Annotated in this window: 50 protein-coding genes and 1 tRNA gene (1 of these 51 cut by a window edge); 26 read left to right on the forward strand and 25 right to left on the reverse strand. The window is 59.6% G+C overall.

The features are described from left to right. Nucleotides 1-124: 124 nt before the first annotated feature. Nucleotides 125-1,003: a glycosyltransferase family 32 protein gene (locus tag ACRZ9X_RS00290; protein ID WP_480515063.1), complete on the forward strand. Its 879-nt coding sequence runs from the start codon at nucleotides 125-127 to the stop codon at nucleotides 1,001-1,003. 127 nt (nucleotides 1,004-1,130) lie between these two features. Beyond that, nucleotides 1,131-1,205 (forward strand) — tRNA-Asn (locus ACRZ9X_RS00295). Nucleotides 1,206-1,221: 16 nt separating this feature from the next. On the opposite strand, the gene ACRZ9X_RS00300 is transcribed toward ACRZ9X_RS00295, so the two are convergent. From ACRZ9X_RS00300 to zwf, 4 genes are all read right to left on the reverse strand, one after another. Further along, nucleotides 1,222-2,841, reverse strand: a complete 1,620-nt coding sequence (locus ACRZ9X_RS00300) for a long-chain-fatty-acid--CoA ligase (protein ID WP_480515064.1) — start codon at nucleotides 2,839-2,841, stop codon at nucleotides 1,222-1,224. A gap of 182 nt (nucleotides 2,842-3,023) precedes the next feature. Next, a complete protein-coding gene (gene pgi / locus ACRZ9X_RS00305; RefSeq protein WP_480515066.1) occupies nucleotides 3,024-4,634 on the reverse strand; it encodes a glucose-6-phosphate isomerase in 1,611 nt (536 codons plus the stop codon). A gap of 5 nt (nucleotides 4,635-4,639) precedes the next feature. Beyond that, on the reverse strand, nucleotides 4,640-5,311 hold the full coding sequence (pgl, locus tag ACRZ9X_RS00310; RefSeq protein ID WP_480515068.1) for a 6-phosphogluconolactonase: 672 nt from the start codon (nucleotides 5,309-5,311) through the stop codon (nucleotides 4,640-4,642). After that, the gene (zwf, locus tag ACRZ9X_RS00315; protein WP_480515070.1) at nucleotides 5,308-6,756 is read right to left on the reverse strand and encodes a glucose-6-phosphate dehydrogenase; all 1,449 of its coding nucleotides are present in this window, start codon (nucleotides 6,754-6,756) and stop codon (nucleotides 5,308-5,310) included. The genes pgl and zwf overlap by 4 nt, the downstream gene beginning before the upstream one ends. A gap of 162 nt (nucleotides 6,757-6,918) precedes the next feature. Between zwf and ACRZ9X_RS00320 the strand changes: the two genes are divergently transcribed. Then, a complete protein-coding gene (locus ACRZ9X_RS00320; protein ID WP_480515072.1) occupies nucleotides 6,919-7,872 on the forward strand; it encodes a radical SAM protein in 954 nt (317 codons plus the stop codon). Here ACRZ9X_RS00320 and ACRZ9X_RS00325 read toward each other — a convergent pair whose 3' ends face one another. Then, nucleotides 7,873-8,571, reverse strand: coding sequence for a lipid-binding SYLF domain-containing protein (locus ACRZ9X_RS00325; protein ID WP_480515073.1), 699 nt, complete (start codon nucleotides 8,569-8,571; stop codon nucleotides 7,873-7,875). It abuts the gene before it with no gap. Nucleotides 8,572-8,640: 69 nt separating this feature from the next. Then, complete coding sequence (locus tag ACRZ9X_RS00330; RefSeq protein WP_480515075.1) at nucleotides 8,641-8,910, reverse strand: usg protein; 270 nt, start codon at nucleotides 8,908-8,910, stop codon at nucleotides 8,641-8,643. Between the two features lie 193 nt (nucleotides 8,911-9,103). Between ACRZ9X_RS00330 and gyrA the strand changes: the two genes are divergently transcribed. Further along, nucleotides 9,104-11,827 (forward strand): DNA gyrase subunit A, encoded by a 2,724-nt coding sequence (gene gyrA, locus ACRZ9X_RS00335; RefSeq protein ID WP_480515077.1) that lies wholly within the window; start codon nucleotides 9,104-9,106, stop codon nucleotides 11,825-11,827. Nucleotides 11,828-11,878: 51 nt separating this feature from the next. Here the strand turns inward: gyrA and ACRZ9X_RS00340 are convergent, their stop codons facing one another. From ACRZ9X_RS00340 to ACRZ9X_RS00355, 4 genes are all read right to left on the reverse strand, one after another. After that, nucleotides 11,879-13,126, reverse strand: a complete 1,248-nt coding sequence (locus ACRZ9X_RS00340; RefSeq protein ID WP_480515079.1) for a DsbA family protein — start codon at nucleotides 13,124-13,126, stop codon at nucleotides 11,879-11,881. 87 nt (nucleotides 13,127-13,213) lie between these two features. Beyond that, the gene (locus ACRZ9X_RS00345) at nucleotides 13,214-14,683 is read right to left on the reverse strand and encodes a carboxypeptidase M32 (protein ID WP_480515080.1); all 1,470 of its coding nucleotides are present in this window, start codon (nucleotides 14,681-14,683) and stop codon (nucleotides 13,214-13,216) included. A 5-nt stretch (nucleotides 14,684-14,688) separates the two neighbouring features. Further along, the gene (gene ctaA / locus ACRZ9X_RS00350; protein ID WP_480515082.1) at nucleotides 14,689-15,834 is read right to left on the reverse strand and encodes a heme A synthase; all 1,146 of its coding nucleotides are present in this window, start codon (nucleotides 15,832-15,834) and stop codon (nucleotides 14,689-14,691) included. A gap of 62 nt (nucleotides 15,835-15,896) precedes the next feature. Next, nucleotides 15,897-16,640 carry an RNA methyltransferase gene (locus tag ACRZ9X_RS00355; protein ID WP_480515084.1) on the reverse strand — a complete coding sequence of 248 codons (744 nt, stop codon included), beginning with the start codon at nucleotides 16,638-16,640 and terminating at the stop codon, nucleotides 15,897-15,899. Between the two features lie 163 nt (nucleotides 16,641-16,803). On the opposite strand from ACRZ9X_RS00355, the gene ACRZ9X_RS00360 reads away from it, so the two are divergent. From ACRZ9X_RS00360 to ACRZ9X_RS00375, 4 genes are all read left to right on the forward strand, one after another. After that, entirely contained in the window at nucleotides 16,804-17,424 is a 621-nt protein-coding gene (locus tag ACRZ9X_RS00360; protein WP_480515086.1) for a thiamine phosphate synthase, read from the forward strand. A 55-nt stretch (nucleotides 17,425-17,479) separates the two neighbouring features. Beyond that, on the forward strand, nucleotides 17,480-18,373 hold the full coding sequence (locus ACRZ9X_RS00365; protein WP_480515884.1) for a PfkB family carbohydrate kinase: 894 nt from the start codon (nucleotides 17,480-17,482) through the stop codon (nucleotides 18,371-18,373). Further along, nucleotides 18,370-19,275, forward strand: a complete 906-nt coding sequence (locus ACRZ9X_RS00370; protein ID WP_480515088.1) for a pseudouridine-5'-phosphate glycosidase — start codon at nucleotides 18,370-18,372, stop codon at nucleotides 19,273-19,275. The genes ACRZ9X_RS00365 and ACRZ9X_RS00370 overlap by 4 nt, the downstream gene beginning before the upstream one ends. 73 nt (nucleotides 19,276-19,348) lie before the next feature. Next, nucleotides 19,349-20,026 carry a DUF502 domain-containing protein gene (locus tag ACRZ9X_RS00375; protein ID WP_480515090.1) on the forward strand — a complete coding sequence of 226 codons (678 nt, stop codon included), beginning with the start codon at nucleotides 19,349-19,351 and terminating at the stop codon, nucleotides 20,024-20,026. Here ACRZ9X_RS00375 and ACRZ9X_RS00380 read toward each other — a convergent pair whose 3' ends face one another. Then, nucleotides 20,027-21,052: a patatin-like phospholipase family protein gene (locus tag ACRZ9X_RS00380; protein WP_480515092.1), complete on the reverse strand. Its 1,026-nt coding sequence runs from the start codon at nucleotides 21,050-21,052 to the stop codon at nucleotides 20,027-20,029. A gap of 64 nt (nucleotides 21,053-21,116) precedes the next feature. Next, entirely contained in the window at nucleotides 21,117-21,890 is a 774-nt protein-coding gene (locus ACRZ9X_RS00385; protein WP_480515094.1) for a 3-hydroxybutyrate dehydrogenase, read from the reverse strand. Between the two features lie 294 nt (nucleotides 21,891-22,184). On the opposite strand from ACRZ9X_RS00385, the gene ACRZ9X_RS00390 reads away from it, so the two are divergent. Continuing rightward, complete coding sequence (locus tag ACRZ9X_RS00390; RefSeq protein ID WP_480515096.1) at nucleotides 22,185-23,999, forward strand: extracellular solute-binding protein; 1,815 nt, start codon at nucleotides 22,185-22,187, stop codon at nucleotides 23,997-23,999. Between the two features lie 514 nt (nucleotides 24,000-24,513). Continuing rightward, nucleotides 24,514-24,750, forward strand: a complete 237-nt coding sequence (locus ACRZ9X_RS00395) for a hypothetical protein (protein WP_480515098.1) — start codon at nucleotides 24,514-24,516, stop codon at nucleotides 24,748-24,750. On the opposite strand, the gene ACRZ9X_RS00400 is transcribed toward ACRZ9X_RS00395, so the two are convergent. Further along, nucleotides 24,739-25,362 carry a helix-turn-helix domain-containing protein gene (locus tag ACRZ9X_RS00400; protein ID WP_480515100.1) on the reverse strand — a complete coding sequence of 208 codons (624 nt, stop codon included), beginning with the start codon at nucleotides 25,360-25,362 and terminating at the stop codon, nucleotides 24,739-24,741. The genes ACRZ9X_RS00395 and ACRZ9X_RS00400 overlap by 12 nt on opposite strands. 65 nt (nucleotides 25,363-25,427) lie before the next feature. Here ACRZ9X_RS00400 and ACRZ9X_RS00405 point away from each other — a divergent pair, with 65 nt between their 5' ends. The 5 genes from ACRZ9X_RS00405 (at nucleotide 25,428) to ACRZ9X_RS00425 (ending at nucleotide 31,283) form a co-directional block, all read left to right on the forward strand. Beyond that, on the forward strand, nucleotides 25,428-26,945 hold the full coding sequence (locus ACRZ9X_RS00405; protein WP_480515101.1) for a class I adenylate-forming enzyme family protein: 1,518 nt from the start codon (nucleotides 25,428-25,430) through the stop codon (nucleotides 26,943-26,945). Continuing rightward, on the forward strand, nucleotides 26,942-27,601 hold the full coding sequence (locus ACRZ9X_RS00410) for a DsbA family oxidoreductase (protein ID WP_480515103.1): 660 nt from the start codon (nucleotides 26,942-26,944) through the stop codon (nucleotides 27,599-27,601). The genes ACRZ9X_RS00405 and ACRZ9X_RS00410 overlap by 4 nt, the downstream gene beginning before the upstream one ends. 75 nt (nucleotides 27,602-27,676) lie before the next feature. Then, nucleotides 27,677-28,885, forward strand: coding sequence for a multidrug effflux MFS transporter (locus tag ACRZ9X_RS00415; RefSeq protein ID WP_480515105.1), 1,209 nt, complete (start codon nucleotides 27,677-27,679; stop codon nucleotides 28,883-28,885). A 59-nt stretch (nucleotides 28,886-28,944) separates the two neighbouring features. Next, entirely contained in the window at nucleotides 28,945-30,609 is a 1,665-nt protein-coding gene (locus ACRZ9X_RS00420) for a tetratricopeptide repeat protein (RefSeq protein WP_480515107.1), read from the forward strand. Next, a complete protein-coding gene (locus ACRZ9X_RS00425; RefSeq protein ID WP_480515109.1) occupies nucleotides 30,606-31,283 on the forward strand; it encodes an SH3 domain-containing protein in 678 nt (225 codons plus the stop codon). The genes ACRZ9X_RS00420 and ACRZ9X_RS00425 overlap by 4 nt, the downstream gene beginning before the upstream one ends. On the opposite strand, the gene mfd is transcribed toward ACRZ9X_RS00425, so the two are convergent. Next, nucleotides 31,280-34,735 (reverse strand): transcription-repair coupling factor, encoded by a 3,456-nt coding sequence (mfd, locus tag ACRZ9X_RS00430; protein ID WP_480515111.1) that lies wholly within the window; start codon nucleotides 34,733-34,735, stop codon nucleotides 31,280-31,282. The genes ACRZ9X_RS00425 and mfd overlap by 4 nt on opposite strands. Nucleotides 34,736-34,753: 18 nt before the next feature. Next, a complete protein-coding gene (locus ACRZ9X_RS00435) occupies nucleotides 34,754-35,281 on the reverse strand; it encodes a component of SufBCD complex (protein ID WP_480515113.1) in 528 nt (175 codons plus the stop codon). 121 nt (nucleotides 35,282-35,402) lie between these two features. On the opposite strand from ACRZ9X_RS00435, the gene hemB reads away from it, so the two are divergent. From hemB to ACRZ9X_RS00455, 4 genes are all read left to right on the forward strand, one after another. Continuing rightward, a complete protein-coding gene (hemB, locus tag ACRZ9X_RS00440; protein WP_480515115.1) occupies nucleotides 35,403-36,401 on the forward strand; it encodes a porphobilinogen synthase in 999 nt (332 codons plus the stop codon). 146 nt (nucleotides 36,402-36,547) lie between these two features. Beyond that, on the forward strand, nucleotides 36,548-37,120 hold the full coding sequence (locus tag ACRZ9X_RS00445) for a lipid-binding SYLF domain-containing protein (RefSeq protein ID WP_480515116.1): 573 nt from the start codon (nucleotides 36,548-36,550) through the stop codon (nucleotides 37,118-37,120). A 150-nt stretch (nucleotides 37,121-37,270) separates the two neighbouring features. Further along, nucleotides 37,271-39,733: a penicillin acylase family protein gene (locus tag ACRZ9X_RS00450; protein WP_480515118.1), complete on the forward strand. Its 2,463-nt coding sequence runs from the start codon at nucleotides 37,271-37,273 to the stop codon at nucleotides 39,731-39,733. A gap of 105 nt (nucleotides 39,734-39,838) precedes the next feature. Further along, a complete protein-coding gene (locus ACRZ9X_RS00455; RefSeq protein WP_480515120.1) occupies nucleotides 39,839-40,234 on the forward strand; it encodes a nuclear transport factor 2 family protein in 396 nt (131 codons plus the stop codon). Between the two features lie 5 nt (nucleotides 40,235-40,239). Here ACRZ9X_RS00455 and ACRZ9X_RS00460 read toward each other — a convergent pair whose 3' ends face one another. The 5 genes from ACRZ9X_RS00460 to trkA all read right to left on the reverse strand — a co-directional run bounded on the left by ACRZ9X_RS00460 (nucleotide 40,240) and on the right by trkA (nucleotide 45,120). Continuing rightward, on the reverse strand, nucleotides 40,240-40,533 hold the full coding sequence (locus ACRZ9X_RS00460) for a putative quinol monooxygenase (RefSeq protein WP_480515122.1): 294 nt from the start codon (nucleotides 40,531-40,533) through the stop codon (nucleotides 40,240-40,242). A gap of 29 nt (nucleotides 40,534-40,562) precedes the next feature. Then, the gene (hflX, locus tag ACRZ9X_RS00465) at nucleotides 40,563-41,834 is read right to left on the reverse strand and encodes a GTPase HflX (protein ID WP_480515124.1); all 1,272 of its coding nucleotides are present in this window, start codon (nucleotides 41,832-41,834) and stop codon (nucleotides 40,563-40,565) included. Then, complete coding sequence (gene hfq / locus ACRZ9X_RS00470; RefSeq protein ID WP_005982826.1) at nucleotides 41,834-42,073, reverse strand: RNA chaperone Hfq; 240 nt, start codon at nucleotides 42,071-42,073, stop codon at nucleotides 41,834-41,836. The genes hflX and hfq overlap by 1 nt, the downstream gene beginning before the upstream one ends. Before the next feature lie 132 nt (nucleotides 42,074-42,205). After that, entirely contained in the window at nucleotides 42,206-43,744 is a 1,539-nt protein-coding gene (locus ACRZ9X_RS00475; protein ID WP_480515126.1) for a TrkH family potassium uptake protein, read from the reverse strand. After that, the gene (gene trkA / locus ACRZ9X_RS00480) at nucleotides 43,744-45,120 is read right to left on the reverse strand and encodes a Trk system potassium transporter TrkA (RefSeq protein ID WP_480515128.1); all 1,377 of its coding nucleotides are present in this window, start codon (nucleotides 45,118-45,120) and stop codon (nucleotides 43,744-43,746) included. Before trkA ends, ACRZ9X_RS00475 begins: the two co-directional genes overlap by 1 nt. 96 nt (nucleotides 45,121-45,216) lie before the next feature. Between trkA and ACRZ9X_RS00485 the strand changes: the two genes are divergently transcribed. Further along, a complete protein-coding gene (locus tag ACRZ9X_RS00485; RefSeq protein ID WP_480515130.1) occupies nucleotides 45,217-45,696 on the forward strand; it encodes a hypothetical protein in 480 nt (159 codons plus the stop codon). 9 nt (nucleotides 45,697-45,705) lie between these two features. On the opposite strand, the gene ntrX is transcribed toward ACRZ9X_RS00485, so the two are convergent. From ntrX to dusB, 5 genes are all read right to left on the reverse strand, one after another. Continuing rightward, nucleotides 45,706-47,115 carry a nitrogen assimilation response regulator NtrX gene (gene ntrX, locus ACRZ9X_RS00490; RefSeq protein WP_480515132.1) on the reverse strand — a complete coding sequence of 470 codons (1,410 nt, stop codon included), beginning with the start codon at nucleotides 47,113-47,115 and terminating at the stop codon, nucleotides 45,706-45,708. Continuing rightward, nucleotides 47,112-49,337: a sensor histidine kinase NtrY-like gene (locus ACRZ9X_RS00495; protein ID WP_480515885.1), complete on the reverse strand. Its 2,226-nt coding sequence runs from the start codon at nucleotides 49,335-49,337 to the stop codon at nucleotides 47,112-47,114. The genes ntrX and ACRZ9X_RS00495 overlap by 4 nt, the downstream gene beginning before the upstream one ends. Before the next feature lie 162 nt (nucleotides 49,338-49,499). Beyond that, nucleotides 49,500-50,867 (reverse strand): response regulator, encoded by a 1,368-nt coding sequence (locus tag ACRZ9X_RS00500; protein WP_480515134.1) that lies wholly within the window; start codon nucleotides 50,865-50,867, stop codon nucleotides 49,500-49,502. Further along, nucleotides 50,867-51,949, reverse strand: coding sequence for a two-component system sensor histidine kinase NtrB (locus ACRZ9X_RS00505; RefSeq protein WP_480515136.1), 1,083 nt, complete (start codon nucleotides 51,947-51,949; stop codon nucleotides 50,867-50,869). The genes ACRZ9X_RS00500 and ACRZ9X_RS00505 overlap by 1 nt, the downstream gene beginning before the upstream one ends. Then, complete coding sequence (dusB, locus tag ACRZ9X_RS00510) at nucleotides 51,946-52,929, reverse strand: tRNA dihydrouridine synthase DusB (protein WP_480515138.1); 984 nt, start codon at nucleotides 52,927-52,929, stop codon at nucleotides 51,946-51,948. The genes ACRZ9X_RS00505 and dusB overlap by 4 nt, the downstream gene beginning before the upstream one ends. A gap of 180 nt (nucleotides 52,930-53,109) precedes the next feature. Between dusB and ACRZ9X_RS00515 the strand changes: the two genes are divergently transcribed. The 6 genes from ACRZ9X_RS00515 to ACRZ9X_RS00540 form a co-directional block, all read left to right on the forward strand. Then, complete coding sequence (locus tag ACRZ9X_RS00515) at nucleotides 53,110-54,240, forward strand: bifunctional 2-C-methyl-D-erythritol 4-phosphate cytidylyltransferase/2-C-methyl-D-erythritol 2,4-cyclodiphosphate synthase (RefSeq protein ID WP_480515139.1); 1,131 nt, start codon at nucleotides 53,110-53,112, stop codon at nucleotides 54,238-54,240. Then, nucleotides 54,237-54,734, forward strand: a complete 498-nt coding sequence (locus ACRZ9X_RS00520; RefSeq protein WP_480515141.1) for a phosphatidylglycerophosphatase A family protein — start codon at nucleotides 54,237-54,239, stop codon at nucleotides 54,732-54,734. The genes ACRZ9X_RS00515 and ACRZ9X_RS00520 overlap by 4 nt, the downstream gene beginning before the upstream one ends. Next, nucleotides 54,731-55,213, forward strand: coding sequence for a CinA family protein (locus tag ACRZ9X_RS00525; protein WP_480515143.1), 483 nt, complete (start codon nucleotides 54,731-54,733; stop codon nucleotides 55,211-55,213). Before ACRZ9X_RS00520 ends, ACRZ9X_RS00525 begins: the two co-directional genes overlap by 4 nt. A 145-nt stretch (nucleotides 55,214-55,358) precedes the next feature. Beyond that, complete coding sequence (locus tag ACRZ9X_RS00530; RefSeq protein WP_480515145.1) at nucleotides 55,359-56,540, forward strand: ammonium transporter; 1,182 nt, start codon at nucleotides 55,359-55,361, stop codon at nucleotides 56,538-56,540. A 125-nt stretch (nucleotides 56,541-56,665) separates the two neighbouring features. Continuing rightward, the gene (locus ACRZ9X_RS00535) at nucleotides 56,666-57,343 is read left to right on the forward strand and encodes an orotate phosphoribosyltransferase (RefSeq protein WP_480515147.1); all 678 of its coding nucleotides are present in this window, start codon (nucleotides 56,666-56,668) and stop codon (nucleotides 57,341-57,343) included. Nucleotides 57,344-57,601: 258 nt separating this feature from the next. Next, on the forward strand, nucleotides 57,602-57,671 hold the start of the coding sequence (locus ACRZ9X_RS00540; protein ID WP_480515149.1) for a replicative DNA helicase. It continues 1,421 nt past the right edge of the window; the window shows 70 of its 1,491 coding nt (coding positions 1-70); the start codon lies at nucleotides 57,602-57,604; its stop codon lies beyond the right edge, outside the window.

The following is a 57,671-nucleotide window of genomic DNA, read 5'->3' on the forward strand; positions in this document are numbered from 1 at the left end:
CCACAGTTTGATTTCTGATCCCGCAATTGCTTGCTGCGATCAGAAATGGAAAATAATAATCAAAAAATAGTCAATTTGATTGCGCCTAACGGCCGTCACTCCACGAGCAGGAAACACTTGGGTTATGGGCCGGGAATACGAAATCGGAATGTTGTGGGTCGAAGGACCGCTTAGCTACGTCGAAGTCCTTTGCGCGCAGTCTTTTCTGGACGCTGGTCATCACGTCAAGCTTTTTCACTACGAAGATGTTCAGAACGTTCCCGACGGTGTTGAACTCGTCCACGGCGATGAGGTCCTGAAAAGTGACAAATTAATCAAGCATGAGCGCACAGGCAGCTTGGCGCTGTTTTCTGACATATTTCGATACCATCTGCTTCAGAAGTATGACCGAATGATCTGGGCCGATCTCGACGCCTATTGTGCCAGACCATTTACTTCAGAAACCGGTCATTTCTTTGGATGGGAATCCGAATTCCACATCAACGGAGGTGTGCTGGGTCTTCCTTCTGACAGCGACGCATTGGGACAATTGCTTGAAATGTCCCAAGACGAATATGGCATCCCGGAATGGTACCCGCAACGAGATCAGGTCCGACTGAAAACACTTAAAGACCAAGGAACTCCGCTCCATGTCGGAGAGATGCCCTGGGGCGTTTGGGGGCCTCACGCGATCACGCATTACCTTGAAAAAACGGGTGAGTCTAAATATGCGCTGCCGATTGAAGCGCTCTACCCGATCAGTTTCAAAAACCGCCGCCACTTAATGCGGACAAAAATGGCGCGTAAAGTGGCGCGCGCTGTAACGGATGACACCTTTTCAGTGCATTTTTATGGGCGCAGGGTGCGGCAGTTTCTTGCAACGATCGGTGGCCTGCCTGAACCGGGCAGTTATCTGGAAACGCTTCTTAACAAACACAATATCGACACCGATGCGGCCCCCGTCTTTACCAGGCAGGAACGCGAAGAACAAAAAGCCGCCGAAATGGATAACTCGGCGTCGTAATCGGCTAGATTCCGGGCCCAGACACATCACTGATTTGGGTCACTCTCGGCCTTGAATCGATTAGTTAAAAAATGTCACCGTGCCCTCTGGACGGCGACAAATCCGGTTGCTATACGGCGCAAACCGTTCCGGCGTAGCTCAGCGGTAGAGCAGTTGACTGTTAATCAATTGGTCGTAGGTTCGATCCCTACCGCCGGAGCCAATCTTCTCATCCAAGGTCACCCCATCAGTGTGTCTTTGAAGTCGGCGCGCAATGTGCGCTTGAGAACTTTGCCTGTGGCATTCAAGGGCAAGGCCTCCACAAACACAACCTTGTCCGGCACCTGCCACTTGGCGATTTTTCCATCAAAGAAGGACAGCAGCTCCTGCTCGGAAGGGTCCTGACCTTCTGCTTTTACAGCGACCAGCAGCGGGCGCTCATCCCATTTCGGATGTGGAACACCCACCACAGCGGCCGTCGCCAGTTGCGGATGCGCCACGGCGATGTTTTCCAGCTCGACGGAACTGATCCACTCGCCGCCTGATTTGATGATGTCCTTGGACCGGTCGCGGATCGTCATATAGCCATCCGCGTCCACCGTGGCGACGTCACCTGTGGCGAACCAATCATCCTGCAGCAGGTCCTGATCCTGCATCTGAAAATAGCTGTCCAGAACCCATGGCCCTCTTACCATCAGGTCGCCCTGTGTCTCTCCGTCATGCGGCAGAGCCTTGCCGTCATCATCGACGATCTTCAGGTCGACACCAAAGGGAGGACGCCCCTGGCTTTCCCTCACTCGGTGCTGTTCGGCCAAGGGCAGGTCCAGGTGCTTTGCCAGCGGATAGTTTGCGGTGCCCAGAGGGCTCATTTCGCTCATCCCCCAGGCGTGCACGGTATCCACGCCATAGGTTTCACGGAAGGTTTCGATCATCGATGGCGGACAAGCCGCTCCGCCGATCACGGTGCGATCCAGACTGTCCAGTTTGCTGCCAGAACTTTCAGCAAACGCCAGCAGGCCTTGCCAGATGGTCGGAACCCCCATGGCCAGCGTCACGCCATAGGTGTCGATCAGCTTGACCAAAGCCTCACCATGCAAATCCGGCCCGGGCAGCACCATGCGCGATCCCGACATGGCACAGGCATAAGGCGATCCCCAGGCGTTCACGTGGAACATCGGCACCACCGGCATCACCACATCCATCGCAGAATACCCGATCACGTCGCGGGTATTGGACGCAAAGCTGTGCAACAAGGTCGAGCGGTGAGAATACAGCACGCCCTTCGGATGCCCGGTCGTACCCGAGGTGTAGCACAGGCTGGAAGCGATGTTTTCGTCGAAGCTGGGCCATTGGAAATCTGCGTCCCCGGTCTCGATCAGCGTGTCAAAAAACTGTACGCCCGGAATCTGCGCCGCAGCGTCCGCGTTATCGGGTCCCATGAGGACGAAGTGCTGAACCTCGGTCAGTGACTCCTGCAGTGCTGCAACCAGCGGGATGAAGGTCGCGTCAAAGAACAGCACCCGGTCCTTGGCGTGATTGATGATGTAGGTCAGCTGTTCGGGAAACAGGCGCGGATTTACAGTGTGGCAGACATAGCCCGCACCCGAGGTGGCATAATAAATCTCAAGATGTCGCCGGTTGTTCCAGGCCAGCGTTCCCACTCGATCCTGCGGCTCCAACCCCAATTTGGTGAGGGCCGAGGCCAGTTTGCGCGCGTTGCGCGCGATCCCGGACCAATTGGTTTCGGTAACCGTCCCGTCGGTTTCGACCGAGACAATCTCGGTCTGGCCGTGAAACCGATCCGCGTGTTCGATCAGCGACGAGATCAGCAGCGGCTGCGTCATCATCTGTCCCAGCATGGGTATCCTCCCTTGGTCGGCACCACTTCTGATCGGCGGTGCGCGTGATTGCCGTCAGCACACGGCCAAATGACCGCCGTGACGCTTTACGACTTATTCTAGTTTCAAACCCTGCCAAGCAATCAATTGTCTGACAATAAAAGATTGCACTTTGCCGCCCCGCAAGCCGGATGTATCCGCCTTCAATCCCGGTGCATCATCGCAAACGCGACCAGTGCAGCGGTTGATCCATCCTTGCCCGCGGTGCTGGCCTCTCCGTCAACGATGGGGCCCAGTGAGGTCGCCAGTTCCTTGCCCAATTCGACGCCCCATTGATCAAACGAGTTGATACCCAGCAATACCCCTTCGACAAAAACGCGATGTTCATACAAAGCGATGATCTGGCCCAGAACAAACGGGGTAAGTTTGGGATAGATCAGAGTTGTCGAGGGCCGGTTGCCCACAAATACCCGGTGACGCGCCTGCCGTTCTAACTCATCGCCCTGCAAGCCTTTCTCAGCCATACTGTTGCGCGCCTCGTCCAGCGTGCGACCCCGCATCAGCGCCTCGGATTGAGCGAAGCAATTGGCGAGCAGCAGGCGGTGATGGTGCGTCAGCTCGGGCTCATGACCTTCGGCCGCGACCATGAATTCGCAAGGGATAACATCGGTGCCCTGATGGATCAGCTGGTAAAAGGCGTGCTGCCCGTTGGTACCGGGTTCGCCCCAGACCACCGGTCCTGATGGCAGGGTCAAATCGCTCCCGTCCATTGCCACGGATTTTCCGTTCGACTCCATCTCGAGCTGTTGGAAATAGGCGGGCAATCGCAGCAAGCGCTGATCGTATGGCAGCACGGCCCGGCTGGCATGGCCCAGAACCTGCCGATGCCAAACCCCAACCAAGGCCAGCATCACCGGCATATTCTCGACCCAGTCTGCGGCCCGGAAATGCACGTCCATCGCCTGACCGCCGCGCAGGAAGGCGTCAAACGCGGTCGACCCAACCGCGATCATCACCGGCAGACCAACAGGCCCCCAGACGGAATAGCGCCCTCCGACCCAATCGGCGAACCCGAACACACGCTCGACAGGGATGCCAAACGCAGCGGTTTTGTCGACCGCACTGGATACGGCCGCAAACTGCCGGGACGGATCACCACCGCCATCACTCATCCATGCCCGCGCAGTACGCGCGTTTGTCATGGTTTCTATGGTGGTGAACGTCTTGGACGCCACGATCACCAGCGTTCGGGTCGGATCAAGCTGACGCAGGGTATCGGCAATATGCGCGCCATCGACATTCGACACATAATGCAGCCGAGGCCCGTCATGATAGGGCGATAACGCATGGGTCGCCATGACAGGCCCCAGATCGGACCCCCCGATGCCAATATTGACCACGTCGGTAAAGCTGCCCCCTGCCCCGGCCACGGCACCTCCGCGCACCTCCTCGGCAAAGACACGCATGCGCTGCAGCGTATCCAGAACATCGGGCATCACATCCAGCCCATCAACCTCGACCGGGCCGCCATCAAGGTTGCGCAAAGCAGTATGAAGAACGGCCCGTCCTTCGGTTTCGTTGATCTTTTCCCCGGCAAACATCGCGTCGCGCCGTTCGGCAAGACCAGCTTCATCACACAGCCGGGTCAGAGCGTGGCGGATCTCTGCATCGATCCGGGTTTTGGAATAATCGAACAGCAGATCACCAGTTGAGGTGGCGAAGTTTTGCGCCCTGCCCGGATCTGCGTCGAACAGGTCCAGAATGGCCCGGGTCTGACTTTTGGCCGCCAGAGATGTGAGGGTATCGAGGTTCATATGTGTCACTCCGCCCAATGTACGGTCATGCCGCTCAGCACCGCAGCGATTGGCGCCTCCTCGGGCGGCAGGGACATCGCGCGTTCAAGGGCGTCGCGCTTGGTCGATCCGAAGATGATGAGGTGTTTTGATAGCGCGCCGTCCAACACAGATGCGGTCAGGGTAATGCGCGGTTCCGGCTGAACATCGGGGCGCGCAACGGCCAAAGGCCGCGCGTGGCTGTCCAGCGCGGCTTCGATCCCGTCCATGCCCGGAAACAGCGATGCCGTATGCATGTCTTCGCCCATCCCCAACACAAGCACCGACAGAGGACGGATCGGGGTAATCAGGCTTTCAATCTCGGGCAACACCTCTTCGGGGGCCTTGCCGGGCACGTATAGCGGAATGTACTGCGCCACCGAGGCCCGGTTCGTCAGTAACCTGTCACGGATCAGGCGTTCATTCGAACGCTCGTGATCTCCGGGCACACAGCGTTCATCCGTGGGCAGAACCGTGACCCGGTCCCACTCCAGATCAGCGGCACATAACCCGTCGAACACCGGGCCCGGAGTGGTCCCACCCGGCACCGCCAGCGAGACCGTGTCGTGGTGCAACAGCGCGGCCTCGAGGTCTCCGGCCAAATCATTTGCCACATCGATGGCCAGCATATCCCGGTCGGCGTATTCTTTGATATTCATGGGTTGATCCCCTGCCAGCGGCGACCGTCCCGTTTCATCAGCAGCTCGGCGTCGCCCGGACCTGTGCTGCCACTTTCATATGGTTTTGGCACATCGCCGCGCGCCTGCCAGCCTGCAATGATCGGATCGGTCCAGGCCCAAGCGGCCTCGACCTCGTCACCCCGCATGAACAGGGTCTGGTTGCCCCGGATCACATCCATCACCAGGCGCTCATACGCGTCCGGCGGGTTCTGGCTTTCCGGGCCCAACGCCTCGGCAAAGCTCATGTCCAGAGGCACATCGACCAGACGCATTCCACCCGGTCCCGGCTCTTTGATGGTGACTTTGAGGGTGATGCCTTCGTTGGGCTGCAAGCGAATCGAAAGCACATTCGCGTGGCGACCGGCCTCTTCGCCGAAGATCGAATGCGGCGCGTCCTTGAACATCACGTTAATCACCGAAGACCGCGCCACCAGCCGCTTACCCGTGCGCAGGTAAAACGGCGTTCCGGCCCATCGCCAATTGCTGACATGCGCCCGCAGAGCGACATAACTTTCGGTGGTCGAGCGTGGATTTCCAACCGCATCGCGATAGCTTGGCCCATCGCCTACGAACTGGCCGCGCACGATGTGATGCGGCTCGACCGGGTCCAGTGCGCGGATCACTTTCAGCTTTTCATCCCGCACCGCATCCGGGTCGAACTTGGCCGGAGGCTCCATCGCGATCAGGCATAACAGCTGCATCAGATGGTTCTGCATCATGTCGCGCATGGCCCCTGCGCGCTCATAATATTCTTCCCGCCCGTCGATTCCTACGGATTCGGCCACGGTGATCTGGATGTGATCGACATATTGGCTGTTCCACAATGGCTCGAACAGCATATTCCCGAACCGGACCGCCATAAGGTTCTGAACCGTTTCCTTGCCCAGATAATGATCGATCCGATAAATCTGGTTTTCGCTGAAATGTGCGGCCAGTGTCGCGTTCAACGCGCGTGCGCTGTCCAGATCGTGACCAAAGGGTTTTTCGACAACAATGCGTGTACTTGGTGTTGCCAGATCATGCGATTTGATACTTTCCGCCAATGGCCCGAACAGTCGCGGCCCGACCGAGAAATAAAACGCCCGCACCCGATCCACACTCAGCTTACTGGCCAGTTCCGTCCACCCAGATTCCGAGGACGCATCCAACGGCACATAATCGACCCGTCGCAAGAACGCACCCAGCCTGCCAGCGTCCTGGCAGGACGTGGCTGCGTGATCTCGCAACGATTCGGCAACGATGGTTCGAAACGATTCCTGGTCATGCGCTGCCCGGGCGGCACCGATGATCCGCACGTCGTCAGGCCATTGTCCCGCACTAAAGCGGCGAAACAGCGCGGGCAGAATCTTGCGCTGTGCAAGATCACCGGTGCCGCCAAAAATGACCAGATCAAATGGATCAACTGGTATAACGCGAGAAACCATGCGTTTTCCTTACCTTGCCCGATCAGACATGTCCAATGTTAGCGCAATCATGATTGTGATTTTTCCCTTCATCAAAACTCTGTCAGGATCATTTCGGCCTCTTAACTCTTGTCGATCAACGGACTAGATGAGGTCAGTCGCTGCACAAAACCGGATACCGGAATGAAAGACAACGCCCCTCAGAGCGCCAATATCGGCAAGTTTCAGGACAAATTGGTGACAGCAGACGGGCAGACCCGCGCATCCGTGGCGTTGAAGAACCCGGAAACGCTGTGGTTCAACACCGGCACCCTGTGTAATATCGAATGCGTCAACTGTTACATTGCCAGCAGCCCCACCAATGATGCGCTGGTCTATATCAGTGCCGATGAAGTGCGCGATTATCTGAATCAGATCGAAGCCCGCAACTGGCCCGTTCGCGAAATCGGCTTTACCGGTGGCGAACCGTTCATGAATCCCGAAATGATCGAGATGGCCCGCGCTGCGTTGGAGCGTGGATATGAAGTTCTGATTCTGACTAACGCAATGCGCCCCATGATGCGAAAAAACATGCGCGAAGGGTTGCTGTCGCTCAATCGCGCGTTTGGAGACAAGCTGACCTTACGGGTGTCGGTTGATCACTACCGGCCCGAGTTACATGACGAGGAACGCGGGAAAGGCAGTTTTGAGAAGACAATCGCCGGCATGGAATGGCTGCGTGACAACGGGTTCAAAATGGCAATTGCCGGGCGCACCGTCTGGGGCGACAGCGATGCAGAAAGCCGCGCAGGGTACGCGGCATTTTTCAAGGCGCATGATTTCGACATTGATCCGCAGAACCCGGGCCAGACAGTTCTGTTCCCCGAAATGGATGAAACCGTCGAAGTGCCCGAAATAACCACTGCCTGTTGGGGTATACTGGACAAATCACCCGAGGCGGTCATGTGTTCGAACGCCCGGATGGTGGTCAAGCGCAAAGGGGCCGACCGTCCGGCGGTTTTGGCCTGCACCCTTCTGGCCTATGAGCCCGAGTTCGAAATGGGTACCACCCTGGCCGAGGCCGAAGCCGACGTGCATCTGAACCACCCCCACTGCGCCAAGTTCTGTGTGCTGGGCGGGGCCAGTTGCTCGGGTTGATCAGTTCAATTCGGGCGAGGTCCAGTATTTTGTTCCCGACGCGCCAGCCGAGACGCGCCACCCTTTTTTACTCAGGACAAAGAAAGACCGGCCATCGGTAAATCTCAGCGTTTCGTCACTGCGTTCGTCGCCATACATTGCGCCGGTTTCGGCCGTGGCGTCATATCCACGGGTTATGAATTTCTCAAGATCGGCAGGCGTTTCGAACAGGATGACGAACTTGGATTCGAACCCTCCAATCCCGATTGCACCGCCGACACCTCCGGTGCCCATGTTCATGTATGTATGCTGTTCGGTGTCCTTCGACACCGCAACGCCTCGCCCATATCCTGCCGAGACCGGAAACACGGTCACTTTGCGGGAATCGAAGACTGCATAGCCGGCGCTGACCTCGTATAATTCTGACGCCTCAGGGTTTTCGGTCATAAGCTGGTTCAGAACCTCGTCGGCCATGACGTCCAGCTTTGCGCGGGTCTCTTCTGGGGTGGCTTCGTTTTTTACCAGATCGGCAGTAGAGGTGACCGTATTGTCAACCGCATCCACGCCTTTTCCTACAGTCTTGCCAACGCTCTCTGCACCACGACCAATTGCGTCTGCGGTGCTCTCGGCACCTTTCTTGATCTTGTCGAGAACTCCTTCAGCCGCGACAGGGCCGCAAATCAACGCCGCAGTAACGGCTATAAACACTCCTCGGGGCATGAAACGGCTCCAAATGACCAATATCTGGCCGCCACTCTAACCGATATCAGCCCAATGGAAACGGGTTCTTCAGTTCACCCGGAACTCACCCACCATGTTGCGCCATTCGCCAGGAGCAATCATCTTGCGATGGGTGAACCGGACCGAGTGCAAAGGGCCCTCGATCTCACGCTTCCAGAAATCGATGAAATTGAACAGCTTTGGATGGTCCGGGGCAAGATCGTATTCCTGCCAGATGAACGTATTCAGGACGTGGATATAGTCGGGCATGTGATAGAAGAATTCCGCCGTGGTCAGCCCGTACCCTTTCAGCATCAGCTCGGTTTCACTTTGCGTCATTCAGACCTCCGAATTGGTTACAAGGTCTCTTCAGCATAACATGCGAACCACCTAATACTTGGATAACAATATGTTACCCCGGTGTTACCGCAGTATTTTTCGTGAAATGATCAGCTTGCTTGCACCTTATATGCCGGGTCTGATAAGGTGCATCCACAAGATATAGACCCAAGCCAAAGATCGGGCCGTTTACGTGAGCGATACGCCAGAAACCCCAGAAAACATGGATGAAACCCCGCCCGAGCGCCCCGTTTATGACGGTCCGACGGTTTCGATCGAATCCGAGATGCGCACGTCCTATCTGGACTATGCGATGTCGGTCATCGTCTCCCGCGCGATCCCCGATCTGCGCGACGGGCTGAAGCCGGTGCACCGCCGGATTCTGTACGCCATGCACGAAACCGGCAACACTCATGACAAGGCCTATCGCAAGTCGGCCCGTCCAGTGGGTGATGTGATGGGTAAGTACCACCCGCACGGTGACAGCGCGATCTATGACGCGCTGGTGCGGATGGCGCAGGATTTCTCGATGTCGCTGCCGCTGCTGGACGGTCAGGGCAACTTTGGCTCGATGGACGGCGATAACCCGGCGGCGATGCGGTATACCGAAGTGCGGATGGACAAACCCGCCGCATCCTTGCTGGCCGATATCGAAAAAGAGACGGTCGATTTTCAGGACAACTATGACGGCAAGGATCAGGAACCAACCGTCCTGCCCGCACGTTTCCCGAACATGCTGGTCAATGGCGCCGGTGGTATCGCCGTGGGTATGGCGACGAATATCCCTCCGCATAACTTAGGCGAAGTGGTCGATGCCACGCTGGCGTTGATCGACGACCCCGACCTGACCTCGGAACAACTGATCGAATACGTCCCCGGCCCCGACTTTCCGACCGGCGGCGTGATGCTGGGCCGGTCAGGTGCGCGCAAGGCGTATCTGGAAGGGCGCGGCAGCGTCATCATCCGCGCCAAGACCCGTGTCGAGGAACTGCGCAAGGATCGCTATGCGATTGTCGTGGATGAGATCCCCTATCAGGTGAACAAAGCTTCGATGATCGAAAAGATCGCCGAAGCGGTGCGTGAAAAACGCATCGAAGGTGTCGCCCATGTGCAGGACGAATCCGACCGCAACGGCGTGCGCGTGGTGGTGGAACTGAAACGCGATGCGACGCCCGAGGTGGTGCTGAACCAGCTTTATCGTTTCTCACCGATGCAAACTTCCTTCGGTTGCAACATGCTGGCGTTGAATGGTGGCCGTCCCGAACAATTGACCCTGCGCCGGTTCCTGACTTCGTTCATTGACTTCCGTGAGGATGTGGTCGCCCGCCGCACCGCATACGATCTACGAAAGGCCCGCGAACGCAGCCACATCCTGTGTGGTCTGGCCGTGGCCGTGTCTAACGTGGACGAAGTGGTCGCGACCATCCGGTCATCCGCCGACGCCGCCGAGGCGCGCGAAAAGCTGATGACCCGCCGCTGGCCTGCGGCCGAGATCGAGGGCTATCTGCGCCTGATCGACGATCCTCTGTCCAAGATGAACGACGACGGCACCTATAACCTGACCGAGGTTCAGGCCCGTGCCATCCTGGAACTGCGCCTGCAGCGGCTGACCCAACTGGGCGTCAAAGAGGTCACGGACGAGCTGGAACAACTGGCGGCCAAGATCAAGGAGTACCTCGATATTCTGTCCTCGCGAGAACGCATCATGTCGATCATCGGCAATGAATTGCGCGAAGTCCGCGAGCAATTCGCCGTTCCACGCCGCACCGAGATTGTCGACTGGTCCGGCGATATGGAAGACGAAGACCTGATCGAGCGCGAAGACATGGTCGTAACCGTCACCTCGGGCGGTTACATCAAGCGTACGCCGCTGGCCGATTTCCGCGCTCAGAAGCGCGGCGGCAAGGGCCTGTCGGGGATGCAGACCAAGGAAGAGGATGTGGTCACCAACCTCTTCGTCGCCAACACCCATACCCAACTGCTGTTCTTCACCACCGAAGGCATGGTCTACAAGCTCAAGACCTGGCGGCTGCCGCAATCCAGCCGCACCGGCAAAGGCAAGGCCATCGTCAACATCCTGCCGATCCCGACCGGCGTTTCCATCGCTGCGATCATGCCCGTCGATGTGCCGGATGAAGAGTGGGAGAACTTGCAGATCGTCTTCGCCACCAGCGCGGGCGACGTGCGGCGTAACCGCCTGTCGGACTTCACCAATGTCCGCCGCAACGGCAAGATCGCCATGAAACTGCCCGAGGGCGTGGAACTGGTAAACGCCCGCATCTGCTCGGAAGACGAAGATGTGATGCTGGTGACCAATTCGGGGCGCGCGATCCGCTTCCGGACCACCGACGTGCGTGTGTTTAACTCGCGCGAATCCACCGGTGTCCGCGGTATCAAGCTGACCAACGGAGACCGCGTTGTCTCAATGTCCGTGATCCGACACTTCGAGGCCGACCCGGATGAACGCGCCGCCTATCTCAAGATGCGCCGCGCCGTTGCCGGGATCGCTGACGATGGCGAGACAGACGAGGACGAAGCCACACCGGGCACCATCACGCAGGAACGATATGCCGAGATGTCGGCTGCCGAGAACCTGATCCTGACCATCACGTCGGGCGGCGCGGGCAAGCTGAGTTCCAGCCATGATTACCCCGTTCGCGGGCGCGGCGGGATGGGCGTGGCCGCGATGGACAAAGCGATGCGCGGCGGCGCGCTTGTGGCCTCGTTCCCGGTCGAAATTGATGACCAGATCATGCTGGCCACTTCAAAAGGGCAGTCGATCCGGGTGCCTGTCGACGGCATCTCGTTCCGGTCACGCAGTGCGGGCGGAGTGAAGGTGTTCAACACCGGCAAAGGCGAAGAGGTCGTCAGCGTCGCGTGGATCGCCGATCAGGGTGACGAGGAAGCCGAGGATTAGGACCTGGCCTCAGGTCCAAAGGCGCTGCCCGGACACGGTGCGGCGCCTTTTTCATGTCCTCAGAACATCATCGACGACCCACAGCCGATCCTGCCCCCAGACGCTGTGACCATTGACGTGAAAACTGGGCACTCCCCACAAGCCGATCTGTTGCAGCCTGTTCTGATTGGCCTCGATCCGGCTGCGCCAGCTTTGCCCGGTCAGCAGCGGGCGTGCGTGATCCCAGTCCAGACCCGCCTCGGACACGATGCGCGCCATGCCCTTATCCGTCGCGGCGTCAACCCCTTCGGACCACACGCACCGCATGAAGGCCGAGCAATACGCGGCCATCTCGTCCTGATCATCGGCGTAGTCAAACAAAGCATAGCCCCGCTCGACCCCCGCGCCCAACGGGTCGCAAATACGTCCGAACGGAATCCCCAGCCGCCGCGCCTCGCGCACGCAATCATGCAGGATGTACCCTGATTTGTCTTTCGGAACCGGCAGCCCGCGCATCAGCATCGGCAGGACCGGGCGCAGGTTCAAACGCGCACCAAGACGGCTTGCCAGGGTTTGAACCCGATCGAAGGCCAGATAGGAATACGGGCTGCGGAATGAGAAAAAGAACTCCAACTCCTCGCCTGCGACGTCAGCGGCATCTTCCGACGGCTGGGGCACAGCGACCAGAGGTGCGGTGTGTGCACCCAACCCCGCCTGCTGCAACCGGCCTTCCAGATAGTGCAGCCGATCAACACCCCAATACCATTCCCCGCCGTAGAAAAAGGTCCCGCCCAGATAGTGTCCCAGCGCAGCCAGCGTCTGGTCACCCTCTTGCAACGCGTGCGAGGGGTCGAAGACGTCCTGATCCGGACTCTTCTGACCTGACCATAGGGCAGCGCTGATCGCGCTTAGGTGTTTGGGAAAGTCCGGCGTATCCAGGATGGCCGCTACCGCTCCCATCGCTCGGCCTATCGCATCTTCGTTAGGGTGTTGCGGTGCCTTCAACCCCAGCTTTTGCGCCAAACGCACCGCGTCGGTCAGTGCGTTTTGGCGATGAGCGTGCGGCTCGGGCACCGCATCTGCCGGTGGTCCCAAGATCAGATGTGGGCGCAGCCGAACATTGTAGCGCGCCTGAAACCTCTCCAGCACCTGGGCGGTCAGGTGGCAATACGGGTCTGCGACATCGTGGAAATAATGTACCTCGTGATCAGCGCCGCGCAATCGGCGACGGACCTCTTGTGCCCGTCGCTGCACGCTCTGCAGGTGTTGGCTGGTCACCAGGGCGGCCAGCCGGGATTTCACTTGGCTGTCAAAGGACAAGCGCGCCTCCGAATGGTTCAGTCGTCCCCATTTTAGCCGCCGCCGTTCCGAATGCCACGCGCATGCACAGCAATGTGAGAGCGGACGTTACAGCCCGTAAAGCGCGCCGAATTTCTGTTCGAGATAGTCCAGCAAAGGGCCGGGCCCCGGTTCCACGCCACTGGCACGCTGGATCACATCGCGCGGGGCATACAAGCCGCCGTGCTGCTGTACGTTTTCGCGCAGCCACGCGGTCGCGCCCGAGGTATCGCCATCCGCCAATTGAGCATCCAATCCGGGAACAGCTGCGCGCAATGCTTGATAAAGACACCCGGCATACACATTGCCCAGCGAATAGGTCGGAAAGTATCCAAACAGCCCCACCGACCAGTGCACATCCTGCAAACAGCCATTGGACGGTTTATCAACCGCATAGCCGAAATCCGCCTTGAACCGGTCGTTCCACGCGGCCTCAAGATCACCAACCTGCAAGTCCCCCGCCATCAGCGCCCGTTCCAGATCGAAGCGCAGCATGATGTGCAGGTTATACTGCACTTCATCCGCCTCGGTCCGGATATAGCCGTTATGGACACGGTTGACGGTGGAATAGAACGCATCCGCGTCACCAATGCCGAAATCGCCGAACGCGTCTTTCATTTGGTCGAACAGCCAACCCGTGAAAGCACGCGAACGGCCCAATTGGTTTTCATAGATCCGGCTTTGGCTTTCATGCACACCCATCGAGACGCCGCAACCCAATGGGGTCAGCAGGTAATCCCGGTTGATGCCCTGTTCATAGGCGGCGTGGCCGACCTCGTGAATGGTCGAGTAGAAACAGTTGAACGGGTCGGTCTCGCTGGTGCGCGTGGTGATGCGGACATCCAGACCGCTGCCCGAGCTGAACGGATGCACGGCCTTGTCCACACGGCCATTGTTGAGGTCATAGCCAAAGGCCACCGCCAGTTTCTGCGACAGGCGCATCTGTATGAGTTCGTCGAAATTGCCATGCAAAGCGGCGGGTTCCGGGCAGTCCAGAACGGCCGCGCGCAGGGCCACCAGACGCGGGCGCATCTGGTCGAAGATCGCCGCGATCTGCGCGCCGGTCGTGTAGGGCTCATAATCCTCGACCATCGCGTCGTAGATGTCGCCGCCCTGCGCAAGCGCCTCACCTTCTTGACGTTTCAGCGAGACGACCTCTTCCAGCACAGGCAGGAAGGCCGAGACGTCCTCATCCGCGCGCGCCTGCGCCCATGTGCCTTGTGCCGCCGAGGTCACCCGAGCAATCGCGGTCGCTAGGTCAGCGGGCACCTTGACGGCCCGATCATAGGCCCGGCGGATTTCGCGCAATTGCGCCTTGCCGACCTCGTCCTGAGGCGCGGCCTGATCCAGCCATTCCGCCACCCGAGGGTCCGACCGGCGCGCGTGCAGGACAGCCTCGATTGCCGCCATCTCCTCGGCCCGTTGCGCCGCGGCCCCGCGCGGCATCACTGTTTCCTGATCCCAGCCCAACCGTCCGGCGATCTGGCCCAAGGCCGAGGTTTCGCGCTGAAAGGCCATCAGGTCGTTGAATGCAGTCATAAGGGTCAGACTCCGCGCAGAGAGGTTGCGATGGGATAGGCCGTCAGGAACCGGGCGCGCAGGATCAGCGTCCAGACGACGACGGCCATGAATTGGTGGAAGATGGCGATCTGCCATGGGGCCGCGTAGACCACGGTGACGATGCCGATGACAACTTGCAGCGACAAGGCCGCGAAGGCTGCGTTAAACGCGAACCGCGTCTGGGGATGCGCGCTAGTGCTGCCGCGCCGCCAGACGATGACGGCGAAGATCAGCAGCAGATAGCCCGCACAGCGGTGGATGAATTGCACCAGACCCGGGCTTTCGAAAAAGTTGCGCCACATCGGCTCCAGTATCGTCGCGTCCGGCGGCAGCAATTGGCCTCCGATCAGGGGCCAATCAGTGAATGACCTTCCAGCGTCGATCCCGGCGACAAGCGCGCCAATGAGTATTTGCAAAAAGGTGAAGTGAAGCAGGCCGGTCGAGAGTGAGAACAGCTTCGCCTCTTTCGCGCGGCGGGCCTGCATCAGGTCCCGTTCGTCGCGGCCCAGTTCAAAGATGTACCACGCCAGAAAGCCCAGGATCACAAAGGCCAGCCCCAGATGGGTCGCGAGGCGGTAGCTGGCGACAGCGGTCATGCCTTCGCCCTGGGTGACGCCCGAGGCGACCATCCACCAGCCGACCGCGCCCTGCACGCCGCCCAACAGGCCGGGGATCAGCAGTTTGCCGGTCCAACCCGTCGGAATTTTGCGCGCCGCGAGGAAGCCGAAGAACCCAAGCGCCCAGACAAGGCCGATCACGCGGCCCAGTTGACGGTGACCCCATTCCCACCAGTAAATCGTTTTGAAATCATCCAGTTGCATCCATTGGTTCTGAATGCGCCACTGGTCAATCTCTTTGTACTTGTCGAACTCGGCCTGCCAGTTCGCCTCGGTCATCGGAGGGATCGCCCCGGTGATCGGGCGCCATTCGGTGATCGACAACCCGCTGTCGGTCAGCCGCGTCAGCCCGCCCACGGCGATCATGACAACGACCAGAGCGAACAGGATCATCAGCCAGACGCGGATCGCTGCCCGCGCGCCGCCACGCCCCCGATCGATCATACCGGGCTGCACGGCCTGTTGTTTTTCGGTGTCTGAGACCTCTTCGAAGATGCTGCGCTTGGCGCTCATGCTGTCCTCATGTGTCCTGGATTTTGTCGCAAGCTAGGGCCATGGCGGGGCAAGGTCCAGCCTTAGCCCCTGTCCTTCCAGCGGACCATCTGCCGCATAACGCCGTGCAGCATTTGCACATCGGCCCGCGTCATCCGCATCCGAGACCACAGATTGCGCAGGTTGACCTTCATGCCTTCGGCCTTTTCGGGCGGGTAAAAGAACCCGGCTTCGTCCAACCGGTCTTCGTAATGCTCGACCAGTTTTTCGACCTCGATCCCGGTGGCCCAGTCACCCTTGCCCAGATCGGTGGCCTCATGCACGACGTCCGCGCTCTGACGCATCCACTCATAGGCGGTCAGCAAAACGCATTGCCCAAGGTTCAGCGAGGCATATTCGGGGTTCACCGGCACCGAGATGATCGCGTTGGCCTTGGCGATATCCTCATTCTCCAACCCCGCGCGTTCGGGGCCGAACAGAACGGCGACCTTCTCGCCTGCTACGATCTTTTCGGCGGCGATCTGCATGGCGCGTTCTGGGCTGTAGACCGGTTTGGTCAATCCGCGTTGCCGCGCCGTGGTCGCAAAAACAAAGGTGCAGTCGGCCAACGACCCGGCCAGATCGTCAAACAGCTGCGCCTCATCCAACAGTCGCCCCGCGCCGCTGGACATGGCCACTGCCTTGGGGTTGGGCCACCCATCCCGAGGAGCCACGATCCGCATCCGGTCCAGCCCGAAATTCCACATCGCGCGCGCGGCGGCGCCGATATTCTCGCCCATCTGCGGGCGCACGAGCACGAAAGAAGGCTGGGATGTCTGGCTGGGCATGGCACACTCCAAAAAACTGCGCCCGCTCTAATCCGCCTGCGGGGTCAGAGCAACCCGATCCCCTTCTTCTGTTCCCAAATACCCGCGCGGCAGGCATAAAAGTTTGCTTCCCCCGCCCAATCCGCTAAACCGCGCCCAAGACGGAACACCCAAAGGACGCGCCATGGACACCCAAGAGCAGCCGCAGATTTACCTGATCACGCCCCCGACCATCGCGCTGAGCACCTTTCCAGACCAACTGGGCCGCGTGCTAGATGGGGCCGAGATCGCCTGCATCCGCCTTGCTCTGGCGGGCAGCGACGAAGACACCATCGCCCGTGCCGCCGATGTCTGCCGCGAGGTGGCCCATGCGCGTGACGTGGCCATCGTGATCTCGAACCATGTTCTGCTGGCGCAGCGGTTGGGCCTGGACGGGGTACATCTGGACGACGCCGCGCGCTCGGTGCGCGCCGCGCGCAAGGAACTGGGCGCGGATGCGATTGTCGGCAGCTTTTGCGGTGCGTCCAGCCATGATGGTATGACAGCTGGCGAGAACGGCGCGGATTACGTGGCCTTCGGACCGGTTGGCACGGCAACGCTCGGCGACGGCACGCAGGCGGAAAAGGACCTGTTCCAATGGTGGTCCGAGATGATCGAGGTTCCCGTCGTAGCCGAAGGCGGCCTGACGCCCGACCTGATCCGGGATCTCGCCCCCTGCACCGATTTCTTCGGCATTGGCGAGGAAATCTGGTCGCAGGATAACCCTCTGGACACGCTGAACTCTCTGATTGCCGCCATGGGTTGAGCGCAGGCGGCGTTAACCCTTGCACCCGCGCCGGGGCTGCGGCATGACACGGGACATGAACTACAACAGCACAATCCTGTGTATCGGCTCGGTCCTGTGGGACGTGATAGGTCGGTCTGCCAGCGTCATGCGGCAGGGCTCGGACGTGCCGGGGCGGATAACCCGGCTGCCCGGTGGCGTTGCCATGAACATCGCCATGACACTGGTGCGGTTTGGCATGACGCCAACACTGCTGACCGCGATTGGCCGCGACCCCGAGGGCGATGAACTGGTCCAGTCCTGCGCGCGATTGGGGATGGTCACCGATCACATCTATCGCTCGCAGGACCTGCCAACCGACCGGTACATGGCCGTCGAAGGGGCCAATGGCCTGATCGCCGCCATTGCCGACGCCCATTCGCTTGAGGCCGCCGGAGCCAAAATCCTGCGCCCCCTCATGCACGGGCCGCTGGGGTACGAGAACACACCGTTCGAAGGCCCTATTGCTCTGGACGGCAACCTGACGCTGACCCTGCTGGAAGAGATCGCGCAAAGTCCTGCTTTTGCCAAAGCCGATCTGCGTGTCGCCCCGGCCTCGCCCGGCAAGGCGGAACGTTTGCTGCCTTTCCTCAAACATGCCCGCGCCACGCTCTATGTGAACCTCGAAGAAGCGGGACTGCTGTGCCAGCGCGAGTTCACCGATTCCGAAAGCGCCGCGAAAGGCCTGCTCGACCGAGGCGCGCTGCGGGTTCTGGTCACCGATGGCGGCAACTCGGCCACTGTTGGGGACGCTGGCAGCCTCCTGACCCAAACACCCCCGTCCGTTCTGGTCACCCGCGTGACCGGCGCGGGGGACACTTTCATGGCCGCCCATATCGCCGCCGAGGCGAATGGGGCCGACAGAGACGCGGCGCTTGGCCGCGCGCTGCACGCCGCCGCCACTTACGTTTCCGGAGAAACCCCACTGTGATCACTATCCACTCTTCCGCCGAGGTGCGCGCCGCCAAGGACGCGGGCCAACCCATTGTTGCGTTGGAAAGCACCATTATCACCCACGGCATGCCCTACCCGCAGAACATCGAGGTCGCGGCACAGGTTGAACAGGACATCCGCGATGCGGGCGCAGTTCCGGCCACCATCGCTGTCATTGACGGGGTTCTGAATGTCGGTCTGGAGGCAGATCAGCTGAAAGCACTGGGTCAGGCGCAGGGCGTCGCCAAGCTGTCACGCGCCGACATGGCTGCCTGCCTTGCCACTGGCGGCACAGGGGCTACCACCGTCGCCGCCACGATGATCGCTGCAAATTACGCAGGTATCGAGGTTTTCGCCACCGGCGGCATCGGGGGCGTACATCAAGGCGCCGAAACCTCTTTCGACATCTCCGCCGATCTGCACGAGCTTGCTCAGACCCCAGTGACCGTGGTCGCTGCAGGGGCGAAAGCCATCCTCGACCTCGCCAAAACGCTTGAGGTTCTGGAAACGCTGGGTGTGCCCGTCATCGCCCACGGGCAGGACGAGTTTCCGGCCTTCTGGTCGGCAAAGTCCCCTCTCGCCGCACCGCTACGGATGGACGACGCGGCCGATATCGCCAAAGCACACGCCACACGCCGCGCGTTGGGCTTGCCGGGCGGACAGCTGGTCGCCAACCCGATCCCGCAAGCCGACCAGATCCCCGCCGAAGAACTGGCCCCGATTATCGCCTCGGCCCAGGCCGACGCAGAGGCTCACCGGATTACCGGCAAAGGTGTAACCCCTTACCTGCTACAGCGCATCTATGAACAAACCGAGGGCCGTTCGCTGACCGCCAATATCGCGTTGGTGCGGAATAACGCAAAATTGGCCGCTGGAATCGCGCGTGCGCTGGCCAAATGACCTGCGTGATATAAACCTATTGTACCGCGGCATCCGACTGCTTAACTAACTCCGCAAACCACTCAGGACTATAATGAACACGCCGTTTGACGAAGAACCCCACCGCCGACCGGGCCTGTTTTCCCGGCTGCGCGCGTCTTTTCTGACGGGCATTGTCGTTATTGCACCTGTCTGGCTGACCGTCTGGCTGATCTGGTCCGTTGTGGGTTGGATCGACAGCGCCGTTCTGCCCCTGATCCCGCAACGCTTTCAGCCCGAACAATATGTCGGCATCAACCTGCGCGGCGTTGGCGTGGTCATCTTCCTGCTGTTCACCGTCATCGTCGGTTGGGTCGCCAAAGGCATCTTAGGCCGCTCGCTGATCCATTTTGCCGAAAGCCTGGTGGATCGGATGCCCGTTGTCCGTTCGGTCTATTCCGGGATCAAGCAAATCTCGGAAACGGTGTTTGCACAGACAGAGCGCTCCTTTGAAAAAGCCTGCCTGATCCAATATCCCCGCCGCGGCATCTGGGCCATTGGATTTGTATCGACCACAGCCCGGGGCGAGGTGAGCGCACGCGCCGAAACCGGCGGCGAATTGCTGAGCGTTTTTGTCCCCACAACCCCCAACCCGACCTCAGGCTTTTTGCTGTTTTTCCCCGCCGAGGACGTGATCCTGCTGGACATGTCCATCGAAGAGGCGGCAAAACTGGTGATTTCCGCGGGTCTTGTTTATCCCAACGAAAAAGACCCGACCGAGCCGCCGGAATAATTATCCAAACATTTCCGGCAGATCCACGGTACTACGCACCCCCAGATCGTCTTTGTATTCCTTCAGAAACCGATCCGCAGCCCCACGCCCGGCATCCTTGAGCTTGTGCAGGATCACCGGGTTGGGCACCGTCTTGGTTGCCACCGACAGATCGTTCATTAACGCATCATCGGCGATCATGTGAACCAGAACCCGGCTCATCTCGCCCGCCTTCAGCTTGCCTTCCGCCAACAGGCGCTGCACGAAATTGATCGCACGCAACTCACGAAACAGGGATGAGTTGAAACTGATCTCGTTGATCCGATTCTGAATCTGCTGCGGGGTTTTCGGCACCTCATCCCGCTCCAGCGGATTGATATTCACGATCACCAGATCGTCGGGCAAATCTCCGTTAAACAAGGGATACAGCGCGGGATTCCCGGTATACCCCCCATCCCAATAGGCCTCGGTCCGACCCGATTTCGGATCGAATATCTCAACCGCCTGAAACAGGTTGGGCAAACAGGCCGAAGCCAAAATCGCCGCGGTCGAGACATCCTCACCCGTAAACACCCGGATTTTGCCGCTGCGCACGCAGGTTGCGCACACGAACAGTTGCGGTCCTTCATCCGCACAAATCGCATCGAAATTGAACCGCTCCACCACAGGCTCCAGCGGGTTGCGATAAAACGGGCCATAGGCATAAGGCGAAACCAGCCGCGACCACGCATCGCCCACGGAAAACGGCAACGAATACTCCATGGCCTGAGCAATCTGCGCAGGCTCGATGGCCTGCATCCAATTGGCCAGACGCATATCCCCGACGGCGCCCATCCGCGACCACAGATCCTCCAGATTGGCCCGCGCGCCGTCGCGCCCATCGCGCACTATCCCGGATTTGAACGCAGCCCCGTTCAACGCCCCGGCCGAGGTGCCGGTGATCGCCGCAACCTCGATATCCTCTTCATCCAGAAACCGGTCCAGGACCCCCCAGGTAAAAGCGCCGTGCGCGCCGCCACCTTGCAATGCCAGATTAACCTTCTTCACGTCCCAACCCCTTCATCTTTTCCCAAATACTCCGGGGGCGTGGGGGCAGCGCCCCCACAAAACATCACAGCGCGGTCCAGCCGCCATCCACCGAAATCGTGGTCCCGGTGATCTGCGCTGCTGCATCGGAACACAGGAATATGGTGGTGCCACCCAATTGCTCGATCGTCGCAAACTCTTTCGACGGCTGCCGCTCCAGCAACACGTTCTTTATGACCTCGTCCCGGGTCATGTTGTATTCCTTCATCGTGTTGGGAATCTGGGAATCGATCAGCGGCGTCAGAACATAACCCGGGCATATCGCGTTGCAGGTGATCGGCTCTTGCGCGGTTTCCAGCGCAACGGTTTTGGTCATGCCCACCACACCGTGCTTGGCCGCAATATAGGCCGCCTTAAACGGCGACGCGGTCAATCCATGGGCCGAGGCGATATTCACCACCCGTCCCCAGCCCGCCGCACGCATCATCGGCAAGGCCGCCGCCGTGGTATGAAAGGCCGAGTTCATGTTGATCGCAATGATCGCATCCCACTTGTCCGTCGGGAACTGATCAATGGGCGAGACATGCTGGATGCCCGCATTGTTCACCAGAATGTCGCAAGACCCGGCCTGTTCGATCAGGGCCCGGCACTCTTCGCCCTTCGACATATCCGCCTTGATATACCGCGCCCGGTTTCCGGTCTCTGTCGATATCTCATCGGCCAGCGCATGATCCTCGTCCCGGTCGGTGAACGAGTTCAAAACGACATGCGCCCCCGCCTTTGCCAATTCACGCGCGATACCCAAACCGATGCCGGAATTTGACCCCGTGATGATCGCTGTTTTGCCTGCCACGCTCATGGCTGCCCTCTCTGTCTAAACCTCGTCATCCGCACAGTGCCATGCTGCACCTGCAAAGAAAACGGGGAATGATCCGGGGGACGACATCTGGCCCGATTACGGCCAAAAAAAACGCCCGCACGAAGCGGGCGTTAAGTTATTGAGGCAGGTTTCATACAGGCAAGAAACCTATCGAGCAGTGCACCCTTTATAAGCAATTCCACGCCTTCGTCCAAGCTAAAAGTTTGATAATAAGAAAAATCATCGCTACGGTGATCCCCAACAAAATAAGGCCAGAGCAGGATTGTTTCCAAAATGAGCCCCTATTATCTCCGCCCCGTTCGTTCTTTGATCGCGGGAATCAGCTGCATTTTTCTGGGTGCTATCGCTAACGCAGAATCGGCTCATGGCATAGCTATGTATGGCGACCCGGCCCTACCACCGGATTTTGTGTCGCTACCTTACGCCAATCCGGATGCGCCGAAAGGTGGCAAAGTCGTTTTCGGGAATACCGGCGGCTATAACAGTTTGAACCCGTTTGTGCAAAAAGGCACCCCTCCGTGGCAATTGCGATTTTGGACCCATGAAAGCCTGATGGGCCGATCCTGGGACGAACCTTTCACTCTTTACGGGTTGTTAGCCGAATCAGTTGAGACGGATTCGGACCGGACATGGGTCGAATTCACCCTGCGCGAAGACGCCCGTTTCTCGGATGGCACGCCAGTCACCGTCGATGACGTGATCTGGTCGTACGAGACTTTGGGCACCGAAGGTCACCTGCGCTATCGCGGACTTTGGGGCAAGATCGACAGCATCGAGCAAACCGGTCCGCGCAGCGTCCGGATCACTTTTAATGAACCCGACCGAGAACTCGCGCTGATCGCCGGATTGCGGCCCATCCTGCAAAAGGCGCAATGGGAGGGTAAGGATTTTGCCGACGCCCCCCTGCAAGACATTCCAATCGGCACCGGCCCTTATGTCATCGACGATTATGAGGCCGGGCGCTATGTCACCCTGCGTCGCAATCCAGAGTACTGGGGCAGCGATATACCGTTCCGCAAGGGCACGATGAACCTCGATGAAATCCGCCTCGAGTTTTATGGCGATGGCACGGTTCTGTTTGAAGCGTTCAAGGCCGGGGAATTGACCGCAGTTCGTGAATTCAACGCCGATAAATGGGACACGCAATACAGGTTCCCGGCAATCGACCGTGGCGATGTGATCAAGACCGAGATACCGCATGGCAAACCCTCGGGCATGACCGGCTTCGTGATGAACACACGCAAAGCGCCCTTCGATGACTGGCGCGTGCGCGAGGCCCTGACGCAAGCGTTCAATTTCGAATTCATCAACGACACGATCACCGGCGGGGCGCAACCGCGCATCACCTCATATTTCTCGGGTTCTGATCTCGCCATGCAACCCGGACCAGCCTCGGGTCGGGTGCAGGAGCTATTGACCAGGTTCGCGGACGATCTGCCCCCGGGAGCGATGGACGGGTACACCCTGCCCGTCAGCGACGGCTCGGCGCGCAACCGTGCGAACATCCGCAAGGCCACGCAACTGTTGGCCGAGGCGGGCTGGACCATTCAGAACGGGCAATTGCGCAACCAGAATGGCGAGCCGTTCACAATCACCGTATTGCTGCAACAGGGTGATACCGAAAGTGAAACGGCCATCGAAATCTACACCCGCGCGCTGGAACGCCTGGGCATCAACGTCTCGACAGAACAGGTCGACAGCGCTCAGTTCACCGGTCGCACGTCCGATCTGGATTTCGACGTGACCTTCTTCCGCCGCGCGCTGTCCTTGTCACCCGGTAACGAACAGCGCCTGTATTGGGGCAGCGAAAACGCTGATACACCGGGGACGCGCAACCTGATGGGCGTAGCCTCGCCCGCCGTAGACGGTTTGATTGATGCGATGCTGGCTTCGGAAAGCCGCGCGGATTTCGTGGCCGCAACCCGCGCGCTGGACCGGGTTCTGACAGCAGGTCGGTATGTCATTCCGATCTGGAATTTTGATGTCGGTCGCATCGCCCATGCCAAGCAGCTTAAACAGCCGCAGACCTTGCCGATTTACGGCGATGGCCCCGAGTACATGCCGCAGGTCTGGTGGTACGAGGAGTGATCGGCTGACATAGGTGGATCATCAACGGTCATGCGACCGTCAGACACAGGCGATAATTGTCTGTTCCGAAGACACGTTAAGGACAATCGGCGAAATTCGGCGCATCGGCTGGTGCCCACCACAAGCTGTGGGCTTGCTTGTGTCATCCCCAATATTTGGGCGAAAATCGAAAATCTTGTAAAGTTGAAACATGCATAAACAAAGACCTTTACATATCCGATCTTTAGCATATAAATTCCTAACAAATGAACTAACCAAATAGTTCTTAAGGTTTAAGATCTTAAAGGTTGGACACTACTCAGTCCGGGCTGTTTTTGCCTGCGATCAAAACGGACAGGCCGCCACTCACTCCAAAGCAAGTCCGTTAGCCCGTTGCGCAACGCCGCAGCGGGTTTTTTCATCTCCAATCATGCGCTCAACCTGCGACATTTTGTCATGTCCGTGATCTCGACGGCCCGTTCGTACTCTGGAGTTGGGGAGAGCAATCCTGAAACCTGACAAGGGAGGCTCGCAGATGTTGAACTGGAACGATCTGACGCAGGACTGGGCTGCGTCTTACGCGCGCGCCAAGCGACGCTTTCCAAACCTGCGTGACACAGACATGGCGTTGGTTCCACGGGACCGCAAACAGTTCGAGGCCTATCTGGCCGAACGCCATCAGCTGACTGTAAACGAAGCCCGCGAAGAACTTGAGGATTTTCTGTTCACCGAAAGCCTGAACCGCGAGGCCGGGCTACCCTTAAGCAAGTGACGTCACCCACAGGATAGTCGCGTCCTCATCGCTGACTGAAATAACGTTGTGGCCCATACTGCCGTCATAATAGGCGCTGTCGCCGCGACGCATCTCCACGGGCTCATAGAATTCGGTAAACAGGCGCACGACGCCAGTCAGCACATACAGAAATTCTTCGCCGTCGTGACGCACCCAGCCTTCGAATTCTTCCATGGAACGGGCGCGAACACGGGCACGGTAGGGTAGCATCTGCTTTTTGGTCAGCGTTTCAGCCAAAAGCTCATGCTCATATGTCGTCGTGGGGTGGGCAGCGCCCTCACCCATTCTGGTAACGGCCATCCGCCCGATCACCTGTTCGCGCTGCGGCGGTGTGAACAGTTGCGGCACGGAAATCTCAAGCCCCACCGCCAGCTTCTTGAGCGCGTCATAAGTCGGAGACATCTGGCCGTTCTCAATCTTGCTCAGCGTCGAGCGCGCCAGCCCGGCCTGATTGGCGGCCTGCTCCAACGTCCATTTGCGGGCCTTGCGCAGTTCACGCACCCGTGCCCCCAGATCGACGGGCTCCAATTCCGTATCCACACCGTTATCCCGGGCAATACGGACGATAGATTTGTGATCTCGACTGGTCATGCGCCATTCTATAGGGCGGCGGTGCCGGGCTTGCAACGCACCGCTGCCGACGGTAGCCAGTTCGGATGTTGTCGATCTTCGATCAGGGCCCGCCGCCCCCCTGCCCATCCCCGTTCAATTTGGCCGCACATGTGCTGCGCCATGCCTCGGACTGCGCCGAGAAAACCGCACTGTCTATCCTGGGGCAGAATGGGGCGCAGAACTGGACGTTTGCGGAACTGGAAAGGTCGATTCTGGCGACGGGGACCGGACTGTTGCGCACGGGCCTTATCCCCGGCGACATTGTCCTTTTACGTCTGGGCAACACCGTTGATTTCCCCATCGCCTATCTGGCGGCTATCGCCGTAGCCCTTGTTCCGGTGCCTACATCATCGCAGTTGACCGAACCGGAGACCGCCAAGCTCATTGCAGAGCTCGCGCCCGCCGCCATCCTGCGCGACCCGGACGTGACAAGCGCCCCGCACCCCAAGCAGATTATGCTGGACGAACTGGCGGCAATGCGCAGTTTGCCACCCGCCCGCTACGCGTTGGGCGATCCTGATCGTCTGGCCTATGTCGTCTATACCTCGGGCACCTCGGGCAATCCACGCGCGGTGGCCCATGCACATCGGGCGATCTGGGCGCGGCAGATGATGGTGGACGGCTGGTATGGGCTGCAATCGACGGACCGCTTGTGCCACGCGGGGGCGTTCAACTGGACCTATACGTTGGGCACCGGTTTGATGGACCCCTGGACCATTGGTGCCACCGCGCTGATCCCGCAACCGGGAACCGACATTGCGGACCTGCCAGACCTGTTGCGCCAAAGCAAGGCAACCATTTTTGCCGCCGCGCCGGGTGTCTACCGCAAGATGCTGGATGGAAAGGATCGGATCGACCTGCCGGCGCTGCGCCACGGGCTGAGCGCGGGTGAAAAACTGTCACGATCCCTGCACGAAGACTGGATACGCGCGACGGGGACCGAGCTTTACGAGGCTTATGGCATGTCAGAATGCTCGACCTTCATTTCTTCCAGTCCCGACTACCCCGCTCGAGGTATGGCCCTGGGGCAACCACAGCCAGGTCGTCGGGTTGCGATCTTGGGACCAGACGGGCCGGTGCCGCAGGGCCAGGAAGGGACGATTGCGGTGCATCGGTCGGACCCCGGGCTGATGCTAACCTACCTCAATGCGCCTGACGAGGCGCAAGCGCGGATGCAGGGTGACTGGTTTCTGACCGGTGATCAGGGCGCAATGGCCATCGACGGGCAAATCACCTATCTGGGCCGGGACGACGACATGATGAACGCGGGCGGCTATCGTGTGTCTCCGGTCGAGGTCGAGAACGTTTTGTCCCATCACCCCGGGATCACACAGGCCGGAGCAGCCGCAGTCGAGGTCAAACCAGACACATATGTAATTGCCGCCTTCTATACCGGCCCGGAAAAACTGGACGAAGCGACCCTGCACACCTATGTCTCTGACAAGCTGGCGCGCTACAAACAGCCGCGCGCCTTTGTTCATCTTCCCGCGTTGCCCACCGGAGGTAACGGAAAACTCCTGCGCCGTGCCCTGCCGGCCTATTTCAAGGCGACGCCCGAATGACCCAAACCGTCAAGCTGGACATCATGTCCGACCCGATCTGCCCGTGGTGCTATATCGGCAAGACCCATTTGGACAAGGCGCTGGCCGCAGTGCCCGGCCATCCGTTTGTGATCGAATGGCACCCGTTCCAGCTGAACCCTGACATGCCCGATGCAGGCATGGATCGCCGTGAATATCTTGAGCGGAAATTCGGCGGCAAGGACGGGGCGGTGCGCGCATATGCGCCGGTTGTCGAACATGCCGAGACTGCAGGGCTGAGCATTGATTTCGAAGGGATGAAACGCACCCCCAACACACTGGATGCTCACCGTCTGATTCACTGGGCCGGGATCGAGGGCAAGCAGAACGCCGTCGTGGACGCGCTGTTCAAAGCCTATTTCGTCGAAACCCGCGATATCGGCGATCACGAGGTTCTGGCCGACATTGCCGACAGTGTTGGCATGGACGCCGCAGTTGTGTTGAAGCTGTTGCAATCGGATGCCGACCGCGAGGATATTCGGGGGCGTGACACGCATTCGCGGCAGATGGGCATCAACTCGGTCCCGACCTTCATCGTGGCCAACCAGCATGCGGTTCCGGGTGCTCAACCCCCTGAATTGTGGGGGAAAGTGATTAATGAGATCATGTCTCAACTTGAGGCTTCCCCTGCAGAATAGCACAGACCCTTGTGCAAATTTCCGATCTAGCCCCTTACCCGTTGCCGTGATAGCGCATCGGGGAAGGAGCCCCTCATGTCCAACCGTATGTCGCGCGGCGAGTTCATTGCGCTGATCGCAATGATGTTCGCCACGATCGCGTTTTCGATCGATTCCATGCTGCCTGCGCTGCCGGAAATCGGCGCGCAACTGAGCCCGGATGATGTGAACAAGGCGCAGTTGATCCTGACATCTTTTGTGCTGGGGATGGGGATCGGGACCTTCTTTACCGGCCCGATTTCAGACGCGGTCGGGCGCAAACCGGTGATTTATGGCGGCGCCGCCCTCTATATTCTGGCATCCATCGTTGCCTGGGCGAGCTCCTCGCTCGAGCTGGTTCTGGCCGCGCGCGTCGCACAAGGTCTGGGCGCGGCTGGTCCGCGTGTCGTTGCCATGGCCATCATCCGCGACCTGTATTCCGGGCGCGAGATGGCCCGGATCATCTCAATTGCCATGATGATCTTCACGCTGGTCCCCGCCGCTGCCCCGATGCTGGGTGCTGGTGTGATCGCCCTTGTCGGTTGGCGAGGGATCTTCATCTCGTTCATCCTGTTTGTCCTGATTACCGTTGTGTGGATGGGCACCCGCCTGCCCGAGTCCCTGCCGCGTGAAAACCGGCGTCCGTTCCGTCTGCCGCTGATGATCTCGGCCGCGCAAGAGATGTTCGCGCATCCAACGGTACGCCTGTCCATTCTGGTACAAACGCTGTGCATGGGCATTCTGTTCACCATGCTGACCATGGTGCAGCCCGTCTATGATGTGATCCATGACCGCGGCGACAGCTTCCCGTTCTGGTTCGGCTTTGTCGCCCTGATGTCCGGATCGGCCAGCCTGCTGAACGCCGCCCTAGTGGTGCGTGTTGGCATGCGACGCATGGTGACATGGGCGCTGGGGATACAGATATTGGTAACAAGCTGCGTCATTTTGCTGAATATGGCCCCCCTGTCGGCGGACGCCTCATTTGCCCTGTTTGTCTCTTGGCAGACCGCCGTGTTCTTCATGGCCGGCGTCACCATGGGCAACCTCAACGCCATCGCGATGGAGCCCATGGGCCATATTGCGGGCATGGCGGCCTCGGTCATCGGGTCGGTCGCGACCGTGCTGGCCGCAGCCATTGCCGCGCCGATCGGGCTGTTGTTTGACGGCTCGATCGCGCCGCTGACCGCAGGCATCCTGATCATGTGCATCGTTGGGTTTGGCCTCATGCTGCATATGGGCCGTGTGGAAAACCGACTGCCCGCCTGATCTGTGCAGACCCGGTGAATCACGCTAATCTGCCTCGCAGAACGTGGGGGAGATGAAAGATGACCGACTATTATGATCTGGGCACCTATTCCTGCCCGGTCACGACATCCTCGACCGAGGCGCAGCTGTGGTTCGACCGGGGGCTGGTCTGGACCTATGGCTACAACCATGACGAGGCGGTTGTGTGCTTTCAGCGCGCGCTGGAGTTTGACCCTGCTTGTGCCATGGCTCATTGGGGCGTCGCCTATGCAGCCGGGCCAAATTACAACCTGCCCTGGGACCTGCGCGACGTCAAAGGACAGCAGAAATCTTTGGCGCTGGCCTATGATGCCACGCAACAGGCGCTGGTCTGCGCCGAAGGATGCACTCCGGTCGAACAAGCCCTGATCAACGCCCTGCCCGCCCGTTATCCTCAGCGCGACCCGATCGAGGACATGAACGGCTGGAATCACAATTATGCCGATGCCATGCGCGCGGCTTTTGCCCGGCATCCCGATCATCTGGACCTGCGCACGATCTTTGTCGAGGCGCTGATGAATCTGACCCCCTGGCAGATGTGGGATCTTAAATCCGGCCAGCCCGCCAAGGGGGCTGCGACGCTTGAGGCGCAAAAGGCGCTGGAAGACGCCATGTCCGACGACCCGAACGCGATGCAGCATCCGGGTTTGCTGCACCTGTACGTTCATCTGATGGAGATGTCGCCCACACCGGAAAAAGCCCTGAGAGCCGGAGACATTCTGCGCACTCTGGTCTCCGATGCTGGGCATCTTGTGCATATGCCCACGCATATCGACGTTCTGTGCGGCCATTACCATGATGTCGTCTACTGGAACGAGAAAGCCACCGAAGCAGACTTGAAATATTACGAGCGCGAAGGGGCGTTCAACATCTACACCGGTTATCGCCAGCACGACTATCACTTCGCCATCTACGGCGCGCTGTTTCTGGGCCAGATGGAACCGGCGCTGCGCGCCAACAAGGGGCTGTGGGACACCACACCCGAGGAGATGCTGCGCATCGAAAGCCCGCCTATGGCCGATTACTTTGAAAGCTACATGTCGATGGGGCCGCATATCCTGATCCGGTTCGGGCGCTGGGAAGAGGCCAAAGCGCTGGAGCTGCCAGAAGACCCGGACCTCTACCTGACGGTCACGGCCACCACGCATTATGCACGCGCCATCGCTTTTGCCGCCACAGATCAGGTGGCTGAAGCCGAGGCCGAAGAACAAAAGTTCCTTGCCGCCAAGGCCCGCGTGCCCGAAACCCGGCTGCTGCACAACAACCGGGTGGTTGACCTGCTCGACGTCGCCCGCGAAATGCTGCGCGGCGAGATCGAATATCGCAAAGGTAACTTTGAGGCGGCATTTGCGCATCTGCGGCGCTCGGTCGAGCTGGACGACAATTTGCCCTATGACGAGCCCTGGGGATGGATGCAGCCAACGCGCCATGCCCTTGGCGCACTTCTGTTCGAACAAGGGCACACGGACGAAGCCGAACAGGTTTATCGCGAGGATCTGGGCCTTGGCGGCTCACTCAGCCGCGCCTCGATCCATCCTGATAACGTTTGGAGCCTGAAGGGTCTGCATGATTGTCTAAAATCCCGTGGCGAAACGGTCGAGATCAGGCAGATCAAACAGCGTCTTGATCTTGCTCTGGCGCGGGCAGACCGGGCGGTTGGTGCCTCGTGCTTTTGCGCTCAGGCCGCGATGAGGGCGGCGGAATGAGGGTTTGGGCCTTTCTATGTGCCACTGCCATCTGCGGACCTGCTTTGGCAGACCGACAGACTTTTCCCCCTGTGGATGAAGCAGATCGTGACCCGTCGCTGGTGGCGTTTCGCAGCGAATTGCTCAGACATATCGCCGACCGAAACGCGGATGCCGTTGTGGCCGCGGCCTGCCCGGACATTTACCTGAGCCACGGCAGCAATGGTGGCCCTGAAGAATTTCGCCTGAACCTGACAGTCCCCCCCGAAACACTGGCGGAAGAATACCAGGCCGAAGCGGACGACCTTAGCGAGTTTTACTGGACCGAATTGCAGAAAACCCTGTCCCAACCGGGGTACTTTGATGATCAGGGCGAGTTCTGGATGCCCCATCATTGGCGCTTGTCGCTGCCCGCCTCTCTGGATCCATTCACTGCGTTCTTTGTCGCCGCCGAAAATGTCACCCTGCGTCAGACCCCATCCCGGGCTGGGCCCATCCTGGCGTTAATCAGCCATGAGGTGGTCATTATCCCAGATTACGTGCCGGACAGTGAATACCAAAGTGTCCGCCTGACGGACGGCACAGCCGGACATATGCTCAGCGACTCGCTCTGGTCCATGGTTGGGTACCGCGCTGCCTTCGTCAAATCGGACGCTGGTAACTGGCAGCTGTGTACCTTTGTCACCGGCGACTAGGCTTTCGCCTTCTTCTTTACGGCCACAACTTTCTCAGCCAGATCGCGGGCGATGGCGAAGGCTCCCTTGATCTTGTCGCTGTCTTTCTTCCAATCGCGCCGCACCACGATCTTGTTGTCCCTGACCTTGGCCAGCCCCCGCTGGTTCTGGATGAATTCGACCAGCCCTTGGGGTGAGGCGAATTTGTCGTTGTGAAACTGAATCGTCGCGCCTTTTGGCCCGCCGTCCAGCTTGGCAATCCCCGCCCGTTTGCACATCGCTTTGATACGCACGACCAGCATCAGGGTGTTCACCTCTTTCGGCAGCGTACCGAACCGGTCGATCAGTTCGGCGGCAAAGCCTTCCAACTCGACCTTGGTCGAAAGCGAGGACAGACGGCGATAGAGCCCCAGACGCACGTCGAGATCGGGCACGTAATCCTCGGGGATCAGCACGGGAACACCCAGATTGATCTGCGGGGCCCATTGATCGTCGGCATCCGACAGCCCCTCCATTTCACCCGCCTTGATCTTGGCAATCGCCTCTTCCAGCATCGACTGGTAGAGTTCATAGCCCACATCGCGCATCTGGCCCGACTGTTCCTCGCCCAGCAGGTTGCCCGCGCCGCGAATGTCCAAGTCCTGCGACGCCAGCGTAAACCCGGCGCCCAGCGTATCCAGCGAGCCCAGAACGCGCAGACGTTTCTCAGCGGTCGCGGTCAGCCGCGCACGGGGTTTGGTGGTAAGATAAGCGTAGGCGCGCGTCTTGGACCGCCCCACCCGGCCCCGGATTTGGTACAACTGTGCCAACCCGAACATATCCGCCCGGTGCACAACCATCGTGTTTGCCGTCGGAATATCCAGCCCGCTTTCCACAATTGTCGTGGCCAGCAGAACGTCATACTTACCGTCGTAAAAGGCGTTCATCCGGTCATCGAGTTCACCCGCTGCCATCTGTCCATGCGCAACCACATAGGTCAGTTCCGGCAGTTGTTCTTTCAGGAATTCCTCGATCTCGGGCAGATCCGAGATGCGCGGGACCACATAGAAGCTCTGTCCACCACGGTAATGCTCGCGCAGCAACGCCTCGCGGATCGTCACCGCGTCGAACTCGCTGACATAGGTGCGGATCGCCAGACGGTCTATGGGCGGTGTGCCGATGATCGACAGATCGCGCACACCGGTCAGGGACAGTTGCAGCGTGCGCGGGATCGGCGTGGCGGTCAGGGTCAGAACATGCACATCTGAGCGCAGCTGTTTCAGGCGTTCCTTGTGGCCAACGCCAAAATGCTGTTCTTCGTCGATGATCAGCAGGCCGAGATTTTGAAACCGAACCCCCTTGGCCAGCAGCGCGTGGGTTCCAATCACGATATCGACCGTTCCGCGCGCCATTCCGTCGCGAGTTTGCTGGGCCTCTTTCGCGGACACAAAACGGGACAATTGCCGGACCTCAAGCGGGAAACCCCGGAAACGTTCCTTGAAGCTGGCCGCGTGTTGGCGCGCCAGCAGCGTTGTCGGCGCAATCACCGCTACCTGCACGCCAGACATGGCGGCGACAAAGGCGGCGCGCATGGCGACTTCGGTTTTGCCAAAGCCCACATCACCGCAGATCAGACGGTCCATCGGCGCGCCAGAGTGCATGTCCTCCATCACCTCGGAAATCGCCCGCAACTGGTCGTCGGTTTCCTGATAGGGGAAGCGCGCGCTGAACTCCTCCCATGCGTGGGGCGGCGGGTCCATGACCGGGGCCTTGCGCAAGGCGCGTTCGGCCGCGATGCGGATCAGCTTATCCGCCATCTCGCGGATGCGTTCCTTCAGCTTGGCCTTCTTGGCCTGCCATGCGCCGCCGCCCAGCCGGTCCAGCAGACCTTCGTCATGACCATACTTGGACAGCAGTTCGATATTCTCGACCGGCAGGTACAGCTTGGCCTGTTCCGCATATTCCAACAGCAGGCATTCATGCGCGGCCCCGGCGGCGGTGACGACCTCCATCCCCTGATACCGCCCGATCCCGTGATCCACGTGCACCACCAGATCACCGGGGGATAGCGATTGCGTTTCGGTCAGGAAATTCTCGGCCTTGCGGCGTTTTTTGGGCTGACGGATCAGGCGGTCGCCCAGAACGTCCTGTTCTGAGATCACCGTCAAATCGGGCGTTTCGAAGCCGTGCTCCAACGCCCAGACAGCCAGATGCAGCCCCCGCTTGCCGACGCGGGTGCCATCCGAAACGGGGATCGCCTCGGCCAGCCCCTCATCTTCGATCAAGCCTGTCAGGCGTTCCCGCGCGCCTTCGGAATAAGAGGCGATCAGCACCGGCCCCTTGGCCATCTTGTCCGTGATATGCGCCGCCAAAGCACCAAACAGGCTGATGCTTTCCTGCTGGCGTTCGGGCGCAAAGTTGCGCCCAATCCGTCCGCCAGCGTCGATCACTCCCGGCCCGCTGGCCTGCGGCAAAGGGCTGAACTGCAGCACCCGCCGGTCGCCCACCGCCTGTTCCCACGCGGCGTCATCCAGATACAGCAATCCGGGCGGGGTCGGTTTATAGACCGTATCCATGCGCGAGCGGTTTTCGAGCGCCAGCTTTCGCGTCTCATACTGATCTGCAATCGTGTCCCACCGCGCCAGCCGCGCAGGTGTCACCTGATCATCCACGGTGATCGTCGCATCGGGCAAATAATCGAACAGGGTTTCCAGTTTTTCATGAAAAAACGGCAGCCAGTGTTCGATGCCCTGATGCTTGCGACCTGCGCTGACCGCCTCGTACAGGGGATCGTCCGTGCCTGCAGCGCCGAATTCGATACGATAATTCTGGCGGAACCGGGTAATGGCCGCTTCGTCCAGAATGACTTCGGAGACCGGAGCCAGTTCCACAACATCAAGCTTTTCGGTGGTGCGCTGTGACACCGGGTCAAAGCGGCGGACACCGTCCAGAACGTCTCCGAACAGGTCCAGACGCACAGGCCCGGAATCGCCCGGAGGGAAGATGTCGATGATGCCGCCGCGAATTGCATAATCGCCGGGCTCCATCACCGTTGGGCTTTGAATAAATCCCATGCGGACAAGGAAATTCCGCAGCGCCTCTTCATCGATTCGGTGATCCACGCGCGCGGTAAACGCCGCCTCGCGCAGCACCTCGCGCGCGGGCACACGCTGGGCTGCTGCGTTCAGCGTGGTCAGCAGAACGAACCGATCGGGCATCTGATGCACCAGCGCCGCCAGTGTCGCCACCCGCGCGGCCGAGATATCGGCATTTGGTGACACCCGGTCATAGGGCAGACAATCCCAGCCGGGAAAGACAAAGACCGGCATGTCGGGGGCAAAGAAAGCCAGCGCGGCGCGCATCGCCTCCATCCGTTTGTCGTCCCGCGCGACATGGCACACAGGACCGCCGGAACGGGCGATCTCGGTCAGGACAAGCTGCGCGTCAAACCCCTCGGGGGCGCCGCCAACTGTTACGTGGTTCGGAGCCGTCATCGCTCAGCCTTTCTGATCTCACAACCCCAGAACGCCAATCGTAAAGTTCTGATACATGCCCCACAGTGAGGTGATCAAAATCGAAATCATACCGATGATTTGCGTATAAATTCGACACCGCGTCAGCGTCTTGGACACGATCTCAAGCGTGGCTTCCTGCCGCTGCAACTTTCGGGCGGCACCGATATTGACCAACGTCACCAAACATAGCGGAAACAGCAACAAAAACACCGCCTGCGCAAATTCGAGGCCATAATAGAAACCCATTGTCGCCAGCCCGGTGAACAAAAAGCAGCAGATCGCCAGAATCACCAAGCCGGACGCATCCACGATATAAAGCAGCCGGTTCACGTTGATCCGCACGATGTCCAGCAAATCCCGCTCGGTCTGCCCGCCAACCCGGCGGGCGCGCACCACCAGGTCATAGGGAACCCCCATGGCCCAATGACTTGCCGAAGACCACAACACCGCCAATCCGATCCAGAACCACAGATTCGAAAAGCTGCGCATGTCGATGATTTCAAAAATCGAAGAGTAAATGTCCAAGCGTCAGCCCTTTTGCATTTTGTCTTTAGGGAGCTTCCTTGCACACACGCGACTATCGTTACCCTTGAGACTACCGGCATTTCATGCCACCCAATGCAGGAATATTCAAGGAGAGCGCGCCATGAAACCGACCATTGCCCCCTATCCCCTGACCCGCTTCCGCAGGGCGCGGCAGTCTGATCCGATCCGGCGGTTGGTGCGCGAAAATACCCTGACCACAGATGACCTGATCTGGCCGGTTTTCGTACGCGACGGTGAAGGGATCGAGGAGCCCGTCCCCTCGATGCCCGGTGTTGTCCGTCGGTCAGTTGATCTGATTGCTAAGGCGGCGGTCGAGGCGCAGGCGCTTGGAATCCCTGCGATCTGCATCTTTCCTTATACCGATGCCAGTCTGAAAACCGAAGACTGCGCCGAGGCGTGGAACCCCGACAACCTGTCAAACCGGGCGATCCGCGCGATCAAGGCGGCGGCTCCGGACATCGCGGTCATGACCGACGTGGCACTGGACCCCTATAACATTAATGGCCATGACGGGTATGTGGTCGATGGCGAGATTGTGAATGATCAGACCCTCGATGCGCTGGTGAAAATGACGCTGGCACAGGCAGAGGCCGGGGCCGATATCATCGGGCCATCGGACATGATGGACGGTCGCATCGGTCAGATGCGCCGCGCGTTGGAAGCCGCCGGGCATAAGAATGTAATGATCCTGAGCTATGCCGCGAAATATGCCAGCGCCTTTTATGGCCCGTTCCGCGATGCGGTCGGCGCATCCGGCGCGCTTACGGGGGACAAGAAAACCTATCAGATGGATCCGGCAAATTCGAACGAGGCGCTGCGGCTGATCGAGCGCGATCTGACCGAAGGCGCCGATATGGTCATGATCAAGCCCGGAATGCCCTATCTGGATATCTGCCGCCGAGTAAAAGACACGTTCGGCGCGCCGACATATGCCTATCAGGTATCCGGAGAATACGCGATGATCCAGGCAGCGGCGCAGAATGGCTGGATCGATGGCGAAAAGGTCATGCTGGAAAGCCTGCTGGCCTTCAAGCGTGCGGGCTGTGACGGTATCCTGACCTATTTCGCACCCGAAGTCGCCCGGCTGATGCAGGGTTAAAAGCTGAATTTCCTGCGAATTTTTGCCGATTGAGAGCGGGTGAAACCACAGTTTCCCGTGACACGAGGTCGTATTCGGCGTAATCTCGCACACAAGATCGGGTCCACCCGACACTTCAGGCAGCTATATACAGAGACATAAAAACCATGAGCAGTTCCAATTCCCCTCGACTGAGCCGTCGCGGCTTTGCTTTCGGCATGGCCGGTCTGACAGTGACCGCCGCCTGCGGCAATGGCGTCGGAAACTCGAACGCCGCCACGATTGATGCGCGCGTCGATGCCACCCTGAACGAGATGTACAGCCGCTATCCCAACACGGTTGAGCTGGCGAACAAAGCCAACGGCATGCTGGTCATGCCCCTGATCACCGAAGCCGGGTTCGTGTTCGGCGGCGGATACGGGCGCGGCGCATTGCGCATTCAGGGCGCGACGGTCGATTATTACTCGGCTGTAAAAGGCACCGCCGGTCTGCAAATCGGCGCACAGCAATACGCCCATGTGCTGTTCTTCATGACGGAAGAGGCACTGAACGACTTCCGCCGCTCCAGCGGCTGGACTGCCGGGGCAGATGTTGGATATGTGCTGACCGATCAGGGCGAGAACATATCGACCGACACGACGACATTGCTGAACCCCGTTCTTGCGGCCGTTTTTGGTCAGGCCGGCCTTCAAATCGGCGCGACCGTTGACGGAACCAAATACACCCGCATCATTCCCTGATCGCCACCCCTTTCAAAGTGCCCCGCTACATCTTGTGGCGGGGTTACGTTTTTCCGGCTTTCAGACGCAAATTCCTGTAGCAGCCCCTTTTGATCCGCCGAGGCATCCACTAACCTCCGGGCAAGAGCAAACTGTGAACTGGGTACACCGATGGGTCTTGTCTTTCGCTGGCTGATACGTATTGCCACCGGCCTGATCCTGCTGATCGTGGCAGCGGTGGGACTGGTCTATTTCCTCGCCAGCCAATCCCTGCCCGACTACGACCAGTCGCTTGAGGTTTCCGGCCTGAACGCCCCCGTCGAGATTGTCCGCGACACAGCCAACGTCCCGCATGTGCTGGCGCAGAATGACCCCGACGTGTTCTTCGGGTTAGGATATGCCCATGCGCAGGACCGGTTGTGGCAGATGACCATTCTGAGGCGCACGGCGCAGGGCCGCTTGTCCGAGATTTTTGGCCAGCGTACGGTGCCCATCGACAAATTGCTGCGGCGGTTCGATCTTTACGGATTGGCGCATCGCTCGGTCGAGGTTCAGGACGACTACACCAAGGCTGCTTTGCGCGGCTATGCCGCCGGAGTGAACGCCCGGCTGGACGAGATCAACGAGATGGCGCTGGGACGCGGTGCACCCGAGATGTTCCTGTTCAACGTCCCGGTTCCGCCCTGGCAGCCCGGAGACAGTCTGGCGATCATCAAGCTGATGGGTCTGCAACTGTCCGGCCATCTTCAGGATGAGGTGCTGCGCGCGCGGACGTCGCTGATGCTGGATGACCCGGCCCGGTTGGTCGATATCCTTCCGGATGTACCCGGCCCGGGGATCGCTGCTCTGCCCGAATATGCAGACCTGTTTTCCAACCTGCCCCGATACGCTTCGGGGACACCTATGCCTGATACGCTTTTGTCACCGTTTCCACGCCGCGGGCTGGCTGGCGCGTCCAATGCATGGTCTGCGGCGCCCTCGCGATCTGCCACCGGCGGCACGCTTCTGGCCAATGACCCGCATCTGGGATTCACGGCCCCCGGCACATGGTATCTGGCGCGGCTGGAATTGGCCAAGGGTGGCGTGATCGGCGCGACGATCCCGGGCGTCCCGGCGATCATGACCGGACGCAGCGACCGTCTGGGATGGGGGCTGACCTCATCCTATCTGGATGATCAGGACCTCCATATTGAGCGGCTGAATCCCGACAATCCCGAAGAATACCTGACGCCAGAAGGGTACAAGACCTTCCGCAGCCGCCCCTCGATCATCGAGATCAAGGATGCTGCCCCGGTGACCCTGACACTGCGCTGGACCGAAAACGGCCCGGTCCTCCCGGGCACGCATTACGATCTGGATACGATCACTCCGCCCGGCCACGTGGTCTCGCTGTCATGGAGCGCACTCAGCCCGCGCGACACCTCGATGACCGCATCGATGGCACTGATGAACGCCGATACCGTGCGGCAGGCCATTGTGGTGGCCGAGGATTTTCTTGCGCCATCACAGAACTTGTCGCTGGTGGACAAGACCACGATCGGCATGAAGCTGATCGGCGCGATGCCGCAGCGGGACCTGAACAACCAAAGCCGGGGCCGGATTCCGACACCCGGCTGGTTGAACCGCAATCGCTGGCAAGGCCGCCTGCCCTATGCCGACAATCCCGAATTCGTGGCCCCTGTCGGCGGCGTGTTGGGCAACACGAACAATAAGATCATCGACCGCCCGTTTCCCAATCACGTCTCGTTCGAATGGGGTGACACACAGCGGGTAAATCGTTGGGAACGGCTGATGCAATCCCGCGAGGTCCACACCCGCGACAGCTTTATCGAAGCGCAGCTGGACACGGTCAGCTTCACCGCCCGCTCGCTGCTTCCGCTCATCGGGGCCGACCTGTGGTTCACCGGCGAATCCGCGCCGGACGGCACGCCTGAACGCCAACGTCAGATCGCGCTGGACCTGTTGGCCAACTGGAATGGCGAGATGAACGAACATCTGCCCGAGCCTCTGATCTACGCCGCGTGGCTGCGCGCGTTGCAAATCCGTCTGATCGCTGATGAGCTGGGGCCGTTGGCCAGCGATTACAAACATGTCGAACCGCTGTTCATCGAACGTGTCTACCGTGACATAGACGGCGCATCCGCCTGGTGCGATGTCCGGCAAAGCGCGCCGGTCGAGACCTGCACCGACATGGCCCGGCTGGCGCTGGATGACTCGCTGATCTGGATTTCCGAACGCTATGGCAGCGCGCTGGAATCTCTGCGGTGGGGCGATGCCCATCAGGCAACCCACGATCACCCCGTTCTGGGCGAAGTGCCGGTATTGCGGTTCTTCGTCAACATCCGCCAGTCGACCAGCGGCGGGGACAACACGCTGTTGCGGGGACGCACTTCGGGCGAAGGGCCGGACCCGTTTCAAAACGTCCATGGCGCAGGCTATCGGGGGGTCTACGATTTCGCCGATCCCGACAGTTCGGTGTTCATCACCGCAACCGGCCAGTCCGGCCACTTCCTGTCGCGCTACTATGACGATCAGGCACAGCTGTGGCGACGCGGCGAATACATACCGATGTCACTGGATATTGACCTGGCCCGCGCCGCCGCGGTTGGCGTCACCACGCTCGTGCCCCGGTAGCGTTCCCCCGTTCGGCAAGACCCCGCCCCTTTTTGGCGCAGTCGTGGACGGAACGCGGCGATTTGCCTACGATCCAAAGGCAGAGGGTCTTTTTCGGGGGCGCAAATGGCCAGCATTCAAGATACGCTGAACAATCTTGCACGGGACTATGCCATCGCATGGAGTTCAGGTGATCCTGATGCCGTGGCCGGGTTTTATGCGCCTGACGGACAAGTCTCGATCAACAGGGCCGAGCCCGTCGTCGGACGCCCGGCGATCGCCGAAATGGCACAAAGCAACTTTGCAGAGCTCCCGGATATGGAATTTCGCTGCGATATGATGCGGTGGGCAGGAACACACGCGATCTTTGTCTGGACCCTTGAAGGCCACCATTCCGAAACCGGCAATCACGTCGTTGCGCGCGGTTGGGAAGAATGGGATCTGACTCCGGATTTCAAGGTTCAGACCTCATTGGGCTGGTTTGATGCAGAAGATTATCAACGCCAGATCGATGGAAACTGACGCGCCTACTCGGTTGTCATCTTGTAGCTTCGGGGCAAGCCCTGCGTGATCCTGAACCAGTCCGAGGCCTGCGTGCGCTGTTGATGAGCGTCAAAAGCGGCCTGATCCTCAAACACTTCCGAGACATTGAACCGTCCGGGGTGAACCGGATCCCCGGTAACTTCGAACAGATGACATCCGGGTTCTGCGCGGGTCAGCGCGATATGGGCAGGTAAGGCAGCGCGCACCTGTTCCAGACGGTCACCGGGCACCGTGATATGCCCTTTCAGAAACACTCTGGCAGTTTTCTTTTCAGTCACGAACGGTCCTTGCTATCGGGCCTAAGACATCAGATCGCGGCAAACTGCGCGGCCTGCTTGTCTGTCCACAGCACGGTGATTTCAAACCCGTTTTCAGTCTGTTCTTCCGACCGGACGACATCCTGACGAAACAGCCACGCCCGCTTGTCGCCCTCGGCAAAGCTGAGAGTGACAGTGCTTTCGTGCCGCGCGCCCTGCAGTTTTGTCGCGATCTCGGACAAAAGAGGCTTAACACCCTCGCCGGTCACAGCCGAGATGGCAAAGATCGCAGGGTCCCGATCTGCACGGGCCATGGCCGCTTCGCGCCCGTCGGGAGCCAGCAGATCGATCTTGTTCCAAACCTCCAGCCGGGGGCGGTCCTCATCCACACCCAGCGAGGTCAAAATGGTTTCGACATCCTGCGCCTGTGCCTGCGAATCCTCGTGGCTGATGTCGCGCACATGCACGATCAGATCAGCGCCCAGCACCTCTTCCAGCGTCGCGCGGAAAGCGGCAACCAATTCGGTCGGCAGGTTCGAGATAAAGCCCACAGTGTCCGACAGGATCACCTCGGGCCCGTCTGGCAGCTCAACGCGCCGCATTGTCGGATCGAGCGTGGCAAACAGCATGTCTTTTGCCATCACCTCAGCCCCGGTCAGGCGATTGAACAGTGTGGATTTCCCGGCGTTTGTGTAGCCGACCAAAGCGACAATCGGATAGGGCACCTTGGCCCGTGCGGCGCGATGCAAGGTCCGCGTCTTGACCACTTTCTGCAATTGCCGGCGCAAGCGCACCAGTTGTTCATCAATCGCGCGGCGGTCCGCTTCGATCTGCGTCTCGCCCGGGCCGCCGACGAACCCCAACCCGCCACGCTGCCGCTCGAGGTGGGTCCAGGCCCGCACCAGACGCGTCCGCTGATAACTGAGCGCGGCCATCTCGACCTGCAACACACCCTCGCGCGTGCGGGCGCGGTCACTGAAAATCTCAAGGATCAGTCCGGTCCGATCCAGGATTTTGACGTTCCAGGCTTTTTCAAGGTTTCGCTGCTGAACCGGGCTTACCGGCCCATCGATCAGAACCAGTTCCACCTTGTTGTCGTGCAGTCGCTCGGCCAATTCTTCAATTTTGCCGCTGCCAAACAGCAGCCCCGGCTGCGCACGTTGCAGGCGCACGATTTCAGAGCCCACAACATCCAGTTCGGGCAAAGCAGCGGCCAAAGCCACTGCTTCTTGCAGCGCCGGTTCGGGGACACGGCGCTGTTCATCTGACTTGATTTCCGGATGCAGCACCCAGGCGCGGGTGCGCAGCCTGTCATGTTCCATCAAGAGGCGTCTTCGCCCTCATACAAGTTGATCGGTTGAGACGGCATGATGGTCGAAATCGCATGCTTGTAGACAAGCTGCGACTGTCCGTCACGGCGCAACAGAACGCAAAAATTGTCGAACCAGGTGATCACACCCTGCAATTTCACGCCATTGATCAGGAAAATCGTGACCGGGACTTTTGCTTTCCGTACATTATTTAGGAACGCGTCCTGCAGATTCTGTCTGTCCGAAGCCATAGTGTTATAATCTCGCCATTGTTCTTGCTACGCGCTGCGGACCAACGCGCTCCCTCTGGCACACTATGGAGCGGTGCGCACAGATATTCCAGATGAAAAATCAGTCCCTAACGACAATACGATGACCCAAGGTCAATCCCGCCACAGCGAGGGTGTAATCAGGGCAATAATCGCCAGGGCTTCCAACCGACCGATGACCATCGCGGCGCATAAGGTCAGTTTCGCGGCCTGTGACAGGTCAATCAGTCGAATGGGATCGTCGGTTGCCAGCTCGATCAGCGGTCCGGTTGTGCTGAGTGCGGCGACGCTGAGGACCATCGCGTGTTCGAACCCAACGCCCATTGCTGCCAGCAACAAGTCAAAAACGGCCAGAGTCAGGGCGAACATCATCAGAAAGATCCAAGCGATAAACGCGCCGTCGCTTTGGATGCGGCGATTGCCGCCCCCTTCCCCGCTGACCGACGAAGGATAGATCAGCCGGTCAATTTCGCGCTTGCCATTAAGATACAGCGCGAACACGCGCAGCAGCTTGACCCCTCCGGCAGTTGTGGCCACGCCCCCTCCGATCAACGCGAGGCCCATCAGGATCAGGCCCGGTGTGCCCAGACCAGACAGCTGTTGCGCATCATTCCAGTGAACGCTTTCAAACCCTGCGGTTGTCAGGAACGACATCACCGTGAAGATCATCCCCCAGGTCACGCTCAGGGCTTGCAGGGGCGCAATCTGCCCCCCCAGTTCCGCAACACCGGCCCAGGTTCGGATAAACAGCAATGCGGCCACTGTCAGAACTACAAAAACGCCAATCCGGAACTCGGGGTCTTTGTCCAGTCGCGAGAACCCGGTTGCGGCGGTATCTGCCGAAAATGTCAGGCGCGACAGGGCGAAAAACAGGAAAAGGAACAGGATCGCTTCGCCCGTGAACCCGGCGGTTGACCCTTCCAGCCCGCCCACCGGGGAGATCCCCGACGTCGCCATAACCGACATGGCGTGGCAAACCGCCGCCAGCCCCTGTTCGCCCGAGATCAGCAACAACAGGCAGACAACCGCTGTCAAACCGGCATAAACGGGGGCCAGGGTCCAAGTCACCCGGATCAACAAGCCTCGGGGGTCCGTTTTTTCGCTTTGCGCCACGCCCGACACCGGACGCCCGGGCTGACCACGGGCGGTCACCTCGAACCCGCCCAGCGACAAGGGCGCCAGGATCGCCGCCGCCGCGATCCACATCAGCAGACCGCCCATCCACCCCACCAGCGCACGCCACAGATGCAGTGGCGCGGACAGACGTGCAGGATCGGGGAACAGGTTCGCGCCGGTCGTTGTCAGCGCACTGACCATATCGAAATACGCATTCAGAAAGCTGGTAGTGGCCAAGGCCTCGTGTAACGGAATGGCCAGAAACGCGGGCAGGATCGTGAAAGTGGCCAGCAAAGCCGCCAATTGCCCCAATGTCCCGCGACGCGGTTGGCGGTTCATCATCGCAAGCGCAATGATCGACACCGCAAACACCCCTAACAAGCCGGAATAGAAGAACGCGCGCGAGGTCGGGTGATCGTCCATCATCAGCGCGAATATGGCCGGAATCCACATCAACAGCGCTGCGATACCCCAGATCAGCAGGATCAGCGGCAAACGCCGTATCACCCCGATCTGCTGTCTACGCGCCTGTAACATCAGAAGAAATCAATCGAGACCTGCATCAGACGTTCAACTTCGGGAACGTCGTTGGCCATCGCAAAAATGGCCACCACATCCTTTTCCTCGATCCGTAAACTTCCTGTGGGGCGCACCAGTTCATCCCCCTTACGCACCGCTCCGACCAGAACGCCTTCGGGAAAGTCGATATCGCGCAACCGCTGCCCCGCCATGGGAGAGGTTGATAAGACCTCGGCTTCGATCACCTCGGCCTCTGCATCACCGATGGAATAGACCTGCCGCACGCGCCCGTGCCGGATGTGCCGTAGGATCGAGCTGACCGTGGTGGCGCGCGGATTGATATAGGCGTCGATACCAAGCGGCCCCATCAGAGCCACCATGCTGGGGTCGTTGATCAGCGCGATGGCCAGCGCACAGCCTTCCGCCTTGGCGCGCACTGCGGCCAGCATATTTGCCCTGTCATCATCGGTCACGGCCAGCATCGCATCTGCCCGCTCGATCCCCGCCTCGCGCAGCAGCGCTGCATCCAGCCCGTCCCCGTTCAAAACAATTGTCCGTTCCAGAGTTTCGGCCGCCAATTCGGCGCATCTGCGATCCCGCTCGATGACCTTGGCGCGCACCCGGCTTTCCCGCTCTTCCAGCGACCGCGCGACCTCTAGCCCGACATTGCCACCACCCACGATGACAACCCTGTCTTGCTTGCGTTGCGCTTTGCCGAACACCTCCATCGTGCGATCAACGTCGTTGACGTTGGAAAAGACATAACATTCGTCGCCGACAAACAGCTGATCCTCGGATTCCGGGGCAAACAAAGTCCCCTCGCGCCGAACCCCGACCACAATCGAGCTGAGCGTCGAAAACAGATCGGTCAGTTGCCGCAGCGGCGTGTTCACGATCGGGCAATCCTCATCCACGCGGATGCCCAACAGCTGCGCCTTGCCGTCCATGAAAATCTCGGTGTCGAAAGCCGATGGGGCCGACAGACGTCGCATCGCCGCCGCCGCCACTTCGCGCTCGGGGCTGATGACGACGTCGATGGGCAGGTGATCGCGGCGGTAGAGGTCTGAATGGATAGCCTGCAGATAGGATTTCGACCGCAGGCGCGCGATCTTGCGCTGGATCGAAAACACCGAATGCGCCATCTGACAGGTGACCATGTTCACCTCGTCCGAATGCGTGGCAGCAATAATCATATCCGCATCGCGCGCGCCCGCCCGTTCGAGCACATCCGGGTAACTGGCAAAGCCCGCGATCCCCTGCACATCCAGCGTCTCGGTCGCGCGACGCACCAGATCGGGATTGTTGTCGACCACCGTCACATCATTCAGTTCACCCGACAGGTGACGCGCAATCTGCCAGCCAACCTGACCAGCGCCGCAAATGATGACCTTCATGTTTATGGCCCTTCTGCCTGAACGCTTTGAATGACAGATGCCCTGAAAGCGGTCAATTGAATTGTCACCCTGCCCGAACTACGGCAGGATAAGCCTATGAAAACAGTGACACCCCTGCTTGTTCCCCTGATGCTGCTGTCCGCCTGCGGTCCGTTGTCGATGTATTATCGCGAGGGCGAAAGCGTGTCCCGGTTGCAGACCGAAACCACGGCCTGTCAGGTTGAAGCCCTGAAAGACGCGCCTGTGGCCAATCAGGTCCGCCAAAGCCCGCCAACCTATTGGCCGGGGCGGACATATTGCGACAGTCGCGGGCGGTGCTATCGCAACCCCGGCTGGTGGCAGCCGGGCAACATCTACACCGTCGATGCCAACAAAGGTCTGCGCAACAGGGTCGAGGCACAATGCATGGCGCAAAAGGGCTTTCGCCCGGTCAGCCTTCCACCCTGCAAACAGCGCGTAAAATCGCGCGTGCCCGCCACACGCACCACTACCCTGCCACCAATTGGGCCCGAGTCTTGTTTCGTCAAATTCGACGACGGGTCGTTTCAGATCATCACACCCGGACAGGCGGGTTGACCCGGCAGATCACTCTGCCGGTTCCGGTTCGTCAATTTGCGCCACTCGCGCACCGGATTTGTTCGAGGTAACAACACCCAGCGATTTCAGCTTGCGATGCAGCGCACTGCGTTCCATCCCGACAAAGCTGGCGGTGCGGCTGATATTGCCCCCGAACCGGTTGATCTGGGTCAGCAGGTATTCACGTTCAAATGCTTCTCGCGCTTCGCGCAGCGGCAAGGTTGCCAGTGCCCCGGACAGGACCACGCGACCTGAATCGTCGGATTTCTCTTCCTCGCTGGGCAGCTCACGCGCCTCGATCGGGCCGGTTCCGTCGCCAAGGATCAACACCCGTTCAATCAGGTTCTTCAACTGACGCACATTGCCGGGCCATGTCATCGTCTGCAGCAATGCTATTGCCTCATCTGACAATTCACGCGCCGGCAGGCCTTGGGATTCGTTGCACATTTCGATAAAGTGCTGCGCCAATACCGGAATGTCTTCGCGCCGCTCTTCCAGCGATGGCACCGCAATCGGCACCACATTCAGGCGATGGTACAGCTCTTCGCGAAAGCGATCAGCCTCGATCTCCGCCTCAAGGCTGCGATTGGTCGAAGAGATCACACGCAGATCAACCCGTACTTTGTCCGTGCCGCCCACACGCTGGAATTGCTGATCGACCAGAACCCGTAGTATCTTGGATTGTGTGCCCAGGGGCATGTCAGCGACCTCATCAAAGTAGATGACACCGCCATGCGCTTCTTCCAACAGGCCCGATTCCACACCGCGTTCCGAGGACTCGCGTCCAAACAGAACCTCTTCCATCCGCTCTGGTTCAACCCCTGCGCAGTTTACCGTCACGAACGGCGCATTTGCGCGGTTGGAATGGGCATGAATATAGCGCGCGGCGATTTCCTTGCCCGACCCGGCGGGGCCGGTCAGCATCACACGGCCGTTCGATTTGGTCACCTTGTCCAGATGGCTCTGCATCGCGCGGAACGAGGCCGATTTGCCGATCATGTCGGAACAGCTGACCTCTTTGCGCTTTAGCGAGGCGTTCTCACGCCGCAGGCGCGAGGTTTCCATGGCGCGGCGGATCACCACCATCAATTGATCAATGTTGAAGGGCTTTTCAATGAAGTCATATGCACCCTGTTTGATGGCTGCCACCGCAATCTCAATATTGCCGTGGCCCGAAATGATCACCACCGGCACATCAGGGTTGTCACGTTTGACCGCCTTCAGAATGTCGATCCCGTCCATGCGACTGTCCTTCAGCCAGATATCAAGGATCAACAAGCCCGGCGGTTCGGCATTGATTGCGGCCATGCAATCGTCCGAGTTGCCCGCCAGCCGGGTGGAATAGCCTTCGTCCTCGAGAATATCGGACACCAATTCGCGAATATCGCGTTCATCGTCTACGATCAGAATGTCGCTCATCTTTGGCCTGCTTTCAGTTTGTTTGTATCTATTGCCTGCTTGGGTGGCGCGACGGTCGAGGCATGTGCAGCCCCGGGCAAACGGATCACAGCCATCGCGCCGAAATGGTCTTGTCCGTCAAAGGTGGGCGCGTCTTCCAATGTCAGCGCTCCGCCATGTTCTTCGATAATCTTCTTCACGATCGGCAGGCCAAGGCCCGTACCCTCGTCCCGCGTTGTCACATATGGCTCAAACAGGCGGGCCCGGTCTTCGGGCAGGCCAATGCCATTGTCCATGATGGTGATAATCGTGCCCGCATCATCGCTGGAGACCGAGACCTTGATCTGCGGTTTCAGGTTATCGGGTGCACCCTTTTCCTTAAGTGTTTCAATTGCCTCACCGGCATTCTTGATCAGGTTTGTCAATGCCTGGCTCAGCATGGTGGCATCCACGTCAGCAGCAATCGACCCGTCCGGCAAATCCGCGTCTATCTGCACGTCAGGCTGACCGGCCTGCTGCAGCAAAACGGCCTCGCGCACCAGGGCAACGATATCCTCTTCCTGCCGTTTGGGCTCGGGCATTCTGGCGAATTTCGAGAATTCATCGACGATGCGCCGCAGATCCGTTGTCTGCCGAACAATCACATCCGTCATCGAAACCAGCGTATCGCTATCCTTCTCATCCAATTTAGACGAGAACTTTCGCTTGATGCGCTCAGCACTCAGTTGGATGGGGGTCAGGGGGTTCTTGATCTCATGCGCAATCCGGCGCGCCACGTCGCCCCAGGCTGCCATACGTTGCGCACTGACCAGATCGGTAACATCGTCAAAAGCAAGCACATAGCCTTCCAGCCCGCCGTCCTCGCCCCGCCGTGTTGCCATACGTACCAGCAGGTTTTCAAGACGGCCCTTGCGGGTCACCTTGATCTCACCCTGAACCGCTTCCTGCCCGCTATCCTTGAGGGTTTCGAACAATGGCAGGAACTCCGGTACAGCGATCCCAATGGCCAGATGCTCTTCGCCGCGCGACCAGTCCAAGAGCCGTTCCGCCGAGCGGTTGACCATCGTTACGCATCCTTCGGGATCTACACCGACGACACCTGAGGTCACCGAACTGAGAACCGAGTCGAACAACCTGCGGCGGCGCTCGATCTGACGGGTGTTTTGCAGCAGCGTGTCACGCTGGCCTTTCAACTGGCGTGTCATCTGGTTGAAATACCGGCCTAGCATCGCGATTTCATCGTCGCTGGCCTCTTCAAAAACCTGAACGCTCAGATCACCAGCACCAACGCGCTGCGCGGCGGTCGTCAGGCGCCCGACCGGGCGGGACAGACGTTCGGCAAACCACATCCCCAGCGACATGGCGGCCAGAATAAGGATCACCGCAAAGCCCAGATACAGCAGGCCGAATTCAAACAGCACCCGCCCGCGTTCACTTTCCAGCTGGCTATAGAACTGCGCGGTTTCCTTAGTATCGTCCAGCAAGGTCAGCAATTGCCCGTCCACCTCGCGACTGACATACAGGTAGCGGTCCAGATAGGCCTGCAATGACACCAATGCGCGGAATTCGTTATTCTCCCAATCGGCAATAATGACCAGGCCCTGATCATTGGCCTGCGCCATTTCCTCTGCCGTGGGCGGCTCATAGTTGAACAGATAAGACCTGTCCCCGCGCGAGCGGATTTCACCGGCTCCGTCAATAACATAAGCTTCGCGCAGGCCCCTTTGAATCTGCGCCTGCCCTTGCGCCAGAACTTCTCTCAATTCCGCGTCTGAAATATAGAAATCCAGTGCCCTGGCATTGTCCAGAAACCGCGCCAGAACGGCAGCATCCTGAGTCAGACCTTGCCGGTGTTCCTGTTCATAGGCTTCGGCCGCAGTCAGGGATGAGCCGACAACTTCGCGAACCCGCTCCGAGAACCAGCCCTCAAGCCCGATATTCACCGTCAGTCCAGCAAATATCGCAACCGTCACGGTCGGCACCAACGCGGCAAAGGTAAAGGCACCGATCAAGCGCAGGTGTAGGCGTGAGCCCGCGGATTTCGCACGTCGCGCTGCAATCAGACTGCCCAACTGCCCCAGAACAAGCGCTGCCACCACAAGAACATAGACCAGATCGGCCAGCAGGATCAGGCGCAAGGTCGGGGCCGTCGCCCCAAGGTCAAAGGGACCGATGACAAGATAGGTTGCAAGCGTCAGGATCGGACCCAGAATAACCAGACCCAAGGTTCCGATATTGCGCATTTTTCGTGACTTGCGCCACCGGTTGATCGTTACGATCGGCCGGTTCTGTGCCCGGGTTGCCACCTTCTGCCCTCATTCTGATGTGTCGCTTGCGCGACGAACCGCCTTATGTCGTGGTCGTTGCCGGGCCGAGACCCGGATGCCACGGTTTGTGTGGCGATATTACATCAGTTTGCGGCGACGTGTCACCTGAATATCGAGGTCAGTGATCTTTTTCCGCAATGTATTCCGGTTAATCCCCAGAAGATCAGCACATTTTGCTTGATTGCCTCCGGTCGCATCCAGCGCAATTTCGATCAATGGCGCCTCGACCTCGCGCAAAATGCGCTGATAGAGACCCGGCGGCGGCAGAATATTGCCGTGCAGGTCGAAATAGCGACGCAGGTGCCGCTCGACCGATGTCGACAGTTTTTCGCGCTCACCGTCACCCAGAACCGGCTCGGCCTCGGGTTGGCTGCCCAGAACCGCCTCGACCTCGGTTTTCGAGATTTCGTCGGCGCGGCTGGTCAGGCTCAGACGCCGGATCGCGTTTTCAAGCTGGCGCACATTGCCGGGCCAGGAATACATGCGCACCAGCTCGACGGCCTCGGGGCTGAGCCAGCGTTTAGCGCCGCTTTCCCGCTCCTCACGCACCAGAAAATGCTCGGCCAGCAGCGAGATGTCATCAACCCGCTCGCGCAGCGCCGGCACATGGATTGTCGCGCCGCACAAACGATAATACAGGTCCTGCCGCACCCGACCGCTTTCCATCGCGTCTGTCAGGTCGGACTGGCTGGTGGCCATGAACCGAGGCACATGATCGCCCGGCGTGTCCATCATCCGCACGATCCGCGCCTGAATCTCATCATCGATATCGGCGATTTCATCGATCAGGAGCGTTCCGCCCCGCACCCGCGCCATCACCCGCGCCGGACCTTCCAGTTCGCGCAAATCCGCCGCTGTTGCGGTGACAAAGGGTAAGGTGCGGCGATCGGAAAAGTCGTGAATAGCACGCGCAATCAGTGATTTACCAGTCCCACTTTCACCAGAAATCATGACCGACAAATCGGTGTTCATCACGCGCGCAACCAGACGATACAGCGCCTGCATAATCGGCGTACGGCCAACCAGTGGCAGATCATCCGGCCTGTCCTGGCGCTCGTCAGCGGGTTCGATCTGAACGCGCTGCTTTTGGTCCAGCGCGCGCGCCGTGCGCTTCATCAGGTCCGGCAGATCGAACGGTTTGGGCAGGTAATCATAGGCATCCGCTTCGGCCGCCTGAATGGCCGTCATGATCGTGTTCTGAGCCGAGATCACAATCACCGGCAAACCGGGCCGGTCCTCCGAGATTTTGGGCAGCATCTCCAGCCCGTTTCCATCCGGCATCACCACATCCGAGATCACCACGTCGCCCTTTCCCTCGGCAACCCAGCGCATCAGGGTGGTCAGCGAAGATGTCGCGTGGACTTTGCACCCCGCTCGCGTCAGTGCCTGTGTCAAAACCGTGCGGATCGTGCGGTCGTCATCCGCGACCAGAACTGTGCCATCCATCAGGTGCTCTCCTTATTATCGGTTTGGCCGGGGGCGCGGCGCAGAGACAGGCGGAACACTGTGCGTCCGGGCACGGACTCCGCCGAAATCCAGCCGTTGTGGTCAGATACGATCTTGCTCACCAGCGCCAGGCCAAGCCCGGTGCCATTTTCCTTGCCGGACACAAAAGGGTCGAAAATATCGCTGCGGATTTTGTCCGGCAAACCCGGGCCGTCATCAATTATTTCGATCTGCAGCGGCAGCGAATGGCCCGACCCATCGCTGCGGCGCAGACGGAAGGAGTGTTCAAAATACGTCCGCAGACGGATTGTTCCACCTTTGGGATCAGCGGCTTCCGAGGCGTTCTTCAGCAAGTTCAACACGACCTGCAAAAACTGATCAGGATCACCGTAAGCCAGGGGCAACGACGGATCATAATCCTCGATGATGGTCATATGGGCGCCAAACCCAAGCAAGGCCGATCGACGCGCGCGATCCAGAACATCATGTATATTGACGGGCTTGAAGTCCGGCGCGGACAGGTTTCCGAACTGCTCCACCTGCTCCAACAGCTTCACGATCCGCCTGCTTTCAGCAACAATAAGATCGGTAAGTTCAAGATCTTGCGATGAGATATTCATGCTAAGCAGTTGCGCCGCGCCGGTAATCCCGGCCAGCGGGTTCTTGATCTCATGCGCCAGCATCTCGGCCATGCCGATGGCAGATTGCGCTGCCGATTTCACCGTGTTGCCCCGGGTCATCCGCCCCGACAACTCACGTGGCGAGATGATCATGATCATCATGCCCGGATGGTCGATCAAAGGCGCGATCTGCAAGGCGCATTGCAATGGCGCGCGGTTGCCTGATCCGACATCGACATCATTGACAAACAGTGGCGTCCCAAACTGTCTCGCGCGTTGAAAGGCTTCTTCCAATGGTGCGTCAACGGCGATCTGATCCCAGACGGGATGACCAATTACGGCCTTTCGCGATGCGTTCAGAAATCCTTCGCCCGCGGAATTGACATCGGTAATCTTGTCATCACCGTCAATAATGAAGGCCGGCACCGGCAACGACGCCCAAATGCTCTGATCCGAGGTCATGCCGCCACCTCGGTATTGCCGCTCAGAGCGTCGCACAACATCCGCATCACCTCGGCCGGATCGCGAGAGGTCAAGACGGCGCGCCGCAGCTGCGCAGGGGTTGCGGCTTCGTCCATGTACCAGCCCAGATGTTTGCGCGCGACCCGCAACCCAAGCTCTGGTCCGTAGAAATCCAGCATGGCCTGGTAATGGGCCTGCACCATCCCGATCAGATCATTGCCATTGGGAATCGCTGGGGCCCCGGTGCCATAGAGGTCATGGCACACTTGCGCCAACAACCACGGTTTGCCTTGCGCACCTCGTCCGATCATCACCCCATCTGTACCAGACTGAGCCAGCGCAGTACGGGCGGAACCGGTGTCCACGATATCCCCATTGGCAATAACCGGAACCGATACGGCATCTTTCACGCGCCGGATCGCGCGCCAATCCGCCTGACCTTTGTAAAACTGACAGCGGGTTCGTCCGTGGATCGTGACCATCTGAATACCCGCCTCCTGCGCCCGCCGCGCAACGTCCGGTGCATTCAAAAGGGCATCGTCCCAGCCCAGCCGCGTTTTCAGGGTTACCGGCACATCAACGGCTTTCACCACCGCTTCGATCAATGTCAGTGCATGATCCGGTGTCTTGAGCAGCGCCGAGCCGGAATACCCGCTCGTCACCTTCTTGGCCGGGCAGCCCATATTGATGTCGATGACCCGTGCGCCCCGATCCGCAACCTGACGGGCAGCCTCGGCCATCCAGTGCGCCTCGCGTCCGGCCAACTGCACGGCCGTGTTCTCTACATCCGCCGACAGTTCGGCCCGTTCACGCACACCGGGTTTGGCCTGAACCATTTCCTGACTGGCCACCATTTCACTGACCACCATTCCCGCGCCGAACCGCATCACCAGATCGCGAAAAGGCCGATCAGTGATTCCGGCCATCGGAGCCAGCAGTACCGGTGGCGACAAGTCCTTTTCAGCAAGACGGAGTGACAATGTGCTTAATCCTTGAGCATTCGAGGCAGTAATATCGAAATCGCAGCATATGAACAACAAAACGACAGCATTCAAGCCTGCTAAATCATCAGTTGCCTAATTTTTAATCACATCTGTTCGGGTGATTGCCTCTCCATTCACCGCCCCCTAAACAGGGGCCCAAGCAGGAGACGCAGCACCATGACCACCGCCGCCATCATCGTTGCCGCCGGGCGCGGAACCCGCGCCGGGGGTGGCACGCCCAAACAATGGCGACCATTGGGCGGCAAACGCGTTGCCGACTGGGCGCTTGCGGCGTTCAAAGGGCATGTGGATCAGATCGTATTGGTTCTGGCGCAAGACGACGATGACGCCTGGGTTGAATTTCGCAACTCGAATCTTACACTTGCACCCGGCGGCGCTGACCGGGCCGGATCGGTGATCAACGGGCTGGCTGCGCTTGCAGATAAGGGTGTGACCCGCGTTCTGATCCATGATGTCGCGCGCCCCTGCGTCAGCGACCGGATCATTATTGAGGTTCTGTCAGCGCTGGAAGAACACACCGCAGCTGCGCCCGGTCTGACCGTGACCGACGCGCTCTGGACCGGTGACAAGGCGCAAGTGACCGGCACGCAGGATCGCACCGGTTTGTTTGCGGCTCAGACACCGCAGGGGTTTCACTATGACGCCATTGTCGCTGCTCATGCCGCCCACCCCGGAGGGGCCGCCGATGACGTGGAAGTGGCCCGCGCAGCCGGGCTGGATGTGGCCATCGTGCCGGGCGATGCCGATAACCTTAAGATCACCCGGCCCGAGGATTTTGCCCGCGCCGAACGTATAATGGGAACGAATATGGATGTAAGACTGGGCAATGGCTATGACGTGCATCGATTTGGGGACGGTGATCACGTCACCCTATGCGGCGTAAAAGTACCGCATGACCGGTCGTTGCAGGGCCACTCGGACGCCGATGTGGGGATGCATGCGGTGACGGATGCCATCTATGGCGCCCTGGCTCGGGGGGATATCGGCCAGCACTTTCCGCCTTCGGACCCGCAATGGAAGGGCGCAGCCAGCGAGATCTTCCTGCGCCACGCGGTCGCGCTGGCCGGGCAAATGGGTTTCAGCATCTCGAACGTTGATTGCACGCTGGTCTGTGAATATCCCAAGATCGGCCCCTACGCGCCCGCGATGCGCGAAGAAATGGCCCGGATCATGGGGCTGCGCGCTGATCAGGTTTCAGTCAAGGCGACCACGTCGGAACGCCTGGGCTTTACCGGACGCAGTGAAGGCATCGCGTCACTTGCAACAGCTTGTCTGGTGAAATCATGAGCGCCGCGCGATTGATCGGAACCGTCTGCGGTGTCGGCTACCTGCGTCCTGCACCGGGGACGTGGGGATCTCTGATCGCCCTGCCCTTGGTTTGGGCTTTACACACACTTGGCGGGTTTCCCTTGCTGGTCCTTGCCACCATTGCCGCGTTCTTCGCCGGCCTCTGGGCCACGCGCGTCATGACCGCAGGTCAGGACAACCACGACCCCTCGGAAATCGTCATCGACGAGGTCGCCGGGCAGTTTATCGCACTGTGGGCCATCTCTTACCCCTCATGGGCGCATGGGATCGAGATCACGGCGCTCTGGCCTGGATGGGTCGCGGGGTTCATCCTGTTCCGCCTGTTCGACATCACCAAACCCGGACCCGTCGGTTGGGCGGACCGGCGCAATGATGCGATGGGCGTGATGCTGGACGACGTCATCGCCGGGGTCTTCGCCGCCGTCGGCGTTCTGATCCTGGCCGGGATCGCGCATGGGGTGATGGGGCTATGAAGGTTGCTGATCTGCTGAATCAAGCCAAGGCGCAAGGTATCATGATCGCCACTGCCGAAAGCTGCACAGGTGGCATGGTGGCCGCAGCGTTGACCGATATCCCCGGCAGTTCGGCCGTCGTGGACCGAGGCTTTGTGACCTATACAAACGAGGCCAAGCAGCAGATGCTGGGCGTCCGGGCCGAGACTCTGGACGCGAACGGCGCGGTATCCGAACCCGTCGCCCGCGAGATGGCCGAGGGCGCGCTGCGGCAGTCGCAGGCGCAATTGGCCGTCTCAATCACCGGCATCGCTGGCCCCGGCGGGTCCGAGTTCAAACCCGAGGGGCGCGTGTGTTTCGGGCTGGCTGGCGACGGCCTGACGACCAAGGCGGAAACCATCGAATTCGGTGCATTGGGTCGGGACAATGTGCGCAGTGCCGCCCGTGATCATGCGTTGGACCTGCTGGCAAAGGCGCTTTCTTCAATCGCTCAAAAATAGGGCGAACACCCCTAATTGACGCACATTTAATCGCCACTTCACCAAAAGCCCCAAAAACAGGCAACTATTTCGGGGTCTGCCTCTTTTTTCCACGCCCGCCCTCCGCTTCAACGCCCGCCACGCAAGTTGAAGAGGAGACCGGCCGATGAATGGAGCCGACACAGCCTGGATCATAGTGGCAACCGCCCTGGTCCTGTTCATGACACTTCCGGGCCTGGCCCTGTTCTATGGCGGCCTCGTGCGCGCCCGAAACGTGCTGAGCGTCTTCATGCACTGCTTTTCAATCGCATGTCTGATGAGCATCCTGTGGCTGGTCGCAGGTTATTCCATCGCGTTCGGTGACGGTGGATCGGGCCTGTGGGGCGGTCTGGGCAAAGCCTTTCTGAACGGCGTCGACGCAGACAGCCTGTCGGGCAATCTGCCCGAAGTCCTGTTCTTTGCGTTCCAGATGACCTTCGCCATCATCACCCCTGCCCTGATCGTCGGCGCCTATGTGGAACGTGTGGGTTTCGGCTTTGTCCTGACCTTCTCGGCCCTGTGGATGCTGCTGTGCTATGCACCTGTGGTGCATTGGATCTGGGGCGGAGGCATCCTGACCGATGGCGGCATTCTGGGCGAAATCGGCGTGCGCGATTTTGCGGGCGGCATCGTGGTGCATGAAACCGCAGGTCTGGCCGCGCTGGTGATCGCCGTTGCCCTTGGGCCCCGCCGCAACCGCACCACGCCTCCGCACAATCCGGGCTTTGTGATGATCGGCGCTGCGATGCTGTGGGTCGGCTGGTTCGGCTTCAACGGCGGCTCGCAACTGGCCGCCGACGGAGGCGCTGCGATGGCGATGACCGTGACACATATCTCGGCCGCCACCGCGTCGCTGACATGGGCGCTGTATGAGCGGATCAAATATGGCAAGGCCTCGATGGTGGGTCTGGTGACGGGTACGATTGCCGGTCTGGCCTCGATCACCCCGGCCTCGGGCTATGTCGGGCCGGTTCAGGCGCTGATCATCGGCGCGGTCGCCGGTGTGCTGTGTCAGGAGGCGGTGAATATCATCCGCAACAAGTTCAACATCGACGATACGCTGGACGTCTTTGCCGTACACGGCGTCGGTGGCATCTTCGGCACGATCATGATCGCCGTTTTCGGTTTGGGGGCATGGACGGCTCAGCTGGGCGGTTTGGTCATCGTCGGTATCTTTACTGTGGTTGTTACCTTTGTACTGATAAAACTTGTGTCCCTGATCACTCCGCTGCGGGTCGATGCCGAGACCGAGACCAATGGGCTCGACCTGTCGGTGCACGGCGAACGCGCTTATGACATGACCAGCTGAGCGGGTTTTAGCACTGATGCAAAAAGCGGGCCTTGGCGGGCCCGCTTTTCTGTTTCGGCCTATCGACTCTGGGGGCGCAAGCAGGCTATCAGCCCACAACGTGTTTCAGCCCAGAGGTTTGCGCCATGATCCCCAGTTCCTTTCCCGACAGCACCGAAATCGCCCGCCTGACCGCGCGAATGCTGCTGGAGATCAAAGCCGTGCATTTCAATTCACGCGAACCGTTCACGCTGGCCTCGGGCCTGCCCAGCCCGACCTATATCGACTGCCGCAAGCTGATCTCATACCCGCGCATCCGCTCGACCCTGATGGACTTTCTGACTGTCACAGTGATGCGTAACGCAGGGTTCGAGGCGTTCGACAATATCGCAGGTGGTGAGACAGCTGGCATTCCTTTTGCCGCCATGGTCGCCGAACGCATGGCGCTGCCGATGACCTATGTGCGCAAGAAACCCAAAGGTTATGGCCGCAATGCCCGTATCGAAGGCGCGATGAGCGAAGGCGAACGGGTGCTGCTGGTCGAGGATCTGACCACCGATGGCGGCTCGAAATTGTCCTTCGTAGATGCGATCCGCGAAACCGGCGCGACCTGCGGGCATACGGCGGTGATCTTCTACTATGGCATTTTCCCCGAAACCGAGAAGACGCTGGGTGACCACGGCATAAAGCTCCATTCCCTGTGCACATGGTGGGATGTTCTGGCCGAGGCCAAAGCGCAAAAGGCCTTTGATGAAGAAACCCTTAGCGGTGTCGAAGCCTTCCTGAACGACCCTCGGGGCTGGCAGGAATCGCATAAATCTTGAATTCGGGCCTGTGGGAGGCTTGGGGATAGTTGATTTTCGAATCGCCTCGAAACTCGCCTATTTAGTCACAACTCACAAAACCAACACCAAATGTTGCGGTGGCACCGTTCTCGTGCAAAACTAGGCGGAAGTTATCCCCATTCAGATGGGCAGTTATCCCGAAGCCGGGGGCGGTTATCCCAACTTACCCCCATTCATTTGCAGATAGCTTGAACCGGGCTGGACGCGTAGAACCTCAGCACGGGCAGCGGGGACGAAATGAACGAGATAAGCAGTATCGAGCAGGCGGCGGCACAGATTCAGAATGCCGAAACCATGCCGCATTCGA

This window comes from Ruegeria sp. AL1 (assembly GCF_056540905.1).

What these genes read in the sequence shown, in the direction of transcription:
- ACRZ9X_RS00290 (WP_480515063.1), top strand. Translation starts at nt 125, where the DNA reads ATGGGCCGGGAATACGAAATCGGAATGTTGTGGGTCGAAGGACCGCTT.
- ACRZ9X_RS00300 (WP_480515064.1), bottom strand. Translation starts at nt 2,841, where the DNA reads ATGCTGGGACAGATGATGACGCAGCCGCTGCTGATCTCGTCGCTGATC.
- pgi (WP_480515066.1), bottom strand. Translation starts at nt 4,634, where the DNA reads ATGAACCTCGATACCCTCACATCTCTGGCGGCCAAAAGTCAGACCCGG.
- pgl (WP_480515068.1), bottom strand. Translation starts at nt 5,311, where the DNA reads ATGAATATCAAAGAATACGCCGACCGGGATATGCTGGCCATCGATGTG.
- zwf (WP_480515070.1), bottom strand. Translation starts at nt 6,756, where the DNA reads ATGGTTTCTCGCGTTATACCAGTTGATCCATTTGATCTGGTCATTTTT.
- ACRZ9X_RS00320 (WP_480515072.1), top strand. Translation starts at nt 6,919, where the DNA reads ATGAAAGACAACGCCCCTCAGAGCGCCAATATCGGCAAGTTTCAGGAC.
- ACRZ9X_RS00325 (WP_480515073.1), bottom strand. Translation starts at nt 8,571, where the DNA reads ATGCCCCGAGGAGTGTTTATAGCCGTTACTGCGGCGTTGATTTGCGGC.
- ACRZ9X_RS00330 (WP_480515075.1), bottom strand. Translation starts at nt 8,910, where the DNA reads ATGACGCAAAGTGAAACCGAGCTGATGCTGAAAGGGTACGGGCTGACC.
- ACRZ9X_RS00345 (WP_480515080.1), bottom strand. Translation starts at nt 14,683, where the DNA reads ATGACTGCATTCAACGACCTGATGGCCTTTCAGCGCGAAACCTCGGCC.
- ctaA (WP_480515082.1), bottom strand. Translation starts at nt 15,834, where the DNA reads ATGAGCGCCAAGCGCAGCATCTTCGAAGAGGTCTCAGACACCGAAAAA.
- ACRZ9X_RS00355 (WP_480515084.1), bottom strand. Translation starts at nt 16,640, where the DNA reads ATGCCCAGCCAGACATCCCAGCCTTCTTTCGTGCTCGTGCGCCCGCAG.
- ACRZ9X_RS00360 (WP_480515086.1), top strand. Translation starts at nt 16,804, where the DNA reads ATGGACACCCAAGAGCAGCCGCAGATTTACCTGATCACGCCCCCGACC.
- ACRZ9X_RS00365 (WP_480515884.1), top strand. Translation starts at nt 17,480, where the DNA reads ATGAACTACAACAGCACAATCCTGTGTATCGGCTCGGTCCTGTGGGAC.
- ACRZ9X_RS00375 (WP_480515090.1), top strand. Translation starts at nt 19,349, where the DNA reads ATGAACACGCCGTTTGACGAAGAACCCCACCGCCGACCGGGCCTGTTT.
- ACRZ9X_RS00385 (WP_480515094.1), bottom strand. Translation starts at nt 21,890, where the DNA reads ATGAGCGTGGCAGGCAAAACAGCGATCATCACGGGGTCAAATTCCGGC.
- ACRZ9X_RS00390 (WP_480515096.1), top strand. Translation starts at nt 22,185, where the DNA reads ATGAGCCCCTATTATCTCCGCCCCGTTCGTTCTTTGATCGCGGGAATC.
- ACRZ9X_RS00395 (WP_480515098.1), top strand. Translation starts at nt 24,514, where the DNA reads ATGTTGAACTGGAACGATCTGACGCAGGACTGGGCTGCGTCTTACGCG.
- ACRZ9X_RS00400 (WP_480515100.1), bottom strand. Translation starts at nt 25,362, where the DNA reads ATGACCAGTCGAGATCACAAATCTATCGTCCGTATTGCCCGGGATAAC.
- ACRZ9X_RS00405 (WP_480515101.1), top strand. Translation starts at nt 25,428, where the DNA reads ATGTTGTCGATCTTCGATCAGGGCCCGCCGCCCCCCTGCCCATCCCCG.
- ACRZ9X_RS00410 (WP_480515103.1), top strand. Translation starts at nt 26,942, where the DNA reads ATGACCCAAACCGTCAAGCTGGACATCATGTCCGACCCGATCTGCCCG.
- ACRZ9X_RS00415 (WP_480515105.1), top strand. Translation starts at nt 27,677, where the DNA reads ATGTCCAACCGTATGTCGCGCGGCGAGTTCATTGCGCTGATCGCAATG.
- ACRZ9X_RS00420 (WP_480515107.1), top strand. Translation starts at nt 28,945, where the DNA reads ATGACCGACTATTATGATCTGGGCACCTATTCCTGCCCGGTCACGACA.
- ACRZ9X_RS00425 (WP_480515109.1), top strand. Translation starts at nt 30,606, where the DNA reads ATGAGGGTTTGGGCCTTTCTATGTGCCACTGCCATCTGCGGACCTGCT.
- mfd (WP_480515111.1), bottom strand. Translation starts at nt 34,735, where the DNA reads ATGACGGCTCCGAACCACGTAACAGTTGGCGGCGCCCCCGAGGGGTTT.
- hemB (WP_480515115.1), top strand. Translation starts at nt 35,403, where the DNA reads ATGAAACCGACCATTGCCCCCTATCCCCTGACCCGCTTCCGCAGGGCG.
- ACRZ9X_RS00445 (WP_480515116.1), top strand. Translation starts at nt 36,548, where the DNA reads ATGAGCAGTTCCAATTCCCCTCGACTGAGCCGTCGCGGCTTTGCTTTC.
- ACRZ9X_RS00450 (WP_480515118.1), top strand. Translation starts at nt 37,271, where the DNA reads ATGGGTCTTGTCTTTCGCTGGCTGATACGTATTGCCACCGGCCTGATC.
- ACRZ9X_RS00455 (WP_480515120.1), top strand. Translation starts at nt 39,839, where the DNA reads ATGGCCAGCATTCAAGATACGCTGAACAATCTTGCACGGGACTATGCC.
- hflX (WP_480515124.1), bottom strand. Translation starts at nt 41,834, where the DNA reads ATGGAACATGACAGGCTGCGCACCCGCGCCTGGGTGCTGCATCCGGAA.
- hfq (WP_005982826.1), bottom strand. Translation starts at nt 42,073, where the DNA reads ATGGCTTCGGACAGACAGAATCTGCAGGACGCGTTCCTAAATAATGTA.
- ACRZ9X_RS00475 (WP_480515126.1), bottom strand. Translation starts at nt 43,744, where the DNA reads ATGTTACAGGCGCGTAGACAGCAGATCGGGGTGATACGGCGTTTGCCG.
- trkA (WP_480515128.1), bottom strand. Translation starts at nt 45,120, where the DNA reads ATGAAGGTCATCATTTGCGGCGCTGGTCAGGTTGGCTGGCAGATTGCG.
- ACRZ9X_RS00485 (WP_480515130.1), top strand. Translation starts at nt 45,217, where the DNA reads ATGAAAACAGTGACACCCCTGCTTGTTCCCCTGATGCTGCTGTCCGCC.
- ntrX (WP_480515132.1), bottom strand. Translation starts at nt 47,115, where the DNA reads ATGAGCGACATTCTGATCGTAGACGATGAACGCGATATTCGCGAATTG.
- ACRZ9X_RS00495 (WP_480515885.1), bottom strand. Translation starts at nt 49,337, where the DNA reads ATGCGCAATATCGGAACCTTGGGTCTGGTTATTCTGGGTCCGATCCTG.
- ACRZ9X_RS00500 (WP_480515134.1), bottom strand. Translation starts at nt 50,867, where the DNA reads ATGGATGGCACAGTTCTGGTCGCGGATGACGACCGCACGATCCGCACG.
- ACRZ9X_RS00505 (WP_480515136.1), bottom strand. Translation starts at nt 51,949, where the DNA reads ATGACCTCGGATCAGAGCATTTGGGCGTCGTTGCCGGTGCCGGCCTTC.
- ACRZ9X_RS00515 (WP_480515139.1), top strand. Translation starts at nt 53,110, where the DNA reads ATGACCACCGCCGCCATCATCGTTGCCGCCGGGCGCGGAACCCGCGCC.
- ACRZ9X_RS00520 (WP_480515141.1), top strand. Translation starts at nt 54,237, where the DNA reads ATGAGCGCCGCGCGATTGATCGGAACCGTCTGCGGTGTCGGCTACCTG.
- ACRZ9X_RS00525 (WP_480515143.1), top strand. Translation starts at nt 54,731, where the DNA reads ATGAAGGTTGCTGATCTGCTGAATCAAGCCAAGGCGCAAGGTATCATG.
- ACRZ9X_RS00530 (WP_480515145.1), top strand. Translation starts at nt 55,359, where the DNA reads ATGAATGGAGCCGACACAGCCTGGATCATAGTGGCAACCGCCCTGGTC.
- ACRZ9X_RS00535 (WP_480515147.1), top strand. Translation starts at nt 56,666, where the DNA reads ATGATCCCCAGTTCCTTTCCCGACAGCACCGAAATCGCCCGCCTGACC.